Consider the following 57,671-nt stretch of genomic DNA (forward strand, 5'->3'; position numbering starts at 1 on the left):
TGGTCTCGGCCTACGAGGCGCTCGTGAAGGTCGCCAACGACGCGAAGATTCCGCTCATCGCCGCCGATACGGACAGCGTGAAGCGCGGCGCCATTGCAGCGCTCGGCATCGACTACAGCGACCTCGGCCATCAGACCGGCAAGGTTGTCGTGCGCATCCTGAAGGGCGAAAAGCCTGGCGTGATCGCATCGGAAACGAGCGACAAGCTGCAACTGTTCGTGAACCCGACGGCTGCGCAAAAGCAGGGTGTGACGTTGTCGGCCGACCTGCTCAAGGAAGCCACCGAAGTCATCAAGTAAGCCGCTTAGTAAGCCGTTTTGTGACTCGCGCCCGCTGCGTGCGGGCGCATTCGCAATCGGCCGGAATAAGACCGGCGTGCCTGAACAGGACACGCCTGATGCACACGTAAAACACGTGCGGACATGAAGCCGCACGGCGCCTCGCTGCGCGCGCATCCTCCGCCGGCAAGTCCGCCGACTTGTCCCGTATAGCGCGGCCGGAGGCCGCAACCGGATTTTTCCCCATGTCCCTTTACTCGCTTCTGGGCGCGCTTGAAATCGGCCTGATTTTCAGCCTCGTTGCCCTCGGGGTGCTGATTTCCTTTCGCATCCTGAATTTTCCCGATCTCACCGTGGACGGCAGCTTTCCGCTCGGCGGCGCCGTCGCGGCGACCCTGATCGCCGCTGGTCACGATCCTTTTCTCGCCACCGCCGGCGCAATGATCGCGGGCGCGCTCGCCGGTTTCGTGACCGGCTGGCTCAACGTGCGCCTGAAAATCATGGACCTGCTCGCCAGCATCCTGATGATGATCGCGCTCTACTCGGTCAACCTGCGCGTCATGGGCGCGCCGAATGTGCCGCTGATTTCCGAATCCACGGTCTTTACCCAGATCCAGCCCGCCTGGCTGCCCGACTACATGCTGCGCCCGCTCGCGCTCTTCGTGGTCGTTGTGGTCGCAAAGTTCGGCGTGGACTGGTTCTTCTCGTCGCAATACGGCCTCGCGCTGCGCGCCACGGGCGCGAATCCGCGCATGGCGCGCGCTCAAGGCATCGCCACGGGCCGCGCGACGCTGGCCGGCATGGCGCTCTCGAATGCGCTCGTCGCGCTGGCCGGCGCGCTCTTCGCGCAAAGCCAGGGCGGCTCGGATATTTCGATGGGCATCGGCACAATCGTGATCGGTCTTGCCGCCGTGATCATCGGCGAAAGCATTCTGCCCGCGCGCCGTCTCGCGCTCACGACGCTCGCCGCCGTGCTCGGCGCGATCCTCTATCGCTTCTTCATCGCGCTCGCGCTCAACAGCGATTTCATCGGACTCAAGGCACAGGACCTGAATCTCGTGACCGCCGTGCTCGTGACAATTGCGCTCGTGCTGCCCGCGACGCGCAAGAAACTCTTCGGCCGCAAGAACGGGACGGCATAAGCCATGCTCAGTGCACAGGATCTCAAGCTCACATTCAACCCCGGCACGCCGATTGAAACGCGCGCGCTACGCGGACTATCGCTCGAAATCCCGACGGGTCAGTTCGTCGCCGTGATCGGCTCGAACGGCGCGGGCAAATCGACCTTCCTCAACGCGATCAGCGGCGACCAGATGGTCGACTCAGGCGCGATCACGATTGATGGCCAGGACGTCACGAAGAAGCAGGCGTGGGACCGCGCGCACCTCGTTGCGCGCGTGTTTCAGGACCCGATGGCCGGTACCTGCGAAGCCCTCACGATCGAAGAAAACATGGCGCTCGCCATGGCGCGCGGCAAGCGGCGCGGCTTCGGCCCGGCGCTCAAGAAGCAGGACCGCGAGCTGTTTCGCGCCAAGCTGCGCCTTTTGAACCTCGGCCTCGAAAACCGGCTGACCGACCGCATCGGCCTGCTCTCGGGCGGACAGCGCCAGGCGGTAAGCCTGTTGATGGCGTCGTTGCAGCCCTCGCGCATTTTGCTGCTCGATGAGCACACGGCGGCGCTCGATCCGAAGACAGCCGCATTCGTGCTGGACCTCACCGTGCGCATTGTCGAGGAAGCGAAACTCACGACGATGATGGTCACGCACAGCATGCGCCAGGCGCTCGACTACGGCCAACGCACGGTCATGCTGCATCAGGGGCAGGTCGTCCTGGACGTGTCGGGCGACGAGCGTCGCGGCCTCGACGTGCCGGATTTGCTGCGCATGTTCGAACAAACCCGGCACGAAAAACTAGACGACGATGTTTTGTTGCTCGGTTAAGACTTGTGTCTCGATGTTGCAAAGCCCGTTGGCAGCGTAGCCAGCGGGCTTTTCCGTTTACCTCAATTAATTCCCACAACGAAACTCACACACGCCGCGCACGCACGCAGATAAACGCGGGCGACAATTCGAGTTCGTCATACAGTGCGGGCGCAACCGTCTTCATTTCCGGCACTGGCCGCGGCTCGATCAGCCTGTCGAGCACCCAGCCGCTTTCCGTCAAGCCGTTGACAATCTCCGCCAACGGCCGCCTGAACGCCTCAACATACGGCTTCGGTTCGCCAAAACCGCCCCACCGCAAACCAAACCGCGTCGTCTCGAAGTAACTGCGCGAGCCGCGCGTGCGCGTGTCGATCCAGTCGCGCATCGGGTGCGCCATCGAAAAGACCAATAACGCACCCGGTTTCGCCACGCGATGAAATTCCGCGAAAGTCGGCGCCAGCGTCTCAACGTAGTCGAGCGCCAGCGAGCAGACGATACGGTCGAATGTTTCATTGGCGAGCCAGTGCAGCGGCTGGCCCAGATCGCCCAACGCGATTTCGACGCCTAACCCGGCACAGCGCGCCTGCGCGAATTCGACCATCGCAGGCGTCACGTCGAAGGCGTGCACGCGCGCACCGTCTGCAGCGAGCTTCGCGCTCAGAATGCCCGGTCCGCATCCGGCGTCGAGCACGGTCTGGCCCGACACGTCGCCCAGCAGCGCCGCTGTCGCGGGCCGCTCGTACAGCGCGTTATGGGGTTTCTCCGGCACGCTTTGCGCGTAGCGGTCGGCGAACTGCGAATAGTTCGCGCGGCCTGGGAGTGCATTCGCTTGCGCTGCGTAAGTTGCGGAAATCGCGGGGGGAACGGGTTTATCGGCGGACATCGTACGTGACGCAAATTGACGAAAGCGCTATTGTCCCGCGTTTTGCACGCTTCGCTCCAGCCCGCGCTTCACGCGTGCGATATCGACTCCGCCCGCGCCAGGCAGGTCCGCAAGCGGCATATAGCGCGCGGGCGTATGCAGCAGATAAGCCTGCAGTTCGTCGATCACGATTCGGTCGCTCGGGTCGTAGCCCATGCCGGCCAGTTCCTCGGTCAACGCAGCGCGCTCGGTGTGGCTGAGTTCGTGCCACCAGAACGTGCGGCACGCGTGCGCGTAGGCCGCATCGGAGAAATAACGCCAATGGCCCAGTTCATGGCTCAGGATCGCCGCGCGCACAGCAACGTCGATCACCTCGCCCGCCGGGCCGGTGCCGGTCGCCGGAACCGTGATCAGGAAATCGTGCGCAGAGGCCGCGAACCATGCGCCCGCCTCCTCGCGTATCAGCCCCCAGCGCGCCAGCAGCATTCTGAGCAAATGCTCGCCCTCAGTCAGCGTTACGCGCTGTTGCGACGCGACGTTAAAGAAATGCGCGATCTGAGTCGTGCTGAAATTATTGCCCGCCGTGAGCCCTGCCGGATCCTCGCCGAAGCGCTTTGCGTTCATGACGACGGCATTCATCGTCACGACGCGATCGCGCGGCATGTCGCGCCGCTCGTTCAATGCCACCACGCGCGAGAACATCGCACCCTGCGCGGCGAGGCTCGGTGCGTGCATCACATACAGCCCCGGCTGGTCAGTGATTTCGAAAAGCCGCAGCGTCGGCTCCGCAGGCAACGCTGCTTCAAGCTGCGCGAGCGGCACGCGCAGCACGTCGAGGTGCGGCGCGTCGGCAAAAGCAACGGCCGCGCCCGGCGCGATCACAGCGGGCGCTGCACACACACGCGTGCACGCACACACCAGCGCGAGACACAAGCCGTACGCGCACCATCGCAGAGCGGCACGCATCACGCGGCTCAGTCGGTGACGGTCACGATCGTCACGCGGCGGTTCTCGGGCGCCGCGAGATTACGCCTATTGAGCGGATCGCTCGATCCCTTGCCGATCGCGCTCAGCCGCTCCGGCGCAATGCCGGCCTGCTGCGTGAGGTAGTCCACCACCGCTTGCGCGCGTTGTTGCGAGAGCAACATATTCGCATCGGCATTGCCGCGCGGATCGGCATGCCCTTCCACACGGAATTTGTAGACTGACAGCTTGTCCGATTGCAGCGCGCGCGCAACCTTGTCGAGCGCGGTTCGCGCCGTGCCGGTGAGCGTCGTCGAATTGGTCGCGAACGTGATCAGCATCTGCGCCGAAGGCGGCTTCGCCGGATGCGCCGGTGCGGACATCGCGCCCGGATGTTGATTCGAGAGCACGAAGCCGCGCGTGAGCACGTCGCCCGTGGAAACGGACGGCGTGAGCGCATTGGTGATCGACTGCTCCGTGATGTCTTTTTCCTTCATCACCTGCGTTTGCGCGTACGTCGCACTGCCTGTCGCAATCGCGCAGCACGCGAGCACGATCGCGCGCACGCACTGCAGGTTCCAAATCCGAAATTGCGTGAGACCTGACATGACTCATCTCCGATATATCCGTTTTCATTCCGCCGCGCCAGCGCGCCGCAGCGGCTCCACCCTTGGCCACGCGCCGTCTGCACTATCGAGCAGCCCGGCAAATCGCGGCCCATCCAGCAGGCCCGCGCCGACGCGCAGTGTCGCGGGCACCGCCTCCGATCCCTCAGTCCACCAGGCGCTCGCGCCGGGTGCGACCCCTGCGGCGAGTTGTGCGGCTAAATACGCGCCGAGCGGCGTACCGGCCGACGCCAATGCGCTTTCCACGCGCCACGGCGCGGATTGCGCGCCGATTTCACCATACGTTTCGTCAAGCGCCGCGAGGCGCATGTCGAACAGTTCGAGGTCGAAGTCCGGCGCGAGTGTCGATAGCGCGCACTGCGCCATCGCGTCGAACCACGCCTGCGCGCCATCCAGCCAGCGCGCCAGCACGCTGCGTTCCAGCGGCAACGCAATCGTGAACGGGAAGTAGCGACCCACCCGGTCCACACCCGGCATCAGCACGCCCGCCCACGCGTTCGCGCCGCACAGGCCCGGCGCGAGCACGAAATGCCAGAGCGGCGCATTGAGATAGAACTGCAACCACTGCGCGCCAAAACGCGCGCGCACTTCCAGCATCCCTTCCTGCAGGCTCCGGTCCCACGGCCCGACGAACGACGCGGGCAGCCGACGGATCACGAAATCGCCATGCGTGCGGACCTTGCCGAAGAATCCCGTCTCGTTCACGTTTAACTCGCCGTGCGCTCAAAGATGATCGGGACAGCGGAACTGATCGAGCACGCCGCGCCGGAACGGGTTCGTCACGCTGCTCGCGTCGAGTTCGAGATCGACGCGGCGGCCATCCGAAACGAAGCTGATCCTGAAGCGGTCCGGTTGCCCCGTCTGCTGAAGATTCGCCTGATCCATCAGATGCAGCAGCGCCCACGGCCCATCCGCGCGCGCCGCCGCGCCGCCGCCCGGAGGCGCGAACTCCACGTGCGCTTCGCTCGTGCCCTTGCCGCTCGGCCACTGAAAACCCATGCTGCCAGTCGCGCCGGGTTTGGCGACCCACTGCTGGCCGTCGATATCGAGCGTGAATTGCGTCAGCGCCGGATCAATCGCAATCGGCTTGACGGCAAAACGCACCGACACGTCGCGCCCGCCCGCGCGGAACAGAGCGTCGCGAATCTGCGCCGCACGCTGGAATTGCACGAGCACGTTATCTGGAATGCCGATCGATTCCGAGCCTTGCCGCCAGCGCCAGGTCGCGCCGGACATATCGACGTAGTTCTGCAGGTTCTTCTGGAAGAAATCGTCGATCAGTCCACCCGGTGCGAGCAATCGCCCGAAGTCATCCGGCGTCGCGTCGCGCGTCGAGCTGCGCACGAGCGGATAGCGCCCGTCGAGCGCCTGCTTGCAGAGCTGCCCCACGTTCGCGAGCCACAGTGCGTTCAGGCGGGCACGCTCGCCGCCCGCCATGAGCGCGGTCGCGCCGGTGGCCACGTCGCCGACCACCGCCGCCAGTGGCGCAGGCGCGCCCTGCGAAGCCAGCTTGAGCTTGTCGATCGCATCCGCGCCCGGCGGCGGCAAGCCCTGGCGGCGTGCGGTGTCGGCGGCTTGCAGATAGGTCGCCGCATCCTTGAGCGCCGCAAGCTGCGTGTCGAGCGGCGACGGCCCCTGCGCGCCCGGCTTGCCGACGAGATCGTGCAACGGCTGGAAATGCGCATCGACGGGGTTGACCTGCGCGGGCGCGGGCGCCGCGCCGCTGTCGTCAGGCTGATTGCCGAGCGCGGATTCGAGTCGCTTTTTCATCGCGTCGATCTTGCCGTTCAGCATCGCGCCCGCCGCAGCCGAGAGCGAGCGCTCGCCCGTGTTGCCAAGCGTCGTCTCCTGCGCGGCGGCGACCATGACGGTGCGCAGTGGAGAATCCGCATTACCGAGCGCATAGGCCACGCGCGCACCTTTGTCGACACTGCCGAACGGCACGACTTCGATATCGGCGAGCAGCGCATCCCATTGCCGGATGTACTCGTCGAAATAGAGTTGCGTCATCGCGCTCTTGAGATCCTCGGCCGCCTGTTGCGTATGCACCTGTTCGTCGCGGCCCAGCACCCAGTTGTCGCGCGCCATGTCGACCACGGCCACGTCGCGCAACGACAGGAACTTGCGATAGCCCGCGCGCGTGTACGCGCCCGGCACGCCGCGCGTGAGCGGCGCACCGCTCTTGCGCGCGAGCACCAGCGACGCATTCTGGCCCGCCGCACCCGCCACGCTGAATTCAGCCAGTTTCTGCGCGTCCAGATCGCGCTTCACACGATTGAACATGCGCTGTGCGAGCGGCATCTTCGCGAGATTCGTGCGGGCCTGCGTAATCAGGTCTTTGTCGAGCGGCAACGACGGGTCGAAAAAAGCCGGCTCGAACAGCGCCGCCAGATGGCCGTCCATATCGTGACGCTGCGCATCGTTCGCGTCGCGCAACGGTCCACGCTGCCAGTCGACATCGGCCCAGAGCCGCACCGAATCGGCGTCGTAATGGGCCGGATCGCCGACCATCAAATACGCGCGCAGCACTTCGTACTGGAAGTCCGGATTATTCGCATCGCCGCGCCGCAGTTCTTCTTCCATGCGCCGCACGACGAGCGGCAACAGCGTCTGGCGCAACAGCCGCCGGTACGTCGTTTGCGCTTCGAGCCCAAGCTTGTCGCCCTGCCAGAGCCCGAGCCGCGAGAGCCACGGCACGCTCGCGTCGCGCGCGGCATACCCGCCCGGCAAATCGCGTGCCGCGTTGAGCAGCGGCAGCAAGGCGAGCGGGTTATCGCCCGCCTGGGTGTTCTGCGCGAGTTGCTGCAATGCCTTCGCCTGCTGGTCGACGCTCGCGACGTACGCCACATTGCGCTGGTAGCTCACGAAGAACGCGCCGAGTGCAAGCACGGTCACGAGGCCGATCACGCCGAGCGCAATGCGCTGGAGCCACGCGCGCTGCCGCTCGAGCTTGCGGTTCGTGCCCGCGAGCCCCGCCTCCTGGAAAATCACGTCGCGCAGCAGCCGCGTGATGAAGTACGCCCGCCCGCTCGATGCGTCGGGCAGCACGACCTGCTGCTGCAAGCCGAGCGCCGCGGCCACCGCGCTCATCACGCGGTCGATCGGGCGGCCCTCCTGCGTGCCGCTCGTGAAGTAGACGCCGCGCAGCAGCACCGGCTGCTCGTAGCGCGACGGGCTGAACGCTTCATTGAGGAACGTCTGGAGCATGCCCTGGAGCCCGGCGAATTGCTGGGCGAAGCCGTAGATCAGCGCACGCCGCCGCGTATCGGTCTCCTGCTGCATGCGGTGCAGCACGCGCGCCTGCAGGCGCTTTTCGAGCGCGGCGAACTGCTCCGGAAACTGCGCGAGCACCTCGCCGGGCTGGCCGCTTTCGTCGAGCGCGAAGGTCATGCCCCACACCTGCTCGCGCTCGTCGTGGCCGAGATCGTCGAAGAACTCCACGAATCCGGCGAGCAGATCGCACTTCGTCACGACCACATACACCGGGAAGCGCGCGCCGAGCCGCTCGTACAGTTCCTTCACGCGCTCGTGCACCGCCGCCGCCTGCTGCGAGCGCTGCGCATCCGACAATTGCAGCAGATCCTGCGTTGACAACGCAACGATCACGCCATTGAGCGCACGGCGCGGCCGGTACTTGCGCAGCAGTTGCAGGAAGCCGCTCCATGCGGCCTGATCGGCTGCGGCGAAGCTGTCCTGTGTCGTGAAGCGGCCTGCGGTATCGAGCAACACCGCGTCGTCGGTGAACCACCAGTCGCAGTTGCGCGTGCCGCCTACGCCGCCCACCACGTTCTTGCCAAGCTGCGAAGCGAGCGGAAATTTAAGGCCCGAATGCGTGAGCGCCGTGGTCTTGCCCGTGCCCGGCGCGCCGACGAACATGTACCACGGCAGCTGGTACACATACTGGCTGCCGAATCGCCCCTTCACGCGCGATTTGCGCAGGATCGCCATCGCCTCTTCGAAGCGCTGCCGCAGCGCCGCGATATCGGCGTCGGACTCCTGCTTGCCCGGCACCGCAGCGTCCGCACCCTCGGCGACGACGCGCGTGAACTTCACGTTGGCGAGCCGCACGCGCAACCAGCGCACGAACCCGTAGAGCGCCCACAGCGCGAACAGCACGATCACCGCGATCCAGCGGCTCGACCTGGATTCGAGCGGCGCGCTGCCCGCCCACGCGAGGAGCGGCCCTTCGATCCACACGATCAGCGCGAGCGCGATCACGCCCAGCAGCGACAACACGATCCTGCGCCTTAGCCAGTCAAACAGCTTCTTGATCATGACCCGGCTCCCCGTTGCGTTTCGATCCGTGCAGTCACACTCACGATGCAGCCCCTGGCGCGAGAATTTCCACTTCCACGCGGCGATTGCGTGCGCGGTTCGCCGCGGAGTCGTTGGGCGCGACCGGCTCGGTGTCGCCGCGGCCTTCCGCTGAGAAGCGCGAAGGCGCGCCCGTGCGCGCGGCGAGCATGTCCTTCACCGTTTCCGCGCGCGCCTGCGAGAGATGCCAGTTCGACGGAAAGCGCGCGGAAATGAGCCGCTGATTGTCGGTGTGCCCGGTCACGACGACGTTGCCGCGCACCGTCCTCAACGCGTCGCCGATGCGCTGCATCAGCGGCAGATACGACGATGCTAGTTCGGCGCTGCCCGAGGCGAAGAGTCCGTCGCCGTTGATGGTGACGATGGTGCGGTCGGGCTTTGCCGTCACGGTCACGACGCCGCGCGCGATCTCGGGCGCGAGAAACTGCGAGAGCGTCGGCGCGAGTTTCGGCGCGGCCTCCATCTTCGCCACGAGCACGGGCGGCGGCGCGACGCGAATGCCGTGCAGCGACGCGAAGACGTTGTCGGACGCATCGTTGAGCCGGAACGCCAGCACGAGATGCACGACCACGAGCAGCACGCAGGCCACGGCGGCCGCCACCCACAGCGGCACGAGTTGCAGGAGCGGCTTGCGCTCGGCCTTCACCGGCTGCCATTGCGGCGAGAGATCGCGCTCCGCCGCGCCGCGCTGGGTGCGGATCATCTGTTCGAGCCGCTCGCGCACGGTGTCGAGTTGCGTGCGCCCGCCGTCGATCAGGCGATAACGTCCCTCGAAACCGAGCCCGAGCATCACATAGATCAGTTCGAGCACGTCGATGTTCGCGGCCGGATTCTGCGCGAGACGCTGGAGAATCAGGAAGAAGCGCTCGCCGCCCGAAGCCTCGTTATGAAACGTGACGAGCAGGCTGCGGCTCGCCCATGCGCCCGCGCCCCACGGCGTGCTGGAAATCGCTTCGTCAAGAAAGGTGCACAGGCAATAACGCGACGCGCCGAGTTTTTCGTCGTCGTAGCCGCTCGCGCGGCCTTGTGTCTCGAACGTGCGGACCATCTGGATGAGTTGCGTGCGCAACTGTTCGAGGTCGGGATGGGTCGGGAGCTGGCGCAGCGGCAGCGCGAGTTCGATGAGCGGGTTGGCCGCGCTCAGCAGCGGATTAAGTCCGCCCGCACCGGCGGGAATCGGCGCGACGGCGGATGCCGCCCCGGCGAACGCGGCGCGAGAACCGCCCGGCGTCGGAATCAGGATCGTGGCGCCGGGATCGACGCCTGAGCCATGCGGATCTTCTGGGCACACGATGCACGTCCTCCTCAATCAGTGGCGTCGCCGCACGCGAGACGTCAGCGGCGGATTGCCCAGAATTCCATCGCAAGGCCCGGAAACTCGCCCGCGACGTGCAGCGCCATGCCCGCCGAGGTCGCGAACTGCTTCCACAGTTCGTTGCCGCGATCGAGCTCGAAGTAGGTGAAACCGGCATGAAACGGCAACTGGCGCGGTGCGACGGGCAGCGCGCGCAAACCGATGCCGGGCAACTGCAGGTTCACGAGATCGCGGATGCGTTCGATGGGGCCGATCTTCACCTGCGGCGCAAAGCCGGTGAGGATCGCTTCCGCGGGCATCTGCGCGCGCACGGCGAGCACGAACGTTGCCGACGCAAACAGGTTCTTGTCCGGCACGAGCGCGACGCGCAGGCCGAACTTGCGCTCCTCCAGCGCGATGGGCACGGCATGCGGGTCCATGACCATGCTGAGCGAGGTGCGCAGGTCGTCGATCACGGGCGCGAACGTCTCCTTGAGGCGCTCGTGACGATAGACCGGATACGCGGGCGGCCGCTTCGTTTTCTGGCTGAACGTCGCGAGTTCGCCGGCCAGTTGCACGACCACGCGATAGAGCGCTTCGGGATGCAGGCCCGTCATCGTCGCAAGATGCGCGGCGAGCGGCTCGTTGCGGTTGATGAGTTCGAGCAGCAGAAAGTCGGCCACTTCCGCGACGCCCGTCACGCCCGGCTGCACGAGGCGCGCCGCCAGCGCTTCGCCGCGCTGATGCAGCAGGCCGACCAGGTCGTCGGCGAAGGCCGCGAGACGCCGCGCCACGCGATAGTCGAGACACGGCGGGCTGTAATCGGCGTCGAGCACAAGGCGGTTGTCGGGCTGGCGCTCGATCACGCGCGCGATGCCGAGCGTCGTGTACGCGTTCGCAACGTCGGGTTCGAGCGCAAGCCGCACGCGCAGCTTGCCGATCTGCACGAGCGCCGCGCTCGCGTTGGGATCGTTGCTGTCGGCCACGTCGATCTCGGCGCCGCGATGACGCGCGAAGTTTTCCTCGCTCGCGCCGTTGGCGGTTTCCGGCACGCCGGGCCGCCGCACCGGCAGCGCGAGCGTCACGAGCATGCCGCGCGTGGCTTCGGGAATGTCGAGCGGTTCGGGCAGATCGTCGTCGGCGGGCAGGTTAAAAGGCGTGCCGTCGGCGAATACGCCCGAGCACGACAACAGCGCGAGCTTGCCGAGCTTGAGCGCCTGTTCGTCGATTGCGAGCGACGCAAAACCCCACGCCCACGGACGCAAGCCGCCCGCACGCGTTTCGAGCTGGGTCTGCAGATAGCGGTCATGTTGCTGCAGATGCTGCGGCTGCAGGAACATGCCTTCCGACCAGATGACTTTGCTGTTCCAGGACACGTTGTTCCCTTGAGCGTATGGATCAGGTTGGGTCCTTCTTTTTCAAAGCCGCATCGCGCGCACGATGCATGGCGTCGATCTGTGCTTCGTAGGCGTCGTTGAACGCCTCGCCGAAGAGTTTCTGGAAATCGTCCTGCGCCTCGCGCGCGATGCTTTCGCGCAGTTCGACGAAGCGGTCCCACAGCTTCGCCTTCGGGTTCGAGAGCACGCGGTCCAGCACGCCCTGCTGCGCGAGCTGCGCTTCGAGCGCGGCCGGATCGAAGCGCGACAGCACATGCGCGAGCGCCGCACGCATGCCGACGAGCACGGCAAGTTCGTGCGACTCGATATCGGCGAATGCGCGCGCCACCGCTTCATCGGGCGGCAGATAGCCGCTCGCACGGCCCGTGAGCATCTGGGCGAGTGCGCTGTCGACATCGGGGAAAAATTTGAGCGGATTGTTGTCGCGCTCAACGATTACGGTCGTGCCGAGCCGTGCCTCGCGCTTCGTCATCGAGCGCGCGCGCAGCACCGACATCGTGCCGCGCAACGACTCACGCAACATCATGCCGACGGCGCGCGCAAAGTCCGCGGGCGGCAGGTTCGGCGCGCGCGCGGGATCGAGGCCGAGGCCTTCGTAGAGCGCGGCTAGCGTGGCTTCGTCGACGGCGTGCGCGGTTGCGCGTGGTTGTGTTTGCGCCGGTGGTCGCGTTTGCTTTTGCGGTCGAGTTTGCGGCTGCGGCTGAGTTTGCGATTGAGCGGGCACGTCTGGCGCGGGTTGCGCAGCTACGTTCGCGAACATTTGTGTTACCGGTATGGACTGCGCCGGTAACGGCTGTGGCGGCGCACTGGGTGCGGCTTGCGCCTCGCGTTGCGCTTCGTGCTGTGCTTCGTGCTGCGCCTCGCGTGCAACCGGCGCGGCGAACGAGGCCAGCCCGAGCGGATCGTGTTCGAGCGGCACCGAGCCGCCCGTGCCCGCATCGGAACGCACCGGCACAGCAGGCACAGCAGGCGCAAACAGGTCGTCGAACGGCGTCGCGCTACCAGGCGTGGTTTCGCCCGCGAGACTCGGCGGCAAGCCGGTCGGCCCGCCCGGCGCCAACGCGCTCACGCCCGCCGCGTGCAGCCCGGTAGGCAACCCAGCGGGAACCACGGGCGCCACGGCATGCTGCGCATGCACAACGCCCGGCATGGCAGGCGAAGAAAGGGGAGAAAGCGGAGAAAGCGACGGCGCGCCCGCCTGCCCCGCACCACCCGACGATTCCCACTGCGCGAGCGCATCGGCAAGCGGATCGTAGTCGGCAGGAATGCCGCCGCCCGTCTGCGCAGCGGTTGGCAGCGGCGCGAGCGTCGGCGGCGCAAACGCCTGCAATTCAGGCGAAACGTGGTCGCTTTCGGAGCCCGCGAAACCCGGCCGCGTCACGATCCGCTCGCCCGCGCCGAAGCTCGCCGCACCCAGCGCATCGAGTCCGCCCATACCGAACGGGTCGGCGCTCGCGCCCGCGTCCGCCGCGCTTTGCGGCGCGCCGCTCAACACCTTCGCGCTCGCGAGCGGATCGTGTCCGAACGGATGCGCCTCATCCTGCGCGCCGCCCTCGACCATCGACACCTCGATCAGGTAAGCGCCAATCATCAACTGGTCGCCGCTCGCGAGCCGCGCTTCGCGCGTGCCGCCCAGCGCGCGCTGGTTCAGCACGCTGGGATTCGCGCCGATGTCGCACAGCAGATAGTCGCCGCCACGGCATTCCACGCGCGCGTGCACGCGCGAAATCGCCCGCTGCTGGTCCGGCAGCACGAGCGTGCAGGTGGCCGCGCGGCCAATCGTGCCGCCGTCCGGGCCGAACCGCACAGTAATCGGCTCGGCGAGCGGCTCGTCGTTGTACTTCGACACGCGCAGCGTCAGGACCGGATTCGTGAGTTGCATCCCCGCACCCTATGGAGCCCAGGCTCTCAAGACGATTTTAGTTTCTTCGTGCCGTCGTCGGCATCCGTGGGATCGACAGGCGCGTTCGGCGACGAACCGTCCCCCGCGCCCGCGGCGCCCCCCGAATTCAACTGGATCGGCGTGCCCTGCACCGAAACCGGCCCCGGCTCGACCACCACGAACGCGCCGCCCACCTTGAGCGTAATGCCCGCGGTGGACTCCAGCACAATCGTCCCGAGCGCCTTCATGTGAATGTTGCCGGTCACGTCGATGGCGTAATTGCCCGTCACCTTTTCCTGCAGGTTCTGCTTCACGCTCAGCGATGCCGTGCCGTCCACCTGCGTATTCTGGTTGCCGCTCACGTGGTCGTGCCGGTCGCCGCCCACCGAGACATGTTCGTCCGCCTTCACCTTCAGATGGCGGTCGTTGCCCACATTCATCAACGCGTCGTTGATCACCCAGGTTTCATGATCCTTCTGCGCGTGAAAGAACAACTGTTCGCTGCCCGCGGTGTCCATGAACCGCACCTCGTTGTATCCGCCGCCGCCTTTGGTGGTGTTGCTCTTCACCGTCGAAATAGCCGAATTCGCGGGCAGATCATAGGGCGGCATCAGGCTCGCGTTATAGACGCTGCCCGTCACGAGCGGCTGATCCGGATTGCCTTCGATGAATTCCACGAGCACCTCGTGGCCGATGCGCGGCAGGAAAAACGCGCCCCACTGCGTGCCGGCCCAGCCCTGGGCCACGCGCACCCAGCAGCGGACATCGCTCGCATCCGAATTCTTCGCCAGTTGTTCCCAATGGAATTGAACCTTGATGCGGCCGTATTTATCGGTCGAGATCTCTTCGCCGCTTTCGCCCACCACCACCGCCGTCTGCAAACCGCTCACGATGGCGCGCGGCGTAAGCCGTTCCGACCGGAACTGGCTGGATTTGCGCAGCGCCGTAAAGCCGCAATCGAAAAACACCGGTTGCGCAGGAAGTGCGAGCGTCGAAACATAGGTATCGGAATTGATTTCGTAACTGGCGCTCACGACGAGATAACTGTCGTTTTGCCCATCGACGGGATGCTCGCTCAGCTTGAACTGGCCGCCCGGCCAGATACCGCGCGCGGTGGCACGCCCTTCGATGATTTCGTTGCGCGCCTGGTGGATTTCGGAGCGCACGCGCGCGTAGTGGTCGCTGTCGCCCGGATCCATGTAGCTCGCCAGGTGCTCCTGCATGCCGTACGTGGCCGGATCGTAGGGCTGCGTGCGCGTGGAGCGCGCTTTGAGTCCCTGGTGAAGGCTCCTCGACGGTTTCTCGAAGTCGTAATCGTTCGTTTCGTAAAAGCCGGTTTGCAGTTCGCCGCCAAGGCGCCATTGATAGATGCACTCGCGGTCCTTCACGGGTTCTTCGGCGGGATCGTAAGCGATCGTGGCGTAGTGCTCGATCGGCGAGTGCATGTCGCCCGAATCGGTCAGCACCATCGTGTTTTTGCCGTTGCCGTGCTCGAAATAGTAGTAAATGCCCTCGTGTTCCAGAAGACGGCTCACGAACGCAAAATCGGTCTCGCGATATTGCGCGCAGTGCTCGCGTTCCTTATACGTGGCCGTGGTCCGGTCGTTCACGTCGACGTCGTAGTCGTTGAGCACGGACTTGACGATCTCCAGCACGGTTTTCTTGTGGAAGAAGCGGTAATGCGAGCCGCGCGTGAGCAGCCACAGGCGCGGGCGCACCATCGCCTCGTAGCGCGCCATGCTGCCGTATGCGCGCCGCCCGGCCGCGGTCATGCGAAACGCCGCGACAATGCCGTTGAACTGGCGCGTGCCGCCGCCCGGCAGCGTCACCTCCACCGAGATGTCCTCCCCGAGCATCTGCGCGGGCGTGACGTCGTTGCTCGTGCTGAGGATTTCGAGCCGGTACTCGCTCAGTCGCCCCAGCTCGTCCGCGCCCATCATGCGCAGGAAGAGCAGTTCGGCGCTCGTGCCCGAGCACTTGACGCTGACGTGACGGTCGGTTGGCATATCAGGGAATCATCGTCCGGACGGTTGCGGGGTCAAGGATCGACACCACGCCGCCCCAGTTGCACATGCACTTCGACACGTTGTCGAGCGACGGCTGATTGTCGAGCAGAACGGTCGGCGCGCCCGGCGCCCACGGCGTGAGCGTCGCGGGAATGCACGGCTGCGGCGTGAGCACGCCCGACGCCGCAGCCGTGGCCGATGCCACCTGCGGATTGGCAAGCGAAGAGCACATGCCGAACGGCATGATGTTCTGCATCGGCATGTGATCCATGATGTTCGCCGCGAGCGGCCCCTCGCCCAGCACCCGGTGAACCGGCAAGACAACGAGTTGCGAAGTCGCCGCGCCGAACGAGCATTGCAGCGTCGCGCCCATACTGACCTGTTGTGGCATCTGGACTCTCCTTGTCTCTTCTCGTCCTCGCTTGCGGGTGCGCCTCTTGTACCTCTTGCGCCGCGAATTCAGTCGAACGTGTAAATGAATTCGCCGTCGCGCGCGCCCACCTGCACGCGCGTGACTACCGTGCCGTTCATCATGCGCGTCAGGAACTCCGTCGAAACACGCGGCAGCAGCGTATTCGTGAGAATCGCATCGATCATGCGCCCACCGCTCTCCAGTTCCGTGCAGCGGCTCGCGATCAGCTTGACCACGTCGTCGTCGTAAAGGAACGGGACCTTGTGCGAAACGCGCAGCCGCTTTTCGATGCGCCCGAGCTGCAGCCGGATGATCGCGCCGAGCATCTCGTCGGAGAGCGGGTAATACGGGATCGTCACGACGCGCCCAAGCAGCGCAGCCGGAAAGACCTTCAGCAGCGGCTCGCGCAGCGCCCGCGCGATAGCCTCCGGCCCCGGCATCAGTTCCGGGTCCTTGCACAGGTTCGTGATGAGGTCGGTGCCCACGTTGGTCGTGAGCAGAATCAGCGTGTTCTTGAAGTCGATCACGCGGCCCTCGCCGTCCTCCATCCAGCCCTTGTCGAACACCTGGAAAAAGATTTCGTGCACGTCCGGGTGCGCCTTCTCCACTTCGTCGAGCAGCACGACGCTATACGGGCGGCGGCGCACGGCTTCGGTCAGCACGCCGCCCTCGCCGTAGCCGACATATCCCGGCGGCGCGCCCTTGAGCGACGAAACCGTATGCGCTTCCTGGTACTCGCTCATGTTGATCGTGATGACGTTCTGCTCGCCGCCGTACAGCACGTCCGCGAGCGCGAGCGCTGTTTCGGTCTTGCCGACGCCCGATGTGCCCGCCAGCAGGAACACGCCGATCGGTTTGTTCGGATTGTCGAGGCCCGCGCGCGAGGTCTGGATGCGCCGCGCAATCATCTCCGTGGCGTGAGCCTGGCCGATGATGCGGCGGTTCAGGTTTTCTGCGAGCTTGAGCACGTTTTCGATTTCGTTGCGCACCATGCGGCCCACGGGAATGCCGGTCCAGTCCTGCACGACCAACGCCACGGCCTGGCGATCGACCGTGGGCAGAATCAGCGGATCGTCGCCCTGGTAGCTCGCAAGCTGCGCCTGGAGATCGCGCAGTTCGGCGCGCAGTGTTTCCGGACCGGCTTCGGGATCGGCGGCGGGTTCCGCGGCGGAAACGGCGGCGGGTTCGGTTGCAGGCGCAACCGGTGTGGCCTGCGCCACTTGCGCCGCTTGTGCCGCTTGCGCCGCTTGTACCGCTTTCGCGGCCTGCTCGCTGCGTACCGTTTCGCCGGGGCCGCCCTCCACCTTGCCGGTCTGCTCGCGCAACTGCGCGCGCAGCGCGAGGATGCGCGCAACGAGGCCCTTCTCCGTTTCCCAGCGCGCTTCGAGTTCGGCGAGACGCACCCGTTCGGCGGCAAGCTTTTCGTTGGCGGCGCCTTCGCGTTCCGTGGTCTCGATACCGACCGCCTTTTCGCGCCCGATGATCGCCAGCTCCGTTTCCAGTGCGGCGATGCGCTTGCGCGCGTCGTCCACCGAAGGCGGCGTCGCATGCTGGCTCACGGCGACGCGCGCGCAGGCGGTGTCGAGCAGGCTCACCGATTTATCGGGTAACTGGCGTGCCGGAATATACCGATGCGAGAGCCGCACGGCTGCCTCGAGCGCCTCGTCGAGCACCTGCACCTTGTGGTGCTGCTCCATCGTCGACGTGATGCCGCGCATCATGCGGATCGCCTTTTCCTCGTCGGGCTCGGCCACCTGCACGACCTGGAAACGCCGCGTGAGCGCGGGATCTTTTTCGATGTGCTTCTTGTACTCGGCCCATGTGGTCGCGGCCACCGTACGCAGCGTGCCGCGCGCGAGCGCGGGCTTGAGCAGGTTCGCCGCGTCGCCGGTCCCGGCCGCGCCGCCCGCGCCGACGAGCGTGTGCGCTTCGTCGATAAAGAGAATCACCGGCTTTTCCGAGGCCTGCACTTCTTCGATCACCTGGCGCAGCCGGTTCTCGAATTCGCCTTTCATGCTCGCGCCCGCCTGAAGCAGGCCGACATCGAGCGTGCGCAACTGAACGTCGCGCAGCGACGGCGGCACGTCGCCCGCGACGATGCGCTGCGCGAAGCCTTCCACCACCGCCGTCTTGCCCACGCCGGCCTCGCCCGTGAGGATCGGGTTGTTCTGGCGGCGGCGCATGAGAATGTCCACCACCTGGCGAATCTCTTCGTCACGGCCCACGATCGGGTCGAGCTTGCCATTGCGCGCCTGCTCGGTGAGGTCCGTCGTGTAGCGGCGGAGCGCTTCCTGCTTGCCCATTGCCGCGGGCGGCATCGCACCGTCCACGTCGGAGCCTTCCGGCGCACCCGCTCTGGAGCCGTCGTTCGCGCTCATTGCCGCTTCGGGCGAGTCGCCGAGCACCTTGTCGAATTCGTCGCAGAGCGTGTCGAGCTTCACCTGCTCGAACTGGCGCGAAATGCCGTAAAGCGCGTTGCGCAACGACGGCGTCTTGAGCAGACCCACGATCAGATGGCCCGTGCGCACCTGCGATTCGCCGAACATGAGCGACCCAAACACCCAGCCGCGTTCGACGGCCTCCTCGACCTGCGAGGAAATATCCACCGACGACGCACCGCGCGGCAGGCGATCGAGCGCTTCGGTCAGATCGCGCGCGAGCCGTGCGGGATCCATGCTGAAGTGGCGCACGATACGGTGCAGGTCCGAGTCGTGAATCTGCAGGATCTGGTGGAACCAGTGCACAAGTTCGATATACGGGTTGCCGCGCAGCCGGCAGAAGGTATTCGCGCTTTCCAGCGCGCGAAAGCCCAGTTTGTTGAGCTTCCCAAAGAGCGCCGCCCGTTTGATTTCGGCCATGTCGTCAGTCTCCCGGGTTGGTGCCGCGCGCCGCGGCGCGAGACGTGCCGCATGGCGTATTGAACGATGGATTGAGCTTCAGTTGCTGCTGATCGCCGCGCGCCGCACCGCTCAGCAGCCAGCTGGTGTAACCGAGCCGCGCGTGCGCGCCGAGCGCAAGGCGCGGCACGTCGGCTTGCCGCAACTGCAGATTCACATCCCAGTCGAGCCCGTCGCGCACGTAGTTGCGCACCCAGTCGACGAGCCGCTTGAGACTCTCGCCGCCGGGCAAAAAACGCTCGTAATCCGCGAGGCCGAGCGGCCCGATGACGATACGAAACTTGTGCTGCGCGTCCCACACGCGCGCGCCCATGACCGTCGACACGCCGAGCACGGCTGAGTCGCGCGCGCCGAGCCGCGTGAGCGATTCGGCGGGGAACGCCATCCAGTGCCCTACCCATTGACGGACCTCGATGGGCAAGCGGAAAAAGCGCGCAAGAATCAGTTCGAGGCAGGCCGCCGGCCGGGTGGGCATCGCCAGCACGCCCGCAAAGTGCAGCTTGGCGAAATCCGGCACCGTGTCGCGCTCGCGCAGCGCCGCTTCGCCGAGCCCGAAGGTTGTGCCCACATACATCGCGAAGCGGTCGCGCTCCGGCCGCTCCAGGCTCACGGCGGGCTGCGCGTTGGCCCAGGCGCGGTAGAACAGGCTCACCATCCGGTGGTGAAAGATGTCGAGAAAACGCGCGAACGTGGGGTCGTCGGCGTTGCGCAGGCGGTCGCGAACGTACTCGGTGAGATGCGTGGGCAGCGGGCCATTCGGACCGAGCAGGCCGAAGAAATTCACCGCGAGCTGCGGCGCATGCCCCGCTTTACCGCGCGAGAACGCGCCGAGCGTGGTCGGGTGGAAGATCAGTTCGGGCCGCTGCGTAAAGCGCACCGAATCGTCGCGCGGCACCAGCGACTCGCCCACGCGCGGCCGCTCGGGCCACGCGTTTTCGATCAACCGCACCGCCTGGAAAAAATCGAAGCGGTACGCGTCGTCTTCGAGCAGCCGCAGCACGTTCACAGGGTCCAGCATCGTCCCGCCCTCGCCGGCCAGCGCATGATTTCACCGCGCGTCGTGGTTCTCACGACGGTCTCGGCAAACGAATTGATCGACACGTACAGGCCGAAATAACGCGCGAGCACCGCGCCCAGCACGAACGCGCCCGCGCCCTCGAATGCCGTTTCATCGAACGTCACCGTCACCTGCTGGCCGCGCCCGAACACAATCGGCCCTTTCACGGGCAGCCGGCGCGTGACCGGCTTCGCTTCGATCGAGCGTACGCCTTCGATCTGGCGCTGCGCCGGCACATCGTCGGCGGGACAGTACAGTCCGAGCAGGTCTCGCAGCGCGCGCGCGCCCGAGGCCGGATCCGAATCGAGCAGCGACGCGTAATTCAGCGACAAATGGCTCAACAAGCGCCACGCCACCGCGCCGTGCGCGAACGACGGCAGCGGGCGGCTCGGCCCGCTCACGCAACGCACGCTCGCGACGGGTGCTTCCACCGAGAGCGTGAAATCCGACGCGCCCGTGCCGATTGAAAGCGTGAGCGGCAGGTCGCGGTTCGTGCACAGCACCTTGAGTCCGAGCTGGCGCAGATCACCGCGAAATGGCGCGTTCGCGGCGTCGACGAGCGCGATAAAGGTCTCGCTGCCGAGATAGCTCGTGCGCTGCCCGCGCTCGCGCTGGCGCGACGACTGCATGCGCCGTTCGCGCCGCAACTGGTAAAAGGCGTCGCCGTGATAGCCCGAACCCAGGTCGCTCGCGTGATAGAACGGTTCGAACCGCTGCTCTTCATTCAACCCCGCGCTGTAGCCGGTCACTTCCTCGATGCCGTAGATCTCGAAGTCGAGTGGACGCGTGCGGTCCGCAATCACCTGATATTCGAACTGCCCCGGGTTGAGTGCGATGCGGTCGGTGCGCCGCGGAAACAGATTGATGGCGGGCGTGCAATGGAGCGAGAAGTTCGATGCGTCGAGCGTCTGCTCGAGCAGCGGGTCCGCGCGGTTGAGCAGCACGACGATTTCGACCTCGTTGTCCGCGCACGCATGCAATGCGCTTTGCAATCCGTCGATGCCGACAAACAGAAAACGCTGCGCAAACGCGAAATACTCCTGCAACAGCCGGAAACCCTGAAACGATTGCCGCCCCACGGGCAGCAGCGCTTCATCCTCGTCGAAACCGAGCGGCTTCACGGCGCTCGCGGGCAGCAGCCGGTGCCACGCGACAGGCCGCGTCACGGGCATCACCACCACGCCCACGGTCGAAGCCAGCATGCGCTCGTAGATGCGCGTGGGCAGCGATTCTGCGCCGCGCAGATAGAGCGAAAGACGGTCCAGCCCAAGCTGGTTGATTTTCATGCCGGGCGGCGTGCGCAGGCGCAGGCGCACGCCCGCCTTCACGCCGGGCGGCAGTGCGATATCCGTGCCGCCGAGCGCGCCGCTGTGCGTAAAGAATCTGGCTTCCGCGATCTCGACGGGCCACAGCGTGAGCGCGTGCGCCGTCCGGTATTCGCAGCGCGTCGAGCCGTTCCGGTCGAGCACGCTGTGAAGCGCGCTGCCGCGCGGCACCGTCACACCCGCCGCAAGCGCGGGATGCGACAGATCGGGCTGCATGTGCACGATGGCCATGGAGGGCGTCGGCGCGAGATAGTGCGGGTAAATCAGTTCGGTCAGATGCTGCGTGAAGCGCGGAAATTCGGCATCGATCTTCAATTGCACGCGCGCGGCAAGAAAGCTGAAGCCTTCGAGCAGCCGCTCGACATACGGGTCCGCGCAGTCGAGCCCTTCGAGGCCGAGGCGCGCGGCCACTTTCGGAAACTCGCGCGCAAACTCGGCGCCCATCTCGCGCACATGCGTGAGTTCCTGGTTGTAGTAGCGGATCAGATCGGGATTCATGTCGTCAGCGCGGCGCGCCCTTGTCGATCACGCGAACTTCGCCCGCTTCGAGATCGAGCTCCGTACGAAAGTAGAGCTGCTCCGGATAGGGCTGTGCCCACAGGTCGCCTTCGATCACGAACGCCACCGTGTTGTGACGCCCCGTGGTTTCCTCTTCAAGCACCGCTGTTACGCGCACGGTCTCGCGCAGGATGCGCGGCTCGAATGCAATGATCGCGTCGCGAATCATGCGCTCGAGCTTCGCGATGTCCATGCCCGAGGCGGTCTTGCCCGCCGTGTCGGGCAAACCGAAATTCACCACCGAACTGGCCACGGCCGGATACGCCGCAAGATCCTGCACCGCGCCCAGCCCGCTTGCGTTGAGCAGCCAGGCCAGATCGCGCTGCACGCCGTGGCGCAGCGTGCGCATGGAAACCACGCGGCGCTCGCGGCTCTCCTCCTTCGCTTCGGGCTCCAGATCGGTCAGGCGATCGAGCAGCGCGGGCTGCAGCCGGTCGCGGCCCGTCAGCTCAGCCATGGCGGGGCGCGACATCGGCCGCGGGTGTTTTAACTTCGAGCGCGATTGTGCGGATGTCGAAGAGCGCGTAATCGTTCGCGTCGGTCGTCAGCATGCGCTGGCCGAGCGGATGCGCATCGTCGAATTCGCCGCCCGCCGCATCGACCCATTCGGTTGAGCGCGCAAGCGCCAGCCCGCTGTCCATCGCCGCGAGCGTGCCCGGATAGCGCGCGGGAATCAGCCCCGCCGCCTGGCCTTCGTTGGCCCACGTGAATACCGCGGGCATCCAGACGCGGTCGCGCAGATCGGCGGGCGGCTCGATTTCGATGCGGCGGATCCGCTCGAACGGAATCCAGTAATAGCGGCCCGCAAGGATCACTTCGAGCGCCGGGCCGACGCGCGTGTCCGCGTCGGCGATCCACTCGAACGCTTCGCCGTTGATCGTGCCCGCCGTGGGCGCCGCCGCATCGAGCGCATTCGTGCGGCATGCGGCTGCCGCCTTGAAGTCGCCCCCGCCTTCGAGGCGCAACGCTTCGATCAGCAGCGCGAGCCATGCCGTGGGCTCGCCGAAGATCAGCGGCGCACGCCGGCCCTTGAACACATCTTCGCGCAACGCCTCGCACTGCAATGCGTCGCGGTAAATCTGCACCATCGGCAACGCGGCGGCATCGAGGTCGCCCGCCACGTTCAGTTGCGCGAGCGCGCGCTCCCAGGCGCCCTGCACCGCGAGCAACTGAAACAGGAACACGCGATACGACGCGTTGGCCGGATCGCCGCGCACCTGGTCCTGCAACTGCCGCAAGCATTCGTCAAGATTGCCATCGCGCAAGCTTTCTTCTGCGGTCATGTCAGTTCGCTCCGTCCGTGCGGGATGCGTGTCGTCACGCGGCGCTCGCCTGCCATGCGGCGCTCACTGCATGCGCCGCATGGCAGCCTGCTCCCTGTCTAGCTCGCGTCGTTCTTCACGATGTCCCACTTCGCCTCGACTACGCCCCCTTCCTTCTGCCCCTTCGCGTTTTGCGGCTGATATTCGACGTGGAATTTCTCGAAGTTCAGCGTCACGTTTTCGGTGAAACGCTCTTCGCCGCCCGAGCCGCCCGTCGAATACGAGCTGACCAGCAACGAGGTCAGCGTGATCTTGTAGTACTCGAGCGGATCGTCGCCGCCCGCCTTACGCACGGTCAGCACGGCCGTGGGAATGTGCGTTCCCTTGCAGCACGCGGTCATGATCGCGGGCGATGCCTTGTCGGCGAACTTCGTGAACGAGATGTCCTGTACGTTGACCCGCCCCGCGCCGCCGCCGGTGCCCATGTGCATCGTGCCGCTCTGGCTGAGCCCCCAGCTCCATGCGAGCACTTCGATTTCTTCCTTATGGGTCTTGTCCTGCGACTCACCCTTGATGTCGCCAAGCTTCATGAACATATCGACGGCCATGTTGTTCTCCACTCAAGACGTTTCGCCAGTGAAAACGGAATTCCGTCACGCCGCCTTCGCGGACGGAAGCTTAGAGACCAGCCGCAACGACACAGTCAGGCCTTCGAGCTGGTAATGCGGACGCAGGAAAAACTTCGACGTGTAATAACCGGGATTGCCCTCGACCTCCTCGATCACGACTTCCGCCGCGGCGAGCGGCCTGCGCGATTTCGTTTCTTCGGTCGAGTGCGCCGGATCGCCGTCGACGTATTGCAGGATCCAGTTCTGCAGCCAGCGCTGCATGTCGTCCTTTTCCTTGAAGCTGCCGATCTTGTCGCGCACGATGCACTTGAGGTAATGCGCGAACCGGCTGCACGCGAACAGATACGGCAGGCGCGCGGCGAGATTGGCATTCGCGGTTGCGTCGGGGTCTTCGTACTCGGCGGGCTTGTGGAGCGACTGCGCGCCGATAAACGCGGCAAAATCGGAGTTCTTCTTGTGCACGAGCGGCATGAAGCCGTTCTTCGCGAGTTCGGCTTCGCGGCGGTCGCTGATCGCGATTTCGGTCGGGCACTTCATGTCCACACCGCCGTCGTCGGTCGGGAACGCGTGAACCGGCAGGTTCTCCACCGCGCCGCCCGACTCGATGCCGCGAATGCGCGAGCACCAGCCATACTGCTTGAACGAGCGGTTGATGTTGGCCGCCATCGCATAGGCCGCGTTGGCCCACGTGTACTTGCTGCTGTCCGCACCGGCCGTATCTTCCTCGAACGCGAATTCTTCGACCGGGTTGGTCTTCGCGCCGTACGGCGCGCGCGCGAGAAAGCGCGGCATGGCAAGCCCGATATAGCGCGCATCCTCCGACTCGCGCAGCGAGCGCCATGCGGCATGCTCCGGCGTCTGGAAGATTTTCGTGAGATCGCGCGGATTGGCAAGTTCCTGCCACGAATCCATCAGCATCACCGCGGGATCGGCTGCGGCGATAAACGGTGCGTGCGCGGCGGCGGCCACCTTCGCGATCTGCGTGAGCAAATCGACGTCCGGCCCGCTGTTGTCGAAGTAGTAATCCGCCACCAGCGCGCCATAGGGCTCGCCGCCGAACTGCCCGTATTCTTCTTCATAGAGCTTCTTGAAGACCGGGCTCTGGTCCCACGCGGTGCCCTTGTATTTCTTGAGCGTCTTGTGCAGATCGCCCTTCGAAATATTCATCACGCGGATCTTGAGCGTTTCGTCCGTTTCGGTGTTGTTCACCAGATAGTGCAGCCCGCGCCATGCGCTTTCGAGCTTCTGGAACGGCTCGGCATGCATGATGAGATTCACCTGGTCGGTGAGCTTCTGGTCGATCTGGGCGATCATCGCCTCGATCGTCGCGAGCACGTCGCCCGAAACGAGATTCGCGCCGCGCAAAGCCTCTTCGGCCAGCGTGCGGACCGCCGTTTCCACGGCTTCCTTCGCCTTGTCGCTGCGCGGTTTGAATTCCTTTTCCAGCAGGCTCGCAAATTCGCCGGCTTCAATTAACTCGCCCGCCTGCTGCTGCTGCGACTCCTGCCCCTGGGTACTGGGTTCGGCCATGACAGACTCCCCTCTCGTAGACGGTTATTCCTGCGGCTTCGGTGCGGACGCAAGCGCCTGCAAGAGCGCCGGATCCTTCAGCAGTTTCTGGATCAATTCCTCGGCGCCGGTCTTGCCGTCCATATAGGTCAGCAGGTTCTGCAACTGGCCGCGCGCTTCGAGCAACTTCGCGAGCGAATCGACCTTGCGCGCGACCGCAGCCGGCGAAAAGTCGTCCATGCTTTCGAAGGTCATTTCCACGGCGAGATTGCCCTCGCCGGTCAGCACGTTAGGCACCTGCACGGCCACGCGCGGCTTCATCGACTTCAGGCGCTCGTCGAAGTTGTCGACGTCGATCTCCAGAAACTTGCGCTCGGCAACCGGCGCAAGCGGCTCCCCAGGCTGGCCGGACAGATCGGCCATCACCCCCATCACGAACGGCAGGTGCACCTTCTTCTCCGACCCGTACACCTCGACGTCGTACTCGATCTGCACGCGCGGCGCCCGGTTGCGCGCGATGAACTTCTGGCTGCTCTCTTTCGCCACGACGATTCCCCTCATCGATGCCGCGCCAGCGGGCCTTCACTTGCAACCGCCTGGCGGCGTTGCTGGACCCAGCGTTCCTACTCGCTATCGGTACCGCTGATCTTGCGCGCCTGCGCGAGTCCCTCCGGCGCGAGATCCTCCAGGATTTCCATGAAGCTCTTGTTGACGAGCCGGCGCGCGCGTTGCAGCAACAGCGGAATCGGGCTCGCCGGTTCGTTTTTTTCGTAGTACTGGCAAATCTTGTCGATGGCGCGCATCACGTCCTCGCGCGTCGAAATCTCGCCGGGCGGCGGGGCGCTCACAGCCGCCGCGCTCGCAGCGGGCGCCGCGCCGTTCGCGGACGCCCCGGCAGGCGCCGCATCGACCGACGCAACCGGCGCGACCGGCGCGCTCGCCACGCGCTCGCCGAGAAAGGCGGCGGCATGGCGCAATGGCCGCACGAGCGGATCGAGATCGATGGAGCGCGCGCTGCCCACACGTTCGGTCAGCAGCGTTTCGATGCGCCGCGCGCTTTCGAGGCACGATTGCAGCGCCGCGTGGATCGCCTGCGCGCCGTCGCCCGCGTCGGCAATCGCCGCCTCGATCGAGGCGGCCGAAGGCACCGTCACGCCGCTCGGCACATTCGCTTCGCCGGTCATGTATTCGACGTCGCGCAGCGTCACCACGCCATGTGCGCGCGACATGGCCAGCGGCGCCTCGCGCACGTCGGCGAGCGTGCCGGTCTGGTCGATCAGTGAGGCCAGCGCGTTGACCCGCGCCGTGGGATCGTTGTCGTCGTCGGCATCGAGTTGCGGATAGACGTGATCCCAATGCAGTTCGATGAGGCCCGCGATCAGCACCAGCGCCTCGGCGAAGCCGCCAAAGCCGTCGCAATTGAGCAGCGAGCGTGCAAGCCAGGCCGCCACGCGCAAGTCGCGGCTCTTGCCGAACAGGCCGAGCGCGAGCGCCTGCGCCTCTTTCCAGTCCGGCGGGACGGCCTCGACGACCGTGTTGCCGTACTGCACGTCCGGCTTGCCGTTGACGACCCGCTCCAGCTCGAGAAACGCCGGATCGTATTCGATATCTTCCCCGCACGGCTTCTCGGGCGACACTTGCGCGAGCAGCGCCCCGGCGTCTAGCGTGGCCATGGTCTACTGGTCCGTTGAAAATCGATCGTTTTATGCCGCGCCGGTCATCTCGCGGGGATCAATACGGGAGACTTTGATGGGGAAAGCGAATGAACGGGATTCTGTTATAGCAGCAGCGTGTTGAGACCGTTCCCAATTGCGCCAACCCTGGCGCCGCTCCACCATTTTCCATCAGAGAATAGCACGCCGCCGGAAAAAAAAAAGACTTCCCAATCATCTTCCATGTTATCAAATTCATTCTGTTTCATTACGCGTTTCGCTAAACGTTATGAAATATTTTATTTACCGTTGATGCGTACTTTGTGGAACTCTTGCGCATGTCATTCGACGTACCCTTTATGGCGCTTCCATTCCACCACACATCTGAATTTCTCCAGCTACGATTCCACGTATCGCCGCGCACCATGCGCTTCTTGAGACACATCATTTCATTATTCATACCATTCATGTTCGATAACATGGCGATATAAGTTAAAACTATAAAACGATCGTCCACGAAAATTCATTGACGCGCTCCTGCATGTTTGCGCACATGATTTTTATTCGAATTTAGCCAATGCGCTTAACGCCGCAGGGAAAACGCCTACTCCGCTTTTAACGTGAATTCCAAATGACATGACATCGCAATTCAACCAGCAACACTCATTCGTCTCTTCCTTGTCAGAAACACGCGCGGCTAATAGACTCAAACTGATTTGTGCGCGATCCGGTCAAACGATGTATTCACGTCGCGCAGCGATTAGTCGATGCCAGCTCGTGGTGGCGCAACCCGGCGCTTGCGGTTGCGTTTCTCAGGCGCAGTCCGATGTTGCCTAACGTCGCGGGCCACCCGGCAGCGACGGCCCACAGCGCAACGGACGGCCCTCATCGTGCGGGGGGAACAGGTGTCAAACATCGAAAGCGCAGCGGTGGCCGAAGCAGTTGAGGAGACATGTGGGCTGCCCGATCTCTGGCAGCGCCGAACGCGCCTGACGCACGACGAGATGGCTTCGCTCTACGCCATCGTGCGCCACGCGCTCACGGGCTACCATCCATTCGAATTGCAGGCGCTCGGCGAAGACAAGGAAGAACTCGTTTCGCAGTTCCTGTTCTTCAAGGTCTTCCGGCTCGAAACGCCCGACTCCGAACTACTGAGTTTTCCGCTGCATAGCGCACCGTCGAACAATCACGCTGTGTGCGGCTATTTCCGCCGCTATCTGATCGACTGTCTGCGTAGCGCGAGCCATCGCCGCAATGTTTGCCTCGACATTGACGACGCACTCGCCGGGCTCGACCAGCAAGCGGCGCTGCACGCCGACCCGATCGGCTCAGCGCTCTTTCCGCACGGTCTCGACGAAGCCACCGTGCGCGACGCCGCCACGCAGTTCATTGCCGGTCTCGACGAAACCGACCGCGTGTTGCTCGCGGGCAGCCTCGGCTGGCTCTCGAACGAAAAAGGCGGTCTCGCGCAGGTTGCGGCGCGCCACCGCATCGCGTCGTATCACTACCGCGCGCGCAAGCTCGGCGTCACGCTGCGCAAGGGCTCGGTGCCCGCCGATTTCGCGCGCACCGGCATCGGCCGCTGGATCGAAGAGACGCTTGGCATCGCCATCGCCGCCGAGAACCGCATCGCCATCCTCGTGGTATTCGGCATTCTCGCCGGGCAGTCGCACGCGCAGTGCATCGGCGAGATGCGCGACTGACCCCGACAACGCCGACCGGCAAACAGGAGAGCGCGCGTGCAACTGGCCTTCGCAAGCCTGACCGACCAGGGCGGGCGGCAGCGCAACGAAGACTCGCTCGGCGATTTTTCGAGCGAGCGGCTGTTCTACTGCATCGTCGCCGACGGCGCGGGCGGCCACGGCGGCGGCGATACGGCGTCGGCCATCGTCGTCCATACCGTGCTTGCCGATCTGCGTTATCTGACCATGGCCGAACTGCCGCCCACCGGCGACCGTCTCGCGAACGCGCTCGCCCACGCGAACGCCAATATCGTCGAAGAGCAGTCGCACGGGCCGCCCGGCCTGCGCGACATGCGCTCCACCGCCACGCTCCTCGCCATCGACCGCGAACGCCGCACGGCCGCATGGGCGCATTGCGGCGACACGCGTCTCTACTGCTTGCGCGCGGGGCGCATCGCGGCGCAGACGCGCGACCACAGCATGGTCCAGGAGATGATCGACGCGAAGCTCATCAGCGCTGAAGCGGCGCGTCATCACCCGCGCCGCAATGTGCTGTTCGCGGCGCTCGGCACGCTCGATGCGCTCAACATCGCGCGCCTCGACGGCACCTTCGGGCTGCTGCCGGGCGACGCGTTTCTGATCTGCACGGACGGCCTCTGGGAATACGTGGAGGACGCGACAATCGTCGCGACGCTCGCACGGGCCGCGAATCCGTCCGGCTGGCTCGACGCCCTCGCGCACGAGGTGCGCGCGCATGCGAAGGCGAGCCACGACAATTTCAGCGCCTACGCGGTGTGGGTCGCCTAGAAATCCCCGCACCCGTGCTGCCCGTTGGCCAGCATGCAGCTATTCAGGTTCGGCTGCGAGCGCACGCGCTTCCATTCCACCGCGAGCAGATCCTGATTCTCGCCGGGCGGGGTGGTCGAGAAGAGCGGCTGGTTCGAGCCGACGCAGATGTTCGTGCCCTGCAGGTTGTTCTCGTAGACGAAGGTCTTCTCAGCCGGCCCGAAGAACGATTGCAACCCGCTTTGCGCGAGCGGCAGGTCGGGGTCGAGCGCCGACACGGTCAGCGTGCCCGGATCGTTCACGACGATATAGCCGACGAGCGACACGAACGCCGGATCGATCGGATACTGTCCGGCCGGCGAACCCTGCGTCGCCGGGGTCGAGAGTGTGCCCGCAAGCGTGCCCGCCGCCGTGTCGCCGTTGATGAGCCCGCTCGTCGCGTACGCGAAGTTCGGATTCGGCGCGCCCGCGAGGCGCGTTGCGCCGTCCGCGGTCACGATCACCGTGGGCCGCGCGATATACACGAAGTGGTCGCCCGTGAGCGGCACTGTCCCGCCCCACACGCATCCCGCACCGTAACTGCAGCCGTAGAAGTTCGGCTGCAACGTGTTGGGCTGTACGTTGCCGCGCGTCTCGCCGTTCCAGGTGGCCGCCCAGATACGCCAGCCGTTGCCCGCGCTCACCGTGCCGGTGCCGTTGTCGGTGAACACGCCGTTCTCCATCACGAGATCGATCGTGCCGCCCGCGGTGAGGTTGGTGTTCATGCCGCCGGTCGGCCCGCCCGGCGACGCCGTGCCGCCGCCCAGCCCGATGCCGCCCGTCCCGGCCTGGGCCAGCAGATTGCCGGTGAGCGTCGAATTCGTGGCGTCGATGGTCGTCAGCGTGCCCGACGTTGCGTCGTAAGCGTGGCTCACGATCGGGCCGATCACGAAACCCACCGAGTTGAAGAAGTTCACGTTGCCCGCGTTCATCATCGCGAGCACGCCCACGTCGTTTTGCGGATCGTTGAGCGTGAAGCTGCCGGGCCCCACGAGCAGCAGGCCGGCGGCCTGGATGCCGCCCGGGTCGGTCACCGCGCCAGCCGAATCGAGCGTCAGCGTGTGGTTGCCGACCGAGATGCCGTGCGGCAGTTCGATACCCTGGCTGCCGCTGCCCGGATTCGCGAGCGTGAGGTTCATGTTCAGCACGGGCTTCGAGAGCGTCGTGCACGAGATGGAATCGGAACATATGCCGTCGACCACGATCAGGCCCGTCTGCGTGTCCGAGCCGAGTGCGAGCGTTGTGAACCCGGTGAACGCGTTGAAAGTCGCCATGTCGATGCTGAGGCCGCCCGCGTCGGGGCCGAACAGCGTGATCGGCGTGCTGTTCTGCGCGATGAGCGCGAACGTCGCCGGATCGACGCTCGCAGCGAGAATCGCCAGTGTGCCGCCGGGCGACGTCACCGTCGCATTGGCGGCGAGCAGGCTTGTCGAGGTGTTGTCGTTGGCCGCGCGCAATGCGACGGTGCCGCCGCTCGCGGCACTCACGCTCACGGTGCCCGCCGGGTGCGTGAACGCCGATGATTCGGCCACGCCGCCGAGCGCGAGACCCGCGTCGGACGTGTTGGTCGAACCGGCGAGCGCAATCGTGGAGTTGGGCGCCGTGGCCGTAATGGTGCCGTTGTAGACGAGCGTGCCGTAGTCGAACTGCACGTTGTCGCCGCTCGTGCTCGGGGTTGGACTCGTGACCACGCCGCGAACGTCGATGGCGCCGCCGTTGTTCGACGTGATCGTCGAGCCATCCGCCACGAGCACGCCTTCCACGCCCGAGCCGAGGCCGCTGCCGTAGATGGCGAGCGTGCCGGTGCCGGTCGTGATGCCGGTGTTCGGCTGGGTGACGGTATCGGAATTGACGGTGGTGTTTTCGAGCACGACGCCGCTGGACGACGCGCCGCGCGCGGCCGTCCCCGTCGAATTGCCGGTCAGCGTAATCGCGCCGTTCGCCGACACGATCTGCGCCGCGTCGACATCGAGCGCCACCGAGCCATTGAGCGAAGCAGGCGTGCTGCCGGTGACGGATATCGCGCCGCTCGCCGTCTGAATGGTCGGCAGCGTGATCGTGCCGCTGCCCGCGAAGAATTGCCCCGGTCCTTCCAGCAGGACGCCGGTCGCCCCGCTCAGCGTGGCCGATGTCGAAGCGGTGACGCTGCCGTTGATCGTCACGCCGCCACTCGATGTATTGAACGCGCTGAAGACGTCGTTCACGCCGATGCCGAAGTTCGACGCCGCCACCGTGCCCGTAACGGCGACGGGGCCGCTCAAGGCCGAGAGTTCCGTGCCGTTCAAAGAGACGCCCGTGCCGTCGAAACCGCCCGCCGAGCCCTGGATCGATACCGCGCCGCTGCCGGTCACGTCGATGGCGGGCGTGACGGTCGGACCGCTCTGGTAGTTGCCGAAAATCGTGACGCCCGAAGCGGTCGCCGAGCTGGCGAAGCCAGTGCCGACGAGCCCTATGTTGCCGTTGCTGGTCTGCAGCGCACTCTGCGAGAGGTCGATGCCGTTGCCCGCGGCACTCGACGTGCCGTGGACCGTGAGTGCACCCGCGCCCGTGCTGACGAGCGAGTAGCCAATCGCGACGGCGTTGCCCGACGCTGCCGTGCCGTTGATGCCCGCTGCGCCGCCATCGGTGTTGATCGTCGAATTCTCGATGTTTACGGCGCTTTGTCCCGTGTTGCCGATCGTGAACGTCCCGCCGTTCGTATTCACCGTCGTGCCGCCGAGCGTCACCGCATTGCTGCCCGCCGTCCCGTTCACGTTGGCTTCGAGATCGACATTGAGCTTGCCCGCGCTCGACGTGATGGCCGCTCCGAAATTGAAGACGACGTTGCCGGACGATTCGAGCGTGAGCGTCGCATCGGCGCCAGCGGTCTTGGCGATGTTCGCGCCCGTATCGACGGTGATGTCGCCGCTCGAAGTCTGCACGGTGACCGAGGTGCCGTCGTTGAGTTGCGTCGTGATCTGCTGATCCGAAATCGGCGTGCTCGCGGGTCCGAACAGCATGACCGAACCGCTGAGGGTGCCGCCCGAGCCGGTCGAGCAGCCCGCGCTCGCGGCGCAGATTTCGATGCTCACGGGATCGAGCAGCCACGAGCCCGCGACGCCTTGCGGCGCGGCAACATTGATCGTCGCGCCGGTCACGTCGAGGCTGCCGCCCGACGTCTCGATCCACCCGCCGTTGCCGCCCGTAGCGCCGCCCGTCGCGCTGAGCGCGCCGTACACGCGCGAGGCCGTCGAACCGTACACGACGATGCTGCCGCCGTTGCCGCTCGTGAGCGCATCGGCGTGAATCTGCGCGGCGGGGTCCATCCAGACCGCGTTGGCATCGGGAATGGCCGGATCGGCGCCGTGGGAGCCGCCGCCGATATGCACGATGCCGCCGCCCGCGCCGCCGCTCGCGTTGATATTTGCGCCCGCCAGCAGCCCGATGTCGTAGCCGGTCACATCGATTTGCCCGCCCGTCCGGGACGCGCCGCCCGACGCATCGAGCGTCCCGCTGACGAGCGTCTCGCCGTTCGTGCCGCCGTCGAGGATGATGTGGCCGTTGCGCATCGCCAGACTTTGCGCGCGCACGATGCCCTGCTGGTTGATGACGGCGCTCGCGAGCGCTTCGGCCGTCTGCGCACTCATGACGACCGTGCCGCCGTCCGCCGCGAGCGTGCCGGTGTTGCCGAGCAGCGCGTTGGCGGCGCCCGCGTTGATCTTGATCGTCGTGAGGCCGTCGCCCGCGAAGTCGAGCGTGATGTCGCCGCCCGCGCCCAGCGCGACCGTGCCGAGTTTCGCGATCACCATGCCGCTGTTGCTGACCGTGCCGCCGAGCAGCGCGACGGTGCCGCCGTTGGCGGCGGTGATCGTGCCCGCGTTGCTCACGGCGGCGGTCGAATGGCCGACGAAGTGGAAATTACCCGCGAGAAAATCGGCGTCGGCGATGTTGAGCGTCGACGCAACGAGCGAGCCGACACTCACCGACGAGCCTGCCGAGAACAGCACGCCCGCCGGATTGACGAGAAAGACTTTGCCGTTCGCGCGCAGGCTGCCGGCAATCGTGCTGGGATTGTTGCCGACCACGCGGTTGAGCAGCGCGGCCTGCGCCGAGGGCTGCGCGATGTTCACCGCTTCGCCCGAGGCAATCGAAAACGTGTTCCAGTTGACGATGGCGTTCGCCGTGCTTTGCGTGATGTTCATCTGCGACGCACTCGGCGCGCTGACCGTCACGCCGCCCGCCACGACCTGCGCGCCGGTCGGGTTGGCCAGCCCGGACGGCGCGTACGCCACCTCGAACAGCGCAGCCGCCACGCTTGCGATCGCCTTTGCCTGCATGGGCCGCATGGGCATCATGGGCCGCGTCCTGCCACGCTTGTTCATCCCGCACCCCTCGCGCCGGACCGTGCCCGGCATGACGGTGACATCGTCAAAAGGTGTTGCTCAAAGAGCCTTGCTCAACGGGTCCTGCTCAAAAGGTCTTGCTCAACTGCATGTAAAACGTCGGCACCTTGTCGTTGCCGGTGGTGTCGGGCGACGTCGTGCGCCACGCCACGGTGCCCTGCCACGCAAATCCATACGGCAGCGACACATACGCACCGATCCCGGCGCCGCTGCGCGTGAGGTTGTTGTCCCCCTGCCCCGGGCGCGTGTTCGCATTGAACCAGCCGGTGCCGAAGTCGAAGAACGTGAACGCCGTGATCTGCGCGTTGATCGCGTAGCGCAGTTCGGCGGTGGCGACGAAGCCTTCGTCGACGAGCCCTTCCGAGGGCGAATACGCCCGCACCGCGTGCGGGCCGCCGAGCAGGAAGCGCGACGAATCGTCGAGTGTGGTCGCGGCCCACTGCCCCGAAAAACCGAGGAAGAGATTCAGCTTTTCGGTCAGCGCGTTCAGGCGGTTGGCAAAGAATGTCGCGCGCATTTCGGTGCCCGCCGTGTTGCGTCCGAACACCGACTGGTCGATCAGAAAATTCGTGTTGTCCCTGAAATGCAGGCTGCCGATCAGCAGTTCGAGATCGGCGCTGTTGAAGCCGCCGCCGAAGAACGTGTCGCGGCTCTCGTACGTGACGCCCAGGCTGCCTTCCACCAGCGAGCGGCGATTGTGGTCGTCGACGATGCCGATGTTGTCCGAGAGATCGCGATACTCGAAGTTCGCGCGCCCGAGCAGGTTCTGGTTGCGCGTGCGCAGCAGCGGATGGGTGACCGTGAGATCGACCACGGTGGCCTCGCCGGTGGCGTCGAGCACCGAGAACTCCTTGCCGAGCGTGTAATTCATGCGCGCCACGGCCACGCCCACGCGCGTGCCGACGCTATTGACGGGCGCTTCGTAGCCGACGCGCCCGTACACGGTGTCGAGCCGTTCGGAGCCGAGAATGCGCAGGTCGAGGTTGTCGCCGATGCCGAACGGCGAGTTCAGCCGCGCGAGCGCGCCGAGCCGCCAGGTGCCGCTCGCCGCCGCGCCGTAGTTGTCGAGATCGACGGCCATGCTCCAGCGCTTCGCGGGCGCGACGTTGATCGTGAGGTCCACGGTGCCGGGCTCGCTGCCCGCCTCGATGGCCGAGGTCACCGTGATGCCGGGCAGGTCCGAGAGCAGCAGCATCGTGCGTTCGAGCACCTGCTGCCTGAGCGGCGCGCCCACCGGAATCCGCTCCACGCGCTCGCGCAGGAGCGACTCCTTGATCGGCGTGCCCGCCGCCACGTCGAGCCGCACGTGCCCGACGCGGCCTTCCAGCACGCTCAGTTGCACGTCGCCCGACGTGACGTCCTGCGGCGGAATCACCACCTGCGCCAGCACGTAGCCGCGCTCGCGATAGATCTGCGCGATGCGCGCGGCAATCGCCTGCAGATCCGCGAAACCGATCTGCGAGCCGATCTTGTCGCGCACCGGCGCAAGCAGTTCATCGGCCGGAATCGAGTCGTTGCCCTTGAGCGTGAGGGATTTCAGCACGAACGTCGCGCCGCCCGGCGGCGCGGTGACGCCCTCGCCCGGCGGCACGGCGGGCAGCGCATTGGCGCCGCCGGGCGGCGCCGGGCGCGTTTCGCGCGGCTGCGTCTGATTGAGAATGGAGCCCGCATTCGGCACGGTCTGCCCCCACGCCAGCGCACTGCTTGCCGACGCAAGCGCGGCAATCGTCCGGAGTTTTAATGTCATGTCAGGTTCCGCGCGCGATGCTCAAACGCCAGCCGCCCATCAGGTCGAACGGCGCCCAGAAAAACGGATGGGCGAAACGCGGCTCTTTCATCACGGCGAGCTGCGCGGCGCGCATCGCGTCGATCGCTTCCTTGCCTTGTGCGAGTTGCGAGTAGAAGGTGCGCATCGTGAGCGCGGTGGATTCGTCGGCAACGGGCCACATCGAGACGATCAGGCTCGTCGCGCCCGCGTAGAAAAACGCGCGCGTGAAGCCGAGGATTTCGTCGCCGCGCGCGATGCGCCCGAGGCCCGTCTCGCACGCGGAAAGCGTGACGAGCGCAACGTTGTTGAGCTTCAGGTTGTAGACGTCGAGTGCGAGCAGCGAGTCGGGGCCGTCGGCGGGCTGCGTGGCGGGCGCGAGCAGGATGCGCGAATGCAGCGGATCGATCGTGTCGGCTTCGGCGTGCGTCGCGACGTGCAGCACGCGGCCCGCCGGGGCGCTCTCGCGGAACTGCGAGCGGGTGGCCGCGCTTTGCAGGAACAGCGCCTTCGTCGCGAAGAGCGGCGCAATGCCCTCCACTTCGGCCTGCGCGCCCGGCAGCGCGAATTGCGGCGCGATTTGCGGATTGCCGAACGCGACCAGATTGCTCGCGACCGTCTGGCGCCGCGCCTCCAGTTGCAGCGCGACGCTCGCCGACGGCTGGAGCGCAATCGGATGCTGCTCGATCAGGTAGCCGTTCGGGCCGCGCAACGCCTGGAACGGCAGATAGTGCAGCGCACCGTGCGGCACGATCAGGAGCCGCTCTTCGGGACGCAGCGCAAGCGGCGCGATCAGGAGCTGGTACAGCTTCTCGCCGTAGGCGATCGCGGCGGGACGCCGGTGCACGATGGCGTTGCGCACGTCGGTCACGGCGGATTCGATGTCGGCGCGCGCAATCGGCAGCGTGTGGCCCTGCAGTCCGTCGCGGCGGATCACCCAGACGACCAGCGTCTTGTCGAGGGTATGAAACTCGACGATTGCCTCGTTCGGCTGCAACGCATCGCGCACAGCCTGCAAGGTCGGCACCGTGCCGTTGAGCAACGTGTCGTCCACACCCGTATCGACGCGGTTGCGCACGACGTCGAGCAGCGTGCGCGCGCGGCTGCGCTCGGAAAGATTCCACGCGCTCTCGTAGTCGCCCGCATCGACGGCAAGCTTGATCGCTTCCTCGAACACCGATTGCGTGTCGCCGAAGAGGCCCGTCTTGAACTCGTCGCTGCGAAAACGCGCGCGGATCTTTTCCGAATCGTCCACGGCGTGCAAATACGCCTCGCGCGCGCGCGCCTTGTCGCCGAGCGCGAGATACGCGCGGCCGATGCCTTCGTGGACCCACAGGTTGTCGTAGTTCGCATCGCTCGTCGTGCCGCTCGCGAGCTGCGCCTGGTACACCTTGAGCGCTTCGGCGGGCTTGCCTTCGGCGAGCAGCAGCTTGCCCTCGATGCGGCCATAGGCGGGCGCGAGTTCGGGGACAGCGGGCGGCCCCGCCGCTTCGAGCGTCTGGCGCGCGGCGCCCGTGTCGCCAATCGCGATCTGCGCGTTCGTGATCGACAGTTGCACGAGCGGCCTGAAGCGCGCGGACGCCGTGAGCATGGCCTCGTCGTACGCGGCGAGCGCGCCCCGTGCATCGCCGCGCCGCAGCGCCACGTCGCCCAGTACCTTGTTCGCGGGCGCGAATACCTGGTCGGGCGCTTTCGGATGCGAAGCGAGCGCCTCGCGCGCGTATTTTTGCGCATCGTCGAGGTCGCCCGCATAGCTGTACGCAATCGCCAGGTCGCGCTTCGAGAGCGCGGCGAGATCGGCATTGTCGGTGCGCTCGGCGACGACGAGTGCGCGCGCCGCAGCGTTGATGCTGTCGCGGAAGTCGCCGCGCTCGGCTGCGGCCACCGACATGCTGCAATAGTCGTAAGCGGGCAGCGCGACGCGATCGCGCGACAGCAGCAGCCGGCCTTCGTCGGTCAGCGAGCGGAGCGTTTCGGCGTCGCGTTCGCGTTCGGCGGCCTCGCGGAAACCCTGCGATTCGGGTGCCAGACCCGTAGCGCCAGCAGCGGCTGTCCGGGCAGGGGCCGGTGCTGACGACGGCGTGGCCGCGCGCGCGGCGGGCGGCATGGCGAGCGCGTACGCCAGTACAACCCCCGAAACCGCCGCACCCAGCCAGCGCGCGCGACGCGCCCTCGCGCGCCACACGATCAAGTGCCTTCCCGCCAACTGTCGTTCGAGAACGTTCACATCGGCTTCCTGCGGAACACACAGCATGCGAGCGAGCCCGGTGCGGCACGCGCCGGACTATTTCACAGAGGTAAACGAGCCAGCCACGGAATTTTTGAAAACGCGGATGCCCGCCGCCGACGCCGCGCGTATCCAGCCACTACACTTCTTTCAAAAATCGGCAGTGTCAGTCGTCTTGAAGATAAGGTGCGCGTGCCTCGCCCTGCCCGCTGCGCCGGGAGGCGGCGGGCCATTGCCATGGAGCGTCGCTCGATGAACAGTCCCGACGACAAGACGGTTATCGTGTCCGCGCCTGCCGGGCAGGACGGCGCGCGTGCGCACGAAACGCCGGATGTCGCCGTCGTTCGTGATACGGCCGCGCAGGAACCGGCGCGGGAGACGGAGGACGACGCGGCGGGGAAAGCGGCAGGCGAGGCGAAGGGCGAGACAGACGGCGGCAATGCGGAGGCAAGCGGCGAAGGGCCGGGCGACACTGCGGCGCCGCACACCGGGCAACCTGCGGAATCCGCAGGCCCGGCGACCCGGGAAGACGAGGCGACCCGTATCGTGCCGCCTGCGCCCGCCACCCCAGCCGCACCCGCAGCCGCAGCCGCAGCCGCACCAGTTCAAACACAAACGCCCGCCGCCGCGAGCGATCTCGCCGCCGATCCCGGCGCGCACCAGGCGCTGCCCGTCGGCACGACCATTTCGGAGTTCGAGATCGCCGGGCTGATCGGCGAAGGCGGTTTCGGCATCGTCTATCTCGCGTGGGACACGCTGCTGCGCCGCCGCGTCGCGCTCAAGGAATACATCCCGGCTTCGCTCGCGACGCGCGCCGTCGGCACGAGCCAGGTGACGGTGCGCTCGCAGCGCAACGAAGAAACGTTTCGCGCGGGCCTGAGGAGTTTCATCAACGAGGCGCAACTGCTCGCGCAGTTCGACCATCACTCGCTCGTCAAGGTCTACCGGTTCTGGGAAGCCAACGGCACCGCGTACATGGTGATGCCGTATTACGAAGGCGAAACGCTCAAGGACGCGCTGCGCCAGATGCCCGAGCCGCCCGGCGAAGCCTGGCTGCGCGCGTTGCTCGCGCCGCTCCTCGAAGCGCTCGCGGTGCTGCATGGCGCACAGTGTTTCCATCGCGACATCGCGCCGGACAACATCATGCTGCTCAAGGGCAGCCAGCGCCCGCTCCTGCTCGACTTCGGCGCGGCGCGGCGCGTGATCGGCGACATGACGCAGGCGCTTACGGTCATCCTCAAGCCCGGCTATGCGCCGGTTGAGCAGTACGCCGAAGTGCCGTCGATGAAACAGGGGCCGTGGACCGATATCTATGCGCTCGCGGCGGTGGTCTATTACGCGATCGAAGGGAAGACGCCGCCCGCCGCGGTCGGGCGGCTGCTGAGCGACACCTGCGCGCCGCTCGCGACCGTCGCGGCGGGACGCTACAGCGAATCCTTCCTGCGCGCCATCGACCACGCGCTGGCCGTGCGGCCCGAGGACCGTCCGCAGGACGTGCAGGCGCTCGCGGCGGAACTGGGGATCGCTATCGGTGACGGAACAGCGACGCCGCCCGCCGATGGTGCGACGACTGGCGCTGCGCCTGCTGCGGTGCGCGCTGCGGCGGGCGGGTTTGCTACTGGCACCACGTCTGCCAGGGCCGCCACGCCGGGCACATCAGGCACGCCGCGCAGCACGACGGGCGCTACGGGCACCGCATCGACACCCGCTGCAACCACGCGCGCGGGCGGTAAGCGCGGCTCGATGATCGCCGCCGTGGCGGCGGGCGTCGCGATACTGGGCGCGATAGGCGCATGGTTCGCGCTACGGCCAACCGGCGCGCCGCCCGCGAGCGCCCAGCACGCAAGCGCCACGGTCGCCGCCGCACCGCCCGCTGCGTCCCCGGCTGCCACCGCCGAACTGCCGCCCGTGCCGCCCGCGAGCGCCACCACCGCAGCGACCACCGCAGCAACTACGACAGCGACCGCGACAACGCCAGGCGCAAACACAGCGACACCGGCGGAACCGCCGCTGCCGCCGTTCACGCCATCGGGCGAATTCGGACGCATCGTCGCGCTGTCCGATCCGTCGATCCGCGTCACGACGAAGTTGCGCAGCACGAAGGCGCGCATCAAGAAGGACTTCCTGGCATTCCAGGTGACGAGCGACCGCGCGGGCTACGTCTACGCGTTCATGGTCGATCCGCAGGGCAACTATCTGATGCTGCTGCCGAACCAGCGCGACAAGGCGAACACCATCGCAGCCGGGCAAACGCTCTCGCTGCCGCGCCCGAGCTGGCCGATGCTCGCCGACGCGCCCGCAGGGCCGATCCATTTCATCGTGCTCGTCTCGCCGCAAGCGCGCGACTTCTCCGCTGCGGGCCTGCAACAGGGCGACGTCTTCGCGGACTTCCCTGCGGAGGCGCAAGCTGCCGCCGCCGCGCACCGCACCGCGAGCTACTCGCCGTTCGCGGGCACCGCGCGCTGCGCGCCCGGCGCGCCGAAGTGCAGCGACGCATTCGGCGCGGCAGCGTTCCAAATCGACGTGGTGGGCGCGTCCGGGCAGTAGCCCCCGCTACAGCCGTTGCGCGCATGAGGTTCTGGAGACCGGCATGAACAGATCGCTCCTTGTGCTCGCTGCGGCTGCGGCGCTAGCCGGTTGCGCGAGCAACAATCCGGCCAGTTCGGTTGTCATCGGCCCGGCTACGCCGCCGAAGACAACCGGCGGCGATGCTGCATTGGCTGCGACAGCGGCAACGGCCGCCTCGCCGCCACAGCACGCCTCGGCGCAAGCGAATGCATCACAGGCGCCGGACATCGCGCAGCAAGCGCCTCACACACAATCCGCTTCACAATCCGCTTCACAAGCCGCTGCACAAGCAACTTCACAAACCGCGTCACAAACCGCAGCGCCGCAGCCGACCGCATCGGCAGCCTCCGGCACGAACGCCGCCACAGCCCCGGCCGCCGCTTTCGCCACGCGCCACGCGTACTACCAGGCTGTCCGCTTCGCCGACCTGCCGGGCTGGCATGCCGACGACCTGAGCGGCACGCTCGACGCCTTCCGCCGCAGTTGCAGCGTGCTCGCCACGCGCAACGGCTGGGCCGCGCCCTGCACGGCTGCGCGCACGCTCGATGCGCAAAGCGCCCCGGCGATCCGCCGCTTCTTCGAGACGTATTTCGACGTCTACCAGATCGGCAACACCGACCGCAGCACCGACGGCACGATGACCGGCTACTACGAACCGCTGCTCAACGGCAGCAAGCAATACGGCGGCGCGTATGTGTATCCGGTCTACGGCGTGCCCGGGGACATGCTGTACCTCGACGCCCGGCGTCTGAACGGTGCGGCGCACGGCAGCGTGAGCGCGGCGCGCATCGAGGGCCGCACGGTGATCCCGCTGCCGGGTGCGGCGGGGGGCACGGCGGGCGTCTACACGCTCGATCTGCGCGACAGCGTGCCCGATATCCGCGACAAGAAAATCCGTCTGCGGCTCGACGGCAGCCGTATCGTCCCCTACTACACGCGCGCCGAAATCGAACGCGGCGCGGCGCGCGCGCCGGTGCTCGCGTGGGTGGACGACCCGGTGATGCTCTATTCGATGCAGATGCAGGGCTCGGGCAAGATCCGCATGCGCGACGGCACGATCCGCCGCTTCGCCTACGCCGAGCAGAACGGCAGGCCATTCCTGCCGCCGCTCGCACGCGCGGGCCACAGCAGCGGGCACCGGCTGATGGTGCGCGGTCTCGACGTCGACGTGGATGTCACCGACGAGGACAGCCCCGCCACGCTCGCCAGCGGCAGCACCAACGGCACAGCGCCCGGCGACAGCACGGGCACAGCAGGCGCGACGGCAGCGACGACAGCGGCGGCGGCACCGAACGACAGCGGCGACGACCAGCCGGTCTCGCCGCTCCTGCGCGGCTTCAAGCTGGCTGCCGCGACGCCGTCGAATCCAGTCATTAATCCGGGAATCAAGCCAGGCGTCGGTCCAGGCAACGGCATCGCGAGCGCGCCGGTCAAGCACGGCTTCGCAACCTCCGACCCGAGCTACGTGTTCTTCCGCCCGATCGCCGATTCGCCCAGCGGCCCGACCGGCGCGCTCGGCGTGCCGCTCTCGGCGGGGCGCTCGGTGGCGGTGGATCCGCGCACGACGCCGCTCGGCTCGCCGGTGTTCGTCGCCACGCGCGACGACCCGCGCACGCCCGGCGCCGTGAACCGCCTGATGATGGCGCAGGACTCGGGCGGCGCGATAGCGGGCGCCGTGCGCGCCGACTATTTCTATGGCTTCGGCCAGGGCGCGCAAAGCGCGGCGAGCCGCACGAGGGAACCCCTGCGCATGTGGCTGTTGCTGCCGAAGGGGCTGCACGTGGCGGCGCAGGAATCGGCGACGAAGACGCGCGGCCTTGCCGCGCCCGCGACGGGCGATTGCCTCGTTGCCGATGCACAACTGTGCGTGGACGACGACTCGCCTTAACGCTCCAATTCCGGCTCCAACTCCGGCGGCAATTCCAACCACAATTCCAACCGCAATTCCGCCCGCAACGCCGCGCGCGAAAATCTTTCAATAGCCTTCCAATTCATCCAATTTGCAGACAAACGCGACGTTCTGCCCCAAGTCCGGTTATCATCGCGCCCTTGCGCGTCGCGGGCAGCCGTGCGCGCAATCCCGGCCCCTGCGCCACCTGACGCGAACCCAGACTCACGATGTCCCACCTCCCCTTCGATGCCGTGCTCTTCGACTGCGACGGCGTGCTTGTCGACTCCGAACGCATCACGCACGTCGTGCTCGTGCAGATGCTCGGCGAACTCGGCTGGACGCTCGACATCGAGGACGCGATGCGCATTTTCGTGGGCAAGATGGTCAAGGACGAGGCTGCGCGCATCGAGGCTCATACGGGTTTCGCCATCGACGACGTCTGGCTCGAACAATTTCGCGCACGCCGCAACGATGCGCTCGCGCGCGATCTGGTGGAGATTCCTGGCGCCCCTGCCGCCGTGCGCGCCGTGCACGCGGCGTTCGACGGGCGCATCGCGCTCGCCTCGGGCGCCGACCGCCGCAAGGTCGAACTGCAGTTGCGCAAGGTGGGTCTGTTCGAGTGCTTCGAAGCGCACATCTACAGCGGCCATGAAATGCCGCGCAGCAAGCCGCATCCTGATGTCTATCTCGCCGCGGCCGCCGGCCTGCGCGTTGCGCCCGCGCGCTGCGCGGTGATCGAAGACACGGTGACGGGCGCGCGTGCGGGTCTCGCCGCGGGCGCGACCGTGTTCGGCTACAGCCCCAGCGCGCCGGGTCACAGCAGCGCCGACGCGCTGCGCGAAGCGGGCGTCGCGCACGTTTTCACCGACATGGCGGAGCTACCTGCGCTGCTTGCGCGCGGAGGTGCCGAAGGCGCTCCGTAAGCTCGCATAAGACACGCTTCAAAACACACGCTTCGCTCACCCAGGAAGCACACGTTGGCTGACTCGCATACCATCCGATGATGGCGTGATCAGCCGAAATAGATAGTTTGCTACCGAATCGCTCTGGCCTTTTATCCCGCCGATGTCGAATCTTCATACCTTAAGACTTGCCGTCAGCAGCACGCTCGTTCTCGCCTCGCGCAAGTGGCGGCGCACCATTCACGGCGCGCTCACCGCGTATAACGTGTCGGAAGCGTGCGCAGCGCCGCTGCTCACCGCGGGGCGGCTCGGCGAAGCAGTGCGCCAGGTCACGCTCGCCGAACACGTCGGCATCGAAGGGCCGTCGCTCGTGCGCCTGCTCGATCAGCTCTGCGCCGCGGGCCTCGTGCGCCGCGACGAAGACCCCGACGACCGCCGCGCCAAAACGATCTCGCTGACCGACGAAGGCCGCGCCGTCACCGCGAAGATGGAGCGCGACCTGCGCGCGCTGCGCGAGCGCGTGCTAAAGGGCGTGACGCGCGCCGACCTCGAAGCGACGCTGCGCGTGCTCGATGCCTTCACTGCGGCCGACGCCGCGCATCACGACTGAACGGCGTCATGAACTACCCGACCTACCGCGACTGGCTGTTTTCGGTGAAGACGTTCGCCGCGTCGATGCTCGCGCTCTATCTCGCGCTCTATTTCCAGTTGCCGCGTCCGTACTGGGCGATGGCGAGCGTCTACATCGTGTCGAATCCGTTCGTCGGCGCGACGCGTTCGAAGGCGCTTTATCGCGCGCTCGGCACGGCGCTCGGCGCGGCTGCCGCCGTGCTGCTCGTGCCGCCCTTTGTCGAAATGCCGTACCTCTTCAGCGTGATCGTCGCGCTGTGGACCGGCACGCTGCTCTATCTGGCCATCTCCGACCGCACCGCGCGCAGCTACGTGTTCATGCTCGCGGGCTATACGATGCCGCTCATCGCGCTGCCCACGGTGACCGATCCGGGCACGATATTCGACGTGGCACTCGCGCGAACCGAAGAGATCACGCTCGGCATCGTCTGCGCGAGCGTGGTGGGGAGCACGGTGCTGCCGAGCCGGCTTGCACCCACGCTGATCGAGCGCGCCGACGCGTGGTTTCGCGACGCCGCGTTCTATGGCCGCGAAGCGCTCCTCGGCCACCTCGCGGGGACGGACATTTCGCAGTGCCGGCAGCGGCTCGCGAGCACGATCAACGGCCTCGAATTCCTGTTGAGCCAGTTGAGCTACGACCACACGCACCCGGAAATCCTCGCGCGCGCCGAAGCGATGCGCGGGCGCATGCAGCTTTTCCTGCCGATGATCTCCGCGCTCGCCGATCCGCTGGCCGCGCTGCGCAACCTGCACGTGCGCCCTGCCGGCCTCGACGCCTTGCTGGCCGACGCCGCGCAATGGATCACCGCGCCGCTCGCCGTGCGCGCGCGCGACATGCACGACGACGCAGGCGATCCGGTGGCCGACAGCCTGCACGCACGCATTGCCGCGTTACAGCCCGCACGCGAATCGCTCACGGGCTGGGACGGCGCGCTGCTTTCGAATGCGCTGTGGCGGCTCGGCCAAGTGATCGACGTGTGGCAGGACTGCCGGTCGCTGCGCGCGCTCATCGCGCACGAATCGGCCGCGTGGCAGCCGCGCTATCGCCACTGGCGGCTCGGCGGCACCGAACGCTTCTTCGATCGCGGCATGATGCTGATTTCGTGTCTCGTGCCGGTGACCGCGATCATCGCCGCATGCTCGCTGTGGATCAGTTCGGGCTGGCACGACGGCGCGGCCGCCGTCTCGCTCGCGGCGGTCGCGTGCTGCTTTTTCGCGGCGCTCGACGAGCCCGCGCCGATGGTGTTTCGCTTTTTCCTGTCGACCTGCGCGAGCGTCGTGTTCGCCGGGCTCTATCTGTTCGTGGTGCTGCCGCACGTCCACGATTTCGCGATGCTGATCGTGATCTTCGCGGCGCCGTTCATCCTGATCGGCACGCTGATTCCGCGCCCGCAGTTCAGCATGGTGACGATGCTCGTCGCCGTGAACACGGCGACCTTCATCAGCCTTCAGGGCGCGTACGACGCCGACTTTCTCGTGTTCCTGAACAGCAATCTCGCGGGCGTCGCGGGGCTGCTGTTCGCGTTCGTCTGGACGCGCGTGGCGCGCCCCTTCGGCGCCGAACTCGCTGCGAAGCGCCTGCTGCGTTCGAGCTGGCACGACGTGGCGCTCTCGGCATCCTCCGCGCCGCTCGGCAACCAGCGCAATCTCGCCTCGCGCATGCTCGACCGCCTGATGCAGCTGATTCCGCGTCTGGCCGCTTCGGACGAGCATCGTCATCCGTCGATCGAGAGCTTCCGCGATCTGCGCATCGCGCTGAATGCGCTCGATCTGCGCCGCTCGCGCCGCAAGCTCGGCGGCGATCTTCCCGATGCCATCGACCGCGTGCTGCTGGGCGTCAGTGCTCATTACGCGAAGTGCGCCGAAGCGAGCGCGCGCCAGGACGCGCCGCAGACGCTGCTTCACACCATCGACGACGCGCTCGGGCGCATCGCATCGCATGGGGCCGCCGCAGTTGCACCCGAGGCTCCCGAGGCTCCCGAGGCACCGGGTACGCCGGATACGCCGGATACGCCCGCCGCGCCGTCCAGCGCAGGCCGCCGCGCGAGCGCCTCGCAGCGCTGGATGAGCGACGCGCGGCATGCGCTCGTGGGCATGCGGCTGTCGCTCTTTCCGGCGCAGGGCACGAATCCGCCGCACGCCGCCGCAGAGGTCCACGCATGAGCCCCTGTTTCATTCTTCTCCTTTCGAGCCTCGCACCATGATCGGCGAAATCGATATCTTCGGCGTATTCGTGCCGGCCGTGCTCGTGCTCATGTTGATCGCGTACCTCATCAATATCGTGATCGGCAAGGTGCTCACACGCATCGGCTTTTACCGGCTCGTCTGGCACCGCTCCATTTTCGATCTCGGCATCTATGTCTTCGTACTGGCTGCCGTCATCGTCGTTTCGCATCGTTTCATGCCCAACTAACGTGAAAAAGACCCTGTTCTCCGCAGGTAGGATCCTGCTGACGCTCGTCGTCGTCGCGATTGCCGCCGTCGTGCTGTGGCGCATCGTCAACTACTACATGTTTTCGCCGTGGACGCGCGACGGCCACGTGCGCGCCGACGTGATCCAGGTCGCACCCGACGTGGGCGGCCTCATCACGGCAGTCGAAGTCACCGACAACCAGCAGGTCAGGCAAGGCCAGGTGCTGTTCGTGATCGACCGGGCGCGCTACGCGCTCGCACTGCGGCTCGCGCAGGCCACGCTCGATCAGCGCCGCACGACGCTCGCGCAGGCCAGGCGCGAGTACGCGCGCAACCTGACGCTCGGCAATCTTGTTGCGAGCGAAACGATCGAGGAGAGCCGCATGCGCGTCGACCAGGGCGAAGCGGCCGTTGCGGACGCACAGGTCCAGGTCGACACCGCGCGCCTGAACCTGCAGCGCACGACGATCGTGAGCCCCGTCGACGGCTATCTGAACGACCGCGCGCCGCGGGTCGGCGAATACGTGTCGTCGGGCCGCCCGGTGCTCGCGGTCGTGGATCTGCACTCGTTCCGCGTTGACGGCTACTTCGAGGAAACGAAGCTGGGCAGCATCCATATCGGCGAGCCGGTCGACATTTCGGTGATGGGCGAGCGGCGCGTGCTGCGCGGACACGTGCAGAGCATCGTCGCCGGGATCGAGGACCGCGACCGCGCGCAGGGCCCGAACCTGCTGCCGAACGTGAATCCCGCCTTCAGCTGGGTGCGGCTCGCGCAGCGCATTCCGGTGCGCGTCGCGCTCGACGAAGTGCCCGAAGATTTCCGCATGATCGCAGGCCGCACGGCGACCGTCGCAGTGCGCACGTCCGCGAGCGAGAACCGGAGCGACAACAGCCATGCCGCCGCGGCCGGTGGCGCGAGCGGTGCAAGCGGCGCGAGCGGCGGCGCGGCAGCAGCCACGAACGCTTCGGGTGCTTCGGGCGCTCCGGGTGGGATGAATGCGAGCGCAACCAGTGCAGCCGGAGCCTCGCAATGACACGCCGTCCGCTCTGGCGCGCGCTTGCGCTCGCGCCGCTTGCGCTCGCGCTTGGCGCCTGCATGAATGTCGGCCCCGATTACCGGCTGCCGAAAGACGCGCTCGTCAACGCTCCGCTCGCGCAAGGACCGATCGACGGCGTGCAGCATGCGCCCGTCGCCTCGGGCGAAGTGCCCGCCGACTGGTGGCGTCTCTACGACGACCCTACGCTCGACGAGCTCGTGCAAGCGGCGCTGCAGTCGAACACGAGCCTGCGCGTCGCCGCCGCGAACCTCGCGCGCTCGCGCGCGGCCGTGCAGGTCGCGAACGAACAGGGCGGTTTCTCGGGCGGCGCGAGCGCCGCGTTCGTGCGCGCGCAGGAATCGGCGGAACAGTACCTGCTCACCAGCAAGCTCCCGGTCCAGTACGAAGGCGATATCGCGTTGAACGTCTCGTATGAGATCGATCTGTTCGGCAAGCTGCGGCGCGGCGTGGAATCGGCGCGCGCCGACGACGAGGCCGTGGAGGCCGCCGCCGATCTCGCGCGCATCACCGTGGTCGCCGACGTCGTGCAGGCATACGTCGAATCATGCTCGGCCGCCGAAGAACTCGCCATCGCGCAGGAATCGCTGAAGCTCGCGCGCGAACGCGTCGCGCTCACGAAGCGGCTGCGCGACGCGGGCCGCGGCAACCAGCCCGACGTGACGCGCGGCCTGACGCAGGCGCAGACGCTCGCCGCCGACATTCCCCGCTTCGAGGCACGCCGCCGCATCGCGCAATATCAGCTTGCGATGCTGCTCGCGCGTGCGCCCGCCGATCTGCCGCCCGGCGCGCTCGCCTGTACGCACCTGCCGCAAGTCAAGCAGCCGATTCCCGTGGGCGACGGCGCAGCGCTGCTGAAGCGCCGGCCCGATGTGCGCGAGGCCGAGCGGAAACTTGCGGCGTCGACGGCGCGCATCGGCGTGGCGACGGCGGCGCTCTATCCGTCGATCAGCATCGGCGCGGGCGCGGGAACGCTCGGCATCGCGGGCGACCTGTTCACGCCGGCCACCAACCGCTGGTCGATCGGACCGCTGATCAGCTGGTCGTTCCCGATCAACGGACAACGTGCGCGCGTGCGCGAAGCCGAAGCCGAGACGAGCGGCGCGCTCGCGCAGTTCGACGGCGTCGTGCTCAACGCGCTGCGCGAAACGCAGTCGAGCCTGGCGTCCTACGCCGCCGACGACCAGCGCGCCGACGCGCTGCGCACGGCCTATGCGTCGGCACAGGAGTCCGCCGACGAAACGCACCGGCTCTACGCAGCCGGACGCGACTCTTTCCTGTCCGACCTCGACGCAACGCGCACGCTGACTTCCGTGCACGCGCAGGTCGCGGCGGCGGAAAGCCAGGTGGCGCGCGACCAGGTGAAGCTGTTCCTGTCGCTCGGCGGCGGCTGGGAGAAAACGCAGGCGCAGTGATGTCGTGCTGTGATGTCGTGCTGTGATGTCGTGCTGTGATGCGGACAAGGCGGACGACGTCAGCGCGCGAATGCGACCGTCACGTCGAGCGGCATGACGAGCGCGATGCGCGTGCCGCCCGGCGCCGATTCGATCGTCAGCGTGCCGCGAAGCCGCGCGGCGCGCGCACGCATGCTGCGCATGCCCGCACCGCCCGGTGCGATCTCGCGCGTGTCGAAGCCGATGCCGTTATCGGTGATCGTCAGATGCAACGCATTGCGTTCGCGCCGTAGCGCCACCTCTGCCTGCGAGGCCTGGCTGTGTTTGAGCACATTGGTCAGCGCTTCCTGAATGACGCGCATGAGATCGAGCCCGCGCGCGCCTGGCAGACGGCAGCCGTCGAGCCCCTCCAGCGTCCAGCGGCACGCTACGCCCTGCTGCTCGAACAGCCGCATGAGCCGGTGCCGCAGCGAGCAGATCTGGCCGGCCAGCGCGAATTCGCCGCGCTCCTCGCTTGAGGCCGCGTCGACGATGATGCGCAGGTCGTCGCGCAACTCCTTGAGAATCGAGAGCGAACGGCCCGGCGGCGGCGGCTCCGGCGCGTGTTCGAGTTCGGCGATGGCGCCGACGATCGTGCCGCCCAGGCCATCGTGCAGTTCGTGAGCGAGCCGCACGCGCTCCGAAAGCCGTGCATTGGCAACTTCCAGTTCGTACTGGCGCGTGAGCGTCTGCCAGAGCTCCGCGCGTGCCTCCGCGATCCCCCGGTTCAGGTCGTCGTTAAAACGCTCGACGCGGCGCTGCGAGTCGACGAACCGCCATGCCAGCATCAGCGCCATCGACACCATCTGCAACTGCGCGGCCACCGCGGCAAAGAAAATGTTGTCGTTCAGGACGCCGATGAAAGTGAGCAGATCATGCGCGCCCCCGGCGAAAAACGCGACGGTGCTCAACGCCACGATGCGCTGGTCCATACGCCCGCGACGCCAGACAAACCACAGAAACGCGCTGCACGTCAGCAAAAAAATACCCGCCGCAGCGAGCGCGAGCGCGATGCGCGTCGTTGCAATGTTCCTGTGCGGCACGACGAGCATCGCCAACGCGCCGATCGACACCACCGTCCAGAGCGCACGTTCGAGGCGCGGCAGGCGGCGCTCGCTATAGCGCACGATGAACATCGCGAACGCACCGCTGTAGACAATCAAGGCGATGGAATTCGCACGCTCCCAGGCGTTGTTGCTCGCGAACGGCCAGGGCGTGGTCGTCACCTCGTTGAACGCCACCCACCACCACGCGAGCGACATCACGCTGAACCAGCCATATGCCGCTTCGCCGCGCCGCATCAGCCACAGCGTAAAGAAAAAGCAGCCGAGCGTCGCAGTCACTGCAAGGCTGTATAGCTGCAGATCGCGCCGCAGGAAGCGCGCGCGCGCATGAACGGCGGCCAGGGTGTGCGGATCGCCCACCGTCACCCTGCCGAGTCCCGGCGAAAACGCCGCGAGTCCCGATACGCGCGCGATCAGCGTGTTTTCGCCCTCACGCACGAGCGGCGCGGGCAATAGCCGGTAGCGCGGCGTGTACCAGGCGCGCGTGAGCGGCTCGACGAGCGAGGCGTCGCGATCGAGCAGCGTGCCATTCAGAAAGAGCGCGCCCGCCATGTTCAGATAGTCGAGCGCGACCGCAAGCGGCGGCGCGTTCGGCGGGGCCTGCCAGGTGAGCCGGTACCACACGACGCCGTCGAAGCCGGGCCAGCGCCTCGCCCAGCCGTCGGGCAGCGTCACGTCGACCCAGCCCGTTGCGGGCGGCTGCGCGGCGTGCCAGTCGCTGCGTGCGGCCTCGATGCGCGTGAACGCGAGTATGCCTGTGGAAGTCTCGGAAGACGCAGCAGCCGCTGCGCCGAGATGTAAAAGACAGAGCGCCCCGATCAGGGCAACAAGCCATGCGTGCGCGCCTCGAAAACCGCTTGCGTGCGCGAATTGACTGCCAGCTTCTTGTAGATATTCTTGATGTGGCATTCGACCGTCAACCTGGACAAGGTCAGCACTTCCGATATCTCACGGTTGGTCAGTCCTTTTCCGACCAGCGCGAGAATCTCGATCTCCCGTGGACTCAGCGACTTCGCGAGCGGCGTGGTCTGCGCGCCGCTCTTCATTCTGGTGGCCGGCCCCGCTCCGGCCATGTCGAGAATCCGCCTGGCGACAAACGGATCGATTGGCGCGCCGCCGCGCAATGCGCTGCGGATCGACAACGCAATCTCAATGTCGTCGCGTTCCTTGAGCAGATACCCCGTTGCCCCGGCTTCCAGCGCCGTGACGATGATCTGCTCGGTACTCCACGCCGAGATTACCAGAATCGGCAATGCCGGATCACGCGTATAAAGGTCGCGGACGAGGTCGATTCCGTTGCCGTCGGGCAGCCCGATATCGGCCAGCACCATCGCGAACGGCTGCTCGGCGAGCAGCGCCTGTGCGGCGCGTATGCCGCCCGCATACAACATGGCGTCGGCCTGATAGCCGAGGCTCGCGAGGATAGTGCCGAGGCGCCGCTGCATCAAGGGCTCGTCTTCGACGATCAGGAGCGGGCCGGGCAGTACCGATTCATGCGTTTCGGGAAGCGGTAGATTCATGGGCGAAGGCAAAAGAACCGCGGAAAAGGCCGCAAAACACGGTGTGGAACGCCAGCCGCGGAATCTGCTTGCGCGGACAACCGTTAGCTTCGCACAATTGCACGTGCCGGAGTGTTGCCCGCCACCCTCCGCACGAACGCCGGCCCTACCTGATTCCAGGTATTGCGGCACGCATACACAGCGGATCAAATACGCTGGCATGCAGGAAAACGAGAATAAAGCGCGTTGCGGACGCCGCGCCGCACGCAGACCAAACGCTTTACTGGCCACGGGGACGGCAAACGGATGCGTCTGGCATTAAACCCGCATCGGTTCGCCCGCCAGGCCCAACATCATGGACCACGCAAAAAAAAACCGGCGCTCGTTGAGTCCGGCCGGGTGCGACGATCAATACGGACTGGAACTGGCACGCGGAAACTCATACATCGCGAGCACACTCACATTGCAAAGCCGCGCGACCGCAATCGCTGAAGTGGTCGACGGGTTCGTGGCCCAGTACGGCGCCGTCGATCTTGCGATCTTTCTTGAAGTACTCGCCGACCGCCTCGACAAGCGCGGCGCCCACGAAGCCGCCGAAGCCGTGACACACGCGGCCGAGCGCGCCGCGCGGCGGCGCTAGCGCCGCTGCCGGCTGCACATCGAACAGCTACACATCAAACTTTAGTGGCCGCCGGAATTGTCCCGCGGCGAGAAGCCGATGACCGCGCCAGCATGCGGAGCGCCTGCCTGTGACGTGCCGCCCGTCGCCGCGCCGTAGCCGCTCGCCTGTACGCCGTTTTCCGCATTGACGCGCGCTTCCGCCGCCTGAATGTCCCTCGGATAGTACTCATCCTTTGCGCCCGGACGGTAACCGGCCTTTTCCAGCTGGACCAGTTCGTTGCGAACCTGAGCGCGCGTGACCGGCCCATTGGTGGATTGCGCCTGTGCAAAAGAAACGGCCGGCATTGCAAGCACGGTAGCGAGCGCAACAGCCTTGATGAGCGAGTTCATGAAGATACCTCCCAAAAATCCAGATACCGGTGCAGTGCTTTTCTGCATCCGTTGAACAAAGTTTACGGAGGTAACGCGCTCAGATAAATGCGAGCGCCGCGAAGACACTGTTAGCTCAGACCGTAGAATCGCGCGCCATGGCAATCCGGCAGCCACACGGGCGCGCGCTAAAACGCGGGTGCTGCATCATGTACCATACGTCGCCTGACGAAGGCGCGGGCACGCATGACTGCACAGCCACCACTGCGGGCGCGCCAGCGTGGATCAATGCAATAGAGAGACCCCGGATTGGAGAAACAAGTATGAAAGTTGCAGTCATGGGCGCGGGCGCGGTGGGCTGCTATTACGGCGGCATGCTGGCGCGCGCGGGACACGATGTCGTGCTGATCGGCCGTGCGCAGCACGTGGACGTCATCGAACACGAAGGTCTGCGCCTCGAGACCCAGCAGTTCGACGAACGCATCGGCCCCCCGCACCTTACGGCCAGCACGGACCCCGCCGCCGTTACCGGCGCGCAACTCGTGCTGTTCTGCGTGAAGTCGACCGACACCGAAAGCGCAGGCGCTTCCATCAAGCCCCACCTCGCCGCCGATGCGCTCGTGCTCACGCTGCAAAATGGCGTCGACAACGCCGAGCGCCTGCGCGGCGTGCTCGCTCAGGACGTGGCGGCGGCGGTCGTCTACGTCGCCACCGAAATGGCCGGTCCCGGCCACGTGCGCCATCACGGACGCGGCGAACTCGTGATCGAGCCTTCGCCACACAACGAGGCCGTCGCGCAAACGCTGGCCGCCGCACAGATTCCCGTCGAGATTTCCGATAACGTGCGCGGTGCACTGTGGGCCAAGTTGATTCTCAACTGCGCGTACAACGCGCTTTCGGCAATTTCGCAGTTGCCTTATGGGCGGCTCGTCGAGGGCGAAGGCGTGCGCGATTCGATGCGCGACGTGGTGGCCGAATGCGTCGCGCTCGCGCAAGCCGACGACGTCGAACTGCCGCCCGACATCGACGTTGCCGTGCGCCGCATTGCGGAAACCATGCCGGGGCAATACTCATCCACCGCGCAGGATCTCGCGCGTGGCAAGCGCAGCGAAATCGACCACCTCAACGGATTCGTCGTCCGGCGCGGCACGGCGCTCGGCGTGCCCACGCCCGCAAACCGGCTGCTCCACACACTCGTGCGCCTCATCGAGGACAAGGCGCACGACGCCGTTTGATTCCAGCGGCGCGGGAAGCGCGGCGAATTGCAGGGAATTGCAGTGAAGCGCGGGGAATTGGGTTCCCGCGCGTGAAGTCCTCGTCCATCGACTCAGGAGATATCGCCATGGCCAAACTCGTCGTGCTCTACAAAACGCCTGCAGATCCCGCCGCATTCGACGCCTACTACACGGCGAAGCATGTGCCGCTCGCGAAGCAGATCCCCGGGCTCGCGCGCTACGAGATCAGCACGGGCCCGGTGACGACGCCGCAGGGCCCCTCGCCGTACCACCTCGCAGCCGTGCTGGAGTTCGACAGCTTCGAAGCCCTGGGTGCGGGTCTTGGCTCGCCCGAAGGCCAGGCGGCGGCGCGCGACGTCGGCAACTTCGCAGACGCGGGCGCCGACCTCCTGCTGTTCGATACGAAAGAGGTCTAGCAGCGTCGGCGCGTGAGCACGTAGCGCATTAGCGCTCGAAAACGAGCAACGTGGACGTGGCCGTTGCGTAGACCTTGCCGGCCTTGTCGGTGATCGTGGCTTCGGTGAAGGCTGCGCGGCGGCCAATCGTGATCACGCGGCCTTCCGCGCGCACCGGCCCGGTATCGACCGTCATCGCACGGTGATACGACACTTTCAGTTCGAGCGTCGTGTAGCCCTGTTTCGCGCCGAGCCGCGAATGCCCCGCGCAACCGCATGCGGAGTCGAGCAGCGTGGCGGCGTAGCCGCCATGCACCGTACCGATGGGGTTATAGGCGTGCAGCCCCGGCGTGCCTTCGAATACGACACGCCCCGCCTCGACTTCGACGAGGTGGAAGTCGAGCGTGTCGCCAATCGGCGCACGCCCGCCATGCTGGATCATGTGCTGCAACTGTTCGAGCCCGGTCAGGCCGGGCGGCAATTCTGCTACGAGATTCATTGAATCGTGTCTCCATCGGACAGGCGCAATTTCGCAGATATTCCATGCGATGCGACGGCGGTCGCCTCCGCCATTCGCACATCCTACCGTTTTTAGAACGCTCGTGCTTAAATCCATTTCAGCTCGCCGCAGGCAAGAACCCGGGGCGATTGCCAGTCAATCTATTCGGGCCGTTAATCCGCTATCCAAATGACCGGAACAAGTTCGATGCGCGCGCATCGAACCAGCGGATCGACTCGCCCGCCGCGCCGTTCAGTCGCCGTTCGGTCACCATCAGCCAGCCGAAGACCGCAAAAGGTAAAATCCAGCGATTCCGTCCGCGCGAGCCGTAAAAGCCGCACCGTTGAAGCCATGAATCCGAGCGAATTTGCCGAACTTCCCGCCACTGCGACGCGTGGCGCCCTTTCCATCGAATACCGCTGGATCGGCGTCGAACGCGCCGACGCGCCGCTCGCCGTCTTCCTGCACGAAGGGCTCGGCTCGATCGCGATGTGGAAAGACTGGCCACAGGCGCTTTGCGAGCGGCTCGGCATGCGCGGGCTCGTCTGGTCGCGCCCCGGATATGGGCGCTCGACGCCGCGTCCGCACGATGTGAAGTGGCCGGTCGACTATCTGTCGCAGCAGGCCCGCGACGTCCTGCCCGCGCTGCTCGACGCGCTCGGGGTGAGCGCTGCGCAGCGCGAACGCATGTGGCTCATCGGCCATAGCGACGGCGGAACGATCGCGCTGCTTTACGCCGCGTTTTTCCCGCACGCGCTCGGCGCAGCCGTGGTGATCGCGCCGCACGTTTTCGTCGAGGACATCTCGATCCACGGAATCGCCGAGACAAAGCTTGCGTACGCAACGACCAGCCTTCGCGACAGGCTCGCGCGCTATCACGACGATGTCGATTCGGCGTTCTACGGCTGGAGCGATATCTGGCTGAGTCCGGCTTTCCGATCGTGGAATATCGTCGCGCAGCTCGGCACGATCCGCGCGCCGCTGCTCGCGATGCAGGCAATCGACGACCACTACGGCACGTTGGCGCAGATCGATGCCATTGGCGCCGCGGTGCCGCATGCACGTATCCACGCGCTCGCACAAGGCGGCCACTCGCCGCATCGCGATGCCCCGGAACCGCTTGACGACGCCATTGCTCAATTCGTGCTCGAACAGCAACAACGCGCGATTTCAGCCTGAAACCGCGCCCCGGAACCGCCACCTGAAGCGACACTAAAGGCGCGCTCAACAGGTTGATATTTTCGCTATCCATGCACCGTGAATTAAACGCGGATCATCAGGGCTAATCTCAGGGCGGCGAAATGCCGTAAACACTGGGTGAGCACTATGCATTGATGATATTGTCTGCACTGGCTGGCGCCCGCGTGTGACGCAGCGCCCATCATCTGGCGGCGCACGCGTGCCGGTTTCAACCATGAGCGAATTGACCCAGATGGATGCACCGAAAACTTCGCCGCGCACGTGGATGCGGCGCGCAGCGGCGTGGATACGCCCGCGCATTCGGCAAGCCTTCGCCCCCGCGGTCCGCAATCTGCAGTACGCAAAACGGAGATTGCAGCCGTTCGCGCTGGTGGCGGTGATCGGCTTCCCGCTTTACTACTACGTCTGGAAAGTCCTCTTCCCGCAGCCGTACGAGAATCTCCCGCTGCGCCTCCTCGGCTCCGCGCTGTTCCTGCCCGTGATCGCGTATGACCGGTGGCCCGCCGCCGCGAAGAAACTGCTGCCGTGGTACTGGTACAGCGTCACCCTTTTTGCGCTGCCGTTCTTCTTCACGTTCATGCTGCTCAAGAACAACGGCAATCAGGTGTGGGTGGAAAGCGCACTGATCGCGGCGTTCGTGATGGTGCTGATTCACGACTGGCTCATGCTCGTGCTGCAGTTCGTGCTCGGCATCGGCCTGGCCATGCTCGCCTATGCCCTGACCAGCCACCCCGTCAACTTCGGCGCGAATTACCTCACCCACCTCACGATCTTTTCGTTCGCCGTGGCAATCGGCGCGGCGGCGAACTACGATCAGGAGCGCATCCAGGTCGAACAGGAGCGTGCCATGCTCGCCACCGCGGGCAGTGTGGCGCACGAACTGCGCACGCCGCTCGTGGCGATCCGCGTGGGCGCCGCAGGCCTCATGCGCTTCCTGCCTGGCCTCCTCGAAACGTACCTGCTCGCACAGCGCCACCTCTTGCCCGTGCCGCGCATCCGCACGGCGCATTTGCGTTCACTCCAGGGCGTGGTGGGCCGCATCGAACAGGAAGCGTTGTATTCGAACGCGATCATCGACATGCTGCTTGCCACCGCGCGCTTCACCGGCGGAAACATGCAAAACGCAACGCTGTGTTCAATTGCGCATTGCGTGGAAACGGCGCTCTCGCGCTATCCGTTTCGAGAGGGCGACCGGCGCCGCGTGCAGTGCAATCTGCGTCCCGATTTCTCGTTTCGCGGCTCGGAAATGCTGACCGTCCACGTTCTTTTTAATTTGTTGAAAAACGCGTTCCGCCATATGGGCGGTATTGAAGACGCATATATTTCCATTCGCCTCGAAACGGGGCCACGTGCAAATCGGTTGATTTTCAGCGATACCGGCTCAGGGATTGCGCCAGATATCTTGCCGCATATCTTCACCCGCTTTTATACTTCGGCAACTGCCACCGACGATGTCTCGCTCGGAGCAGGAATTGGACTCGCCTTTTGCTACGACGTCATGCAAGCGATCGGAGGAGCCATTACCTGTTCTTCGGTGCGAGGCGAGTACACCGAGTTCGTTTTGACTTTCCCAGCGCCATGATGAAAGCCATCAAGCCGTTCGCGTACCCGACCACCGTCGCCTTTGTCGACGACAGCGCGTCATTTTTGTCGAACCTGAGCCTGCAGCTCGATCCGCGGCTGGCATTCCGGATGTTCAGTTCATCCACTCAGGCACTGAAGTTCCTGAATGAGCGCCCCGCGCACGAACAGGGCACCGAACTCATCTTCAGCCCGTATCACGACCGTACCGAAGAAAACGACGCTCAACAGGTCGTCGCCATGCGCGTGGATGCAATCCGCAGTCTCGTGCACGAACCGGCCCGCTTCGATTCGGTTTCGGTCGTCGTGGTCGATTACGACATGCCCGAACCGAACGGACTGGATTTCTGCCGGCGCATCGCCAACCCCGCCGTGAAGAAAATCATGCTCACGGGCAAGGCCGATGAACACGTGGCCGTCCGCAGTTTCAACGAAGGCATCATCGACCGCTTTATCCGCAAGCATGAAGTCGACGCCGTCGAGACACTGAACCACGCGATCCGCGATATGCAGGACGCGTACCTCGACTGGGCGGGTGCATCCGTGCGCGACGCGCTCTCGGTCGCCGAATACGGATTCCTGAAGGACGGC

The 57,671-nt window shown here is 66.1% G+C and carries 47 protein-coding genes (2 of these 47 cut by a window edge); 20 read left to right on the forward strand and 27 right to left on the reverse strand.

The window, feature by feature from the left end; translation table 11 throughout:
* The 3 genes from Q0L30_RS07915 to Q0L30_RS07925 form a co-directional block, all read left to right on the forward strand.
* On the forward strand, nucleotides 1-299 hold the 3' end of the coding sequence (locus tag Q0L30_RS07915; RefSeq protein ID WP_296653516.1) for an ABC transporter substrate-binding protein. The gene continues 688 nt to the left of window position 1, outside the view; the window shows 299 of its 987 coding nt (coding positions 689-987); its start codon lies off the left edge, out of view; it ends in the stop codon at nucleotides 297-299.
* A gap of 224 nt (nucleotides 300-523) precedes the next feature.
* On the forward strand, nucleotides 524-1,420 hold the full coding sequence (locus tag Q0L30_RS07920; protein WP_296653519.1) for an ABC transporter permease: 897 nt from the start codon (nucleotides 524-526) through the stop codon (nucleotides 1,418-1,420).
* A gap of 3 nt (nucleotides 1,421-1,423) precedes the next feature.
* A complete protein-coding gene (locus Q0L30_RS07925) occupies nucleotides 1,424-2,218 on the forward strand; it encodes an ABC transporter ATP-binding protein (RefSeq protein ID WP_296653521.1) in 795 nt (264 codons plus the stop codon).
* A gap of 85 nt (nucleotides 2,219-2,303) precedes the next feature.
* Here the strand turns inward: Q0L30_RS07925 and Q0L30_RS07930 are convergent, their stop codons facing one another.
* From Q0L30_RS07930 to Q0L30_RS08025, 20 genes are all read right to left on the reverse strand, one after another.
* On the reverse strand, nucleotides 2,304-3,083 hold the full coding sequence (locus Q0L30_RS07930) for a class I SAM-dependent methyltransferase (RefSeq protein WP_296653524.1): 780 nt from the start codon (nucleotides 3,081-3,083) through the stop codon (nucleotides 2,304-2,306).
* 27 nt (nucleotides 3,084-3,110) lie between these two features.
* The gene (locus Q0L30_RS07935; RefSeq protein ID WP_296653526.1) at nucleotides 3,111-4,028 is read right to left on the reverse strand and encodes a hypothetical protein; all 918 of its coding nucleotides are present in this window, start codon (nucleotides 4,026-4,028) and stop codon (nucleotides 3,111-3,113) included.
* Between the two features lie 8 nt (nucleotides 4,029-4,036).
* Complete coding sequence (locus Q0L30_RS07940; RefSeq protein WP_296653529.1) at nucleotides 4,037-4,633, reverse strand: OmpA family protein; 597 nt, start codon at nucleotides 4,631-4,633, stop codon at nucleotides 4,037-4,039.
* A 24-nt stretch (nucleotides 4,634-4,657) separates the two neighbouring features.
* Nucleotides 4,658-5,356, reverse strand: a complete 699-nt coding sequence (gene tagF, locus Q0L30_RS07945; protein WP_296653532.1) for a type VI secretion system-associated protein TagF — start codon at nucleotides 5,354-5,356, stop codon at nucleotides 4,658-4,660.
* 18 nt (nucleotides 5,357-5,374) lie between these two features.
* Nucleotides 5,375-8,926, reverse strand: coding sequence for a type VI secretion system membrane subunit TssM (tssM, locus tag Q0L30_RS07950; RefSeq protein WP_296653535.1), 3,552 nt, complete (start codon nucleotides 8,924-8,926; stop codon nucleotides 5,375-5,377).
* 40 nt (nucleotides 8,927-8,966) lie between these two features.
* The gene (locus tag Q0L30_RS07955) at nucleotides 8,967-10,256 is read right to left on the reverse strand and encodes a DotU family type VI secretion system protein (RefSeq protein WP_296653537.1); all 1,290 of its coding nucleotides are present in this window, start codon (nucleotides 10,254-10,256) and stop codon (nucleotides 8,967-8,969) included.
* Nucleotides 10,257-10,300: 44 nt separating this feature from the next.
* Nucleotides 10,301-11,635: a type VI secretion system baseplate subunit TssK gene (gene tssK, locus Q0L30_RS07960; protein WP_296653543.1), complete on the reverse strand. Its 1,335-nt coding sequence runs from the start codon at nucleotides 11,633-11,635 to the stop codon at nucleotides 10,301-10,303.
* Nucleotides 11,636-11,657: 22 nt separating this feature from the next.
* Entirely contained in the window at nucleotides 11,658-13,538 is a 1,881-nt protein-coding gene (tagH, locus tag Q0L30_RS07965; RefSeq protein ID WP_296653546.1) for a type VI secretion system-associated FHA domain protein TagH, read from the reverse strand.
* Nucleotides 13,539-13,564: 26 nt separating this feature from the next.
* Nucleotides 13,565-15,544 (reverse strand): type VI secretion system Vgr family protein, encoded by a 1,980-nt coding sequence (locus Q0L30_RS07970; RefSeq protein WP_296653548.1) that lies wholly within the window; start codon nucleotides 15,542-15,544, stop codon nucleotides 13,565-13,567.
* Between the two features lies 1 nt (nucleotide 15,545).
* Nucleotides 15,546-15,935 carry a DUF4280 domain-containing protein gene (locus Q0L30_RS07975; RefSeq protein ID WP_296653551.1) on the reverse strand — a complete coding sequence of 130 codons (390 nt, stop codon included), beginning with the start codon at nucleotides 15,933-15,935 and terminating at the stop codon, nucleotides 15,546-15,548.
* Between the two features lie 68 nt (nucleotides 15,936-16,003).
* Complete coding sequence (gene tssH / locus Q0L30_RS07980; RefSeq protein WP_296653554.1) at nucleotides 16,004-18,814, reverse strand: type VI secretion system ATPase TssH; 2,811 nt, start codon at nucleotides 18,812-18,814, stop codon at nucleotides 16,004-16,006.
* Between the two features lie 4 nt (nucleotides 18,815-18,818).
* On the reverse strand, nucleotides 18,819-19,871 hold the full coding sequence (tssG, locus tag Q0L30_RS07985; protein WP_296653557.1) for a type VI secretion system baseplate subunit TssG: 1,053 nt from the start codon (nucleotides 19,869-19,871) through the stop codon (nucleotides 18,819-18,821).
* Nucleotides 19,856-21,733, reverse strand: coding sequence for a type VI secretion system baseplate subunit TssF (tssF, locus tag Q0L30_RS07990; RefSeq protein ID WP_296653560.1), 1,878 nt, complete (start codon nucleotides 21,731-21,733; stop codon nucleotides 19,856-19,858). Before tssF ends, tssG begins: the two co-directional genes overlap by 16 nt.
* Before the next feature lie 4 nt (nucleotides 21,734-21,737).
* Nucleotides 21,738-22,250, reverse strand: a complete 513-nt coding sequence (gene tssE, locus Q0L30_RS07995) for a type VI secretion system baseplate subunit TssE (protein WP_296653563.1) — start codon at nucleotides 22,248-22,250, stop codon at nucleotides 21,738-21,740.
* A complete protein-coding gene (locus tag Q0L30_RS08000) occupies nucleotides 22,243-23,076 on the reverse strand; it encodes a type VI secretion system accessory protein TagJ (protein ID WP_296653566.1) in 834 nt (277 codons plus the stop codon). Before Q0L30_RS08000 ends, tssE begins: the two co-directional genes overlap by 8 nt.
* A gap of 98 nt (nucleotides 23,077-23,174) precedes the next feature.
* Nucleotides 23,175-23,663: a type VI secretion system tube protein Hcp gene (locus Q0L30_RS08005; RefSeq protein WP_296653570.1), complete on the reverse strand. Its 489-nt coding sequence runs from the start codon at nucleotides 23,661-23,663 to the stop codon at nucleotides 23,175-23,177.
* 45 nt (nucleotides 23,664-23,708) lie between these two features.
* Complete coding sequence (gene tssC, locus Q0L30_RS08010) at nucleotides 23,709-25,214, reverse strand: type VI secretion system contractile sheath large subunit (protein ID WP_296653572.1); 1,506 nt, start codon at nucleotides 25,212-25,214, stop codon at nucleotides 23,709-23,711.
* Nucleotides 25,215-25,238: 24 nt separating this feature from the next.
* On the reverse strand, nucleotides 25,239-25,739 hold the full coding sequence (gene tssB, locus Q0L30_RS08015; protein WP_367277793.1) for a type VI secretion system contractile sheath small subunit: 501 nt from the start codon (nucleotides 25,737-25,739) through the stop codon (nucleotides 25,239-25,241).
* A 77-nt stretch (nucleotides 25,740-25,816) separates the two neighbouring features.
* Nucleotides 25,817-26,866: a type VI secretion system protein TssA gene (gene tssA / locus Q0L30_RS08020; protein ID WP_296653577.1), complete on the reverse strand. Its 1,050-nt coding sequence runs from the start codon at nucleotides 26,864-26,866 to the stop codon at nucleotides 25,817-25,819.
* A 104-nt stretch (nucleotides 26,867-26,970) separates the two neighbouring features.
* Nucleotides 26,971-27,114 (reverse strand): hypothetical protein, encoded by a 144-nt coding sequence (locus Q0L30_RS08025; protein WP_296653580.1) that lies wholly within the window; start codon nucleotides 27,112-27,114, stop codon nucleotides 26,971-26,973.
* Between the two features lie 735 nt (nucleotides 27,115-27,849).
* Here Q0L30_RS08025 and Q0L30_RS08030 point away from each other — a divergent pair.
* Nucleotides 27,850-28,548, forward strand: coding sequence for a hypothetical protein (locus Q0L30_RS08030; RefSeq protein WP_296653841.1), 699 nt, complete (start codon nucleotides 27,850-27,852; stop codon nucleotides 28,546-28,548).
* A 36-nt stretch (nucleotides 28,549-28,584) separates the two neighbouring features.
* Nucleotides 28,585-29,334: a protein phosphatase 2C domain-containing protein gene (locus Q0L30_RS08035; protein ID WP_296653583.1), complete on the forward strand. Its 750-nt coding sequence runs from the start codon at nucleotides 28,585-28,587 to the stop codon at nucleotides 29,332-29,334.
* Here the strand turns inward: Q0L30_RS08035 and Q0L30_RS08040 are convergent.
* The 3 genes from Q0L30_RS08040 to Q0L30_RS08050 all read right to left on the reverse strand — a co-directional run bounded on the left by Q0L30_RS08040 (nucleotide 29,331) and on the right by Q0L30_RS08050 (nucleotide 37,726).
* The gene (locus Q0L30_RS08040) at nucleotides 29,331-33,686 is read right to left on the reverse strand and encodes a filamentous hemagglutinin N-terminal domain-containing protein (protein WP_296653586.1); all 4,356 of its coding nucleotides are present in this window, start codon (nucleotides 33,684-33,686) and stop codon (nucleotides 29,331-29,333) included. The two genes, Q0L30_RS08035 and Q0L30_RS08040, sit on opposite strands and share 4 nt — an antisense overlap.
* Before the next feature lie 115 nt (nucleotides 33,687-33,801).
* Nucleotides 33,802-35,481, reverse strand: coding sequence for a ShlB/FhaC/HecB family hemolysin secretion/activation protein (locus Q0L30_RS08045; protein WP_296653588.1), 1,680 nt, complete (start codon nucleotides 35,479-35,481; stop codon nucleotides 33,802-33,804).
* A 1-nt stretch (nucleotide 35,482) separates the two neighbouring features.
* Nucleotides 35,483-37,726, reverse strand: a complete 2,244-nt coding sequence (locus tag Q0L30_RS08050) for a CHAT domain-containing protein (RefSeq protein WP_296653589.1) — start codon at nucleotides 37,724-37,726, stop codon at nucleotides 35,483-35,485.
* 252 nt (nucleotides 37,727-37,978) lie between these two features.
* Here Q0L30_RS08050 and Q0L30_RS08055 point away from each other — a divergent pair, with 252 nt between their 5' ends.
* The 8 genes from Q0L30_RS08055 (at nucleotide 37,979) to Q0L30_RS08090 (ending at nucleotide 48,599) form a co-directional block, all read left to right on the forward strand.
* Nucleotides 37,979-40,273: a serine/threonine-protein kinase gene (locus Q0L30_RS08055; protein ID WP_296653591.1), complete on the forward strand. Its 2,295-nt coding sequence runs from the start codon at nucleotides 37,979-37,981 to the stop codon at nucleotides 40,271-40,273.
* Nucleotides 40,274-40,316: 43 nt separating this feature from the next.
* Nucleotides 40,317-42,182: an MltA domain-containing protein gene (locus Q0L30_RS08060; protein ID WP_296653592.1), complete on the forward strand. Its 1,866-nt coding sequence runs from the start codon at nucleotides 40,317-40,319 to the stop codon at nucleotides 42,180-42,182.
* A gap of 230 nt (nucleotides 42,183-42,412) precedes the next feature.
* Complete coding sequence (locus tag Q0L30_RS08065; protein ID WP_296653594.1) at nucleotides 42,413-43,108, forward strand: HAD family phosphatase; 696 nt, start codon at nucleotides 42,413-42,415, stop codon at nucleotides 43,106-43,108.
* Between the two features lie 142 nt (nucleotides 43,109-43,250).
* A complete protein-coding gene (locus Q0L30_RS08070; protein ID WP_296653595.1) occupies nucleotides 43,251-43,697 on the forward strand; it encodes a MarR family transcriptional regulator in 447 nt (148 codons plus the stop codon).
* A gap of 8 nt (nucleotides 43,698-43,705) precedes the next feature.
* Nucleotides 43,706-45,880 carry an FUSC family protein gene (locus Q0L30_RS08075; RefSeq protein WP_296653597.1) on the forward strand — a complete coding sequence of 725 codons (2,175 nt, stop codon included), beginning with the start codon at nucleotides 43,706-43,708 and terminating at the stop codon, nucleotides 45,878-45,880.
* Nucleotides 45,881-45,917: 37 nt separating this feature from the next.
* A complete protein-coding gene (locus Q0L30_RS08080) occupies nucleotides 45,918-46,130 on the forward strand; it encodes a DUF1656 domain-containing protein (protein WP_293042997.1) in 213 nt (70 codons plus the stop codon).
* Nucleotide 46,131: 1 nt separating this feature from the next.
* On the forward strand, nucleotides 46,132-47,163 hold the full coding sequence (locus tag Q0L30_RS08085; protein WP_296653601.1) for an HlyD family secretion protein: 1,032 nt from the start codon (nucleotides 46,132-46,134) through the stop codon (nucleotides 47,161-47,163).
* Nucleotides 47,160-48,599, forward strand: a complete 1,440-nt coding sequence (locus Q0L30_RS08090; protein ID WP_296653603.1) for an efflux transporter outer membrane subunit — start codon at nucleotides 47,160-47,162, stop codon at nucleotides 48,597-48,599. The genes Q0L30_RS08085 and Q0L30_RS08090 overlap by 4 nt, the downstream gene beginning before the upstream one ends.
* A gap of 59 nt (nucleotides 48,600-48,658) precedes the next feature.
* Here Q0L30_RS08090 and Q0L30_RS08095 read toward each other — a convergent pair whose 3' ends face one another.
* Together Q0L30_RS08095 and Q0L30_RS08100 are read right to left on the reverse strand one after the other, a co-directional pair.
* Entirely contained in the window at nucleotides 48,659-50,590 is a 1,932-nt protein-coding gene (locus tag Q0L30_RS08095; protein WP_296653605.1) for a 7TM diverse intracellular signaling domain-containing protein, read from the reverse strand.
* Nucleotides 50,500-51,201, reverse strand: a complete 702-nt coding sequence (locus tag Q0L30_RS08100; RefSeq protein ID WP_296653606.1) for a response regulator transcription factor — start codon at nucleotides 51,199-51,201, stop codon at nucleotides 50,500-50,502. The genes Q0L30_RS08095 and Q0L30_RS08100 overlap by 91 nt, the downstream gene beginning before the upstream one ends.
* Nucleotides 51,202-51,535: 334 nt before the next feature.
* Here Q0L30_RS08100 and Q0L30_RS08105 point away from each other — a divergent pair, with 334 nt between their 5' ends.
* On the forward strand, nucleotides 51,536-51,820 hold the full coding sequence (locus tag Q0L30_RS08105; protein ID WP_296653608.1) for a hypothetical protein: 285 nt from the start codon (nucleotides 51,536-51,538) through the stop codon (nucleotides 51,818-51,820).
* 41 nt (nucleotides 51,821-51,861) lie between these two features.
* Here Q0L30_RS08105 and Q0L30_RS08110 read toward each other — a convergent pair whose 3' ends face one another.
* Entirely contained in the window at nucleotides 51,862-52,191 is a 330-nt protein-coding gene (locus tag Q0L30_RS08110; RefSeq protein WP_296653609.1) for a DUF4148 domain-containing protein, read from the reverse strand.
* A 302-nt stretch (nucleotides 52,192-52,493) separates the two neighbouring features.
* On the opposite strand from Q0L30_RS08110, the gene Q0L30_RS08115 reads away from it, so the two are divergent.
* Together Q0L30_RS08115 and Q0L30_RS08120 are read left to right on the forward strand one after the other, a co-directional pair.
* Nucleotides 52,494-53,405, forward strand: a complete 912-nt coding sequence (locus Q0L30_RS08115) for a 2-dehydropantoate 2-reductase (protein WP_296653610.1) — start codon at nucleotides 52,494-52,496, stop codon at nucleotides 53,403-53,405.
* Between the two features lie 107 nt (nucleotides 53,406-53,512).
* The gene (locus Q0L30_RS08120; RefSeq protein WP_296653612.1) at nucleotides 53,513-53,821 is read left to right on the forward strand and encodes an EthD family reductase; all 309 of its coding nucleotides are present in this window, start codon (nucleotides 53,513-53,515) and stop codon (nucleotides 53,819-53,821) included.
* Nucleotides 53,822-53,849: 28 nt separating this feature from the next.
* Here Q0L30_RS08120 and Q0L30_RS08125 read toward each other — a convergent pair whose 3' ends face one another.
* Entirely contained in the window at nucleotides 53,850-54,299 is a 450-nt protein-coding gene (locus Q0L30_RS08125) for a PaaI family thioesterase (protein WP_296653614.1), read from the reverse strand.
* Between Q0L30_RS08125 and Q0L30_RS08130 the strand changes: the two genes are divergently transcribed.
* The 4 genes from Q0L30_RS08130 to Q0L30_RS08145 form a co-directional block, all read left to right on the forward strand.
* A complete protein-coding gene (locus Q0L30_RS08130) occupies nucleotides 54,299-54,631 on the forward strand; it encodes a hypothetical protein (RefSeq protein WP_296653616.1) in 333 nt (110 codons plus the stop codon). The two genes, Q0L30_RS08125 and Q0L30_RS08130, sit on opposite strands and share 1 nt — an antisense overlap.
* Before the next feature lie 19 nt (nucleotides 54,632-54,650).
* Entirely contained in the window at nucleotides 54,651-55,478 is an 828-nt protein-coding gene (locus Q0L30_RS08135; RefSeq protein WP_296653617.1) for an alpha/beta fold hydrolase, read from the forward strand.
* A gap of 235 nt (nucleotides 55,479-55,713) precedes the next feature.
* Nucleotides 55,714-57,081 (forward strand): sensor histidine kinase KdpD, encoded by a 1,368-nt coding sequence (locus Q0L30_RS08140; RefSeq protein WP_296653619.1) that lies wholly within the window; start codon nucleotides 55,714-55,716, stop codon nucleotides 57,079-57,081.
* On the forward strand, nucleotides 57,078-57,671 hold the 5' portion of the coding sequence (locus Q0L30_RS08145) for a response regulator (RefSeq protein ID WP_296653623.1). It continues 420 nt past the right edge of the window; the window shows 594 of its 1,014 coding nt (coding positions 1-594); its start codon is at nucleotides 57,078-57,080; its stop codon lies off the right edge, out of view. The genes Q0L30_RS08140 and Q0L30_RS08145 overlap by 4 nt, the downstream gene beginning before the upstream one ends.

Source organism: Paraburkholderia sp., assembly GCF_024281035.1.
In the GTDB taxonomy this organism is placed as follows: domain Bacteria; phylum Pseudomonadota; class Gammaproteobacteria; order Burkholderiales; family Burkholderiaceae; genus Paraburkholderia.

Coding starts and splice junctions, on each gene's coding strand:
- Q0L30_RS07970 (WP_296653548.1), bottom strand. CDS start 15,544: ATGCCAACCGACCGTCACGTCAGCGTCAAGTGCTCGGGCACGAGCGCC.
- Q0L30_RS08065 (WP_296653594.1), top strand. CDS start 42,413: ATGTCCCACCTCCCCTTCGATGCCGTGCTCTTCGACTGCGACGGCGTG.
- tssE (WP_296653563.1), bottom strand. CDS start 22,250: ATGGCTGAGCTGACGGGCCGCGACCGGCTGCAGCCCGCGCTGCTCGAT.
- Q0L30_RS08000 (WP_296653566.1), bottom strand. CDS start 23,076: ATGACCGCAGAAGAAAGCTTGCGCGATGGCAATCTTGACGAATGCTTG.
- Q0L30_RS08060 (WP_296653592.1), top strand. CDS start 40,317: ATGAACAGATCGCTCCTTGTGCTCGCTGCGGCTGCGGCGCTAGCCGGT.
- Q0L30_RS08100 (WP_296653606.1), bottom strand. CDS start 51,201: ATGAATCTACCGCTTCCCGAAACGCATGAATCGGTACTGCCCGGCCCG.
- Q0L30_RS08030 (WP_296653841.1), top strand. CDS start 27,850: ATGGCTTCGCTCTACGCCATCGTGCGCCACGCGCTCACGGGCTACCAT.
- Q0L30_RS08080 (WP_293042997.1), top strand. CDS start 45,918: ATGATCGGCGAAATCGATATCTTCGGCGTATTCGTGCCGGCCGTGCTC.
- Q0L30_RS08140 (WP_296653619.1), top strand. CDS start 55,714: ATGAGCGAATTGACCCAGATGGATGCACCGAAAACTTCGCCGCGCACG.
- Q0L30_RS08070 (WP_296653595.1), top strand. CDS start 43,251: ATGTCGAATCTTCATACCTTAAGACTTGCCGTCAGCAGCACGCTCGTT.
- Q0L30_RS08075 (WP_296653597.1), top strand. CDS start 43,706: ATGAACTACCCGACCTACCGCGACTGGCTGTTTTCGGTGAAGACGTTC.
- Q0L30_RS08095 (WP_296653605.1), bottom strand. CDS start 50,590: ATGCCACATCAAGAATATCTACAAGAAGCTGGCAGTCAATTCGCGCAC.
- Q0L30_RS08045 (WP_296653588.1), bottom strand. CDS start 35,481: ATGACATTAAAACTCCGGACGATTGCCGCGCTTGCGTCGGCAAGCAGT.
- Q0L30_RS08090 (WP_296653603.1), top strand. CDS start 47,160: ATGACACGCCGTCCGCTCTGGCGCGCGCTTGCGCTCGCGCCGCTTGCG.
- tssH (WP_296653554.1), bottom strand. CDS start 18,814: ATGGCCGAAATCAAACGGGCGGCGCTCTTTGGGAAGCTCAACAAACTG.
- Q0L30_RS08025 (WP_296653580.1), bottom strand. CDS start 27,114: ATGAAACAGAATGAATTTGATAACATGGAAGATGATTGGGAAGTCTTT.
- Q0L30_RS08055 (WP_296653591.1), top strand. CDS start 37,979: ATGAACAGTCCCGACGACAAGACGGTTATCGTGTCCGCGCCTGCCGGG.
- tssM (WP_296653535.1), bottom strand. CDS start 8,926: ATGATCAAGAAGCTGTTTGACTGGCTAAGGCGCAGGATCGTGTTGTCG.
- Q0L30_RS07935 (WP_296653526.1), bottom strand. CDS start 4,028: ATGCGTGCCGCTCTGCGATGGTGCGCGTACGGCTTGTGTCTCGCGCTG.
- Q0L30_RS07930 (WP_296653524.1), bottom strand. CDS start 3,083: ATGTCCGCCGATAAACCCGTTCCCCCCGCGATTTCCGCAACTTACGCA.
- Q0L30_RS08105 (WP_296653608.1), top strand. CDS start 51,536: ATGGACCACGCAAAAAAAAACCGGCGCTCGTTGAGTCCGGCCGGGTGC.
- Q0L30_RS08125 (WP_296653614.1), bottom strand. CDS start 54,299: ATGAATCTCGTAGCAGAATTGCCGCCCGGCCTGACCGGGCTCGAACAG.
- Q0L30_RS07975 (WP_296653551.1), bottom strand. CDS start 15,935: ATGCCACAACAGGTCAGTATGGGCGCGACGCTGCAATGCTCGTTCGGC.
- tssF (WP_296653560.1), bottom strand. CDS start 21,733: ATGAATCCCGATCTGATCCGCTACTACAACCAGGAACTCACGCATGTG.
- tssA (WP_296653577.1), bottom strand. CDS start 26,866: ATGGCCACGCTAGACGCCGGGGCGCTGCTCGCGCAAGTGTCGCCCGAG.
- tssG (WP_296653557.1), bottom strand. CDS start 19,871: ATGCTGGACCCTGTGAACGTGCTGCGGCTGCTCGAAGACGACGCGTAC.
- Q0L30_RS07940 (WP_296653529.1), bottom strand. CDS start 4,633: ATGTCAGGTCTCACGCAATTTCGGATTTGGAACCTGCAGTGCGTGCGC.
- Q0L30_RS08135 (WP_296653617.1), top strand. CDS start 54,651: ATGAATCCGAGCGAATTTGCCGAACTTCCCGCCACTGCGACGCGTGGC.
- Q0L30_RS07925 (WP_296653521.1), top strand. CDS start 1,424: ATGCTCAGTGCACAGGATCTCAAGCTCACATTCAACCCCGGCACGCCG.
- Q0L30_RS08115 (WP_296653610.1), top strand. CDS start 52,494: ATGAAAGTTGCAGTCATGGGCGCGGGCGCGGTGGGCTGCTATTACGGC.
- Q0L30_RS08110 (WP_296653609.1), bottom strand. CDS start 52,191: ATGAACTCGCTCATCAAGGCTGTTGCGCTCGCTACCGTGCTTGCAATG.
- Q0L30_RS08120 (WP_296653612.1), top strand. CDS start 53,513: ATGGCCAAACTCGTCGTGCTCTACAAAACGCCTGCAGATCCCGCCGCA.
- Q0L30_RS08040 (WP_296653586.1), bottom strand. CDS start 33,686: ATGATGCCCATGCGGCCCATGCAGGCAAAGGCGATCGCAAGCGTGGCG.
- tssC (WP_296653572.1), bottom strand. CDS start 25,214: ATGGCCGAACCCAGTACCCAGGGGCAGGAGTCGCAGCAGCAGCAGGCG.
- Q0L30_RS08005 (WP_296653570.1), bottom strand. CDS start 23,663: ATGGCCGTCGATATGTTCATGAAGCTTGGCGACATCAAGGGTGAGTCG.
- Q0L30_RS07920 (WP_296653519.1), top strand. CDS start 524: ATGTCCCTTTACTCGCTTCTGGGCGCGCTTGAAATCGGCCTGATTTTC.
- tagH (WP_296653546.1), bottom strand. CDS start 13,538: ATGCAACTCACGAATCCGGTCCTGACGCTGCGCGTGTCGAAGTACAAC.